We start from the raw sequence: 57671 nt of genomic DNA, 5'->3' as shown, positions 1-57671 counted from the left end.
GCACGGTTGAACACCGTAAAGGCGATGGCCAGGGCGAGCAGGGCGATGATGCCCGCCTGTGGAGTCAGGCTCCAGGCGACCCATTGTGGTCGGCGAATCCAGTACGCCGCAGCGATGCCACCGAGGAAGCTGGCCAGGAAGTGCTTCTTCAGCGAGTGTTCCCAGCCGAGCACCTGGTACAGGGTGCAGATGCCGATCAGGCACAGCACCGTCTGCATCCAGCCCCCGCGATAAATGAACACCATGGCGGCCAGTGGCAGGGCCAGATAGAAAAAAACCTCGTACTCCAGCGTCCAGGTGACATTGGAGATCAGCATGCCCGTCGGGTGGTACTGGTTGACGTCTGGCCGGTCGAAGGTCAGCCAGGCCAGGGCCTGGCCGATGAGCTGGATACCGGAGTCCTTGAGTTCCCAGTCCTGCAGATAGAACACACAGACAAACACGGCCAGCATCAGCGGCAGGTAGAGCGGATAGAGGCGAAACAGCCGCGATACCGCAAATGCCAGCCAGTCGTGTTGCCGCCCGTGGGTGAGCAAACGGTCCCAGAACAGAAATCCGGTGATCATGAAGAAGAGGGCAACGCTGCCCTGGCCGAGCTGCGAGTAGAAATTGCTCGGCGGAAAATCGATCACGCCGGTTCGCAGAAAGATCCAGGTAATGACCGAGTGGTGCACGAACACGCCGAAAGCCAGATACCCGCGCAAGCCGTCGATGCTGGCAAAGCGGCTTTCACCACCATGCTCCAGCTGTCGGGAGAATCCTGGCACCGTGCGCAGCACAAGCGCAGCGGTCGCGATGGCAAGCAGGTAGCCCGTCATCGCGATAAGCGGGTTGGTTTCTGTCATCAGTGAGCCCGGGCCGGAGGACTCCCCGCCAGCACTTGCCTGTGCAAATTATCCACGTCGGCTTTCGAGGCCGCCGAGGCGTATCCCTGCAGTAGCGCTTCGAAGTGGTCTTCGAACAGCCAACGTCGATCTTCTGCGTAGCGCTGCATATGGCGCAGATTACGCCGACGCAGGGAAGGGCTCAATGAAGAAGGGTAGATTCGCAGGTCGGCCAGGTCGATCAGGCCGAACTCTCCGTCCTCCAGCACCAGCACATTGCCCAGGTGCAGGGAGCGGAAGTAGATCCCTTTCTGGTGCAGTTGAGCCATGAACTTGCCGAAGCGCTCCACCAGTGCCTGGCGCACCGCCGGGGCGGTGATGCCTTGCAGGATCTGGCGCAGCGTGTTGCCCGGCAACGGCGAGTAGTGCACTGCGGTGCTGCCGTCTTCGAACCGGTAGAGGTTGAGGATTTGCGGGGTCGGGATACCCATGCCGCGCAGTTGCACACTGTTGACGGCGAAACGATCGGAATAGGGCGTGAAACTGCCCGAGGTATACCAGCGACGACGGCGGAACAGCTTGAGAAAGCTGCCGTCGGTCAGGCGCAGGACTTTGGGGCCCAAACCGTCTTCTTCGATGACCCGGGCATCGGCCGTCAGCTGCTGGAGGGCGCTTGGCGTCGTGGTCCTGATCGGCACGTCCAGCAGGCGTCTGGCCCGTTGATTGATGCTCAATGCGGCAATCAGCGCCAGGGGGATCCACAGCAGGAACCAGTGCTCTTTTGGGCGCGAGATAATCCCGCCACCTTCAGTCAGACCCGCGCCGATGCCGAACGCCAGCCAGGCCGAGGCAATGATGAGCAGCGGTTGCACGCGATGACGCCGGCTACTGATGAAGCCCCATGCGTGGAAGAACAGCCATGGCAGCAGGCCGATAATGCCAACATAGTAGAGCACGCCCAGGGCAAAGCTATGGGGCTCTTGCAGGCTGTAGCCGACGCCCGGGTCCAGGGTCAACTCGGCGTTGTAGCCATGTCCAATCCACGGATGCTCCGCGATCCGGCCCAGGGTCAATTGCCAGAGCTCGATGCGGAAGGAGCTGCCTCTTTCGAAGATTTTGTCCGCAAATAGCGCCAAAGTCGCCGTTCCGGCAATGAACATGGAGGCAAGCAAAAGGACCGAGCGTCGATTCCAGCAGATGAAACACAGCCACAGCGCCGCGATTGTCAGTGCAACCAGTGGCGTCCTGGAACCGGTGGCCAGCACGGTGGCGAACATGATCGCCATCGCTGGCAAGCTCAACCAAAGTATCCGGGGGCGCTTGCAGGTCATGCTCAGGCTTAGCCAATAGGTACAGAAAAAGCCGAAGACGTGGGAGCTGAGCAATGGATTGTCGAACGCGCCGACTCCGATCATGCGCATTTCCGGCTGGTAGATCAGGCCGAACCGGTACAGGTTGTAGACAGAGGTGATCAGCGCCACCGTTGCTGCGCAGAAAAGCAAAGGCTGGATGATTTCGCTGCGATAGCGCACCAGCAGGTAGCAGCCAACGAACAGCATCAGGGTATGCAATGGCGGTTTGAACTGACCGAAGTCGATTTCGTCGCCCGGGCCCCAGCCCAGGCTGAGCATCGCCCACGCCACAAACAGCAGGACTGCAATGACGATCGGTTCGTGCAGCAGTTCCTTGGCGAGCCGCGGACGCAAGCACAGCGCAATCAGTGCCGGAATGCTGAACAGGCCATAGTAGAGCTTGTGGAGCACACTGCGCCCGGGCAGGAAAAACAGGGCGCAAAGCAGCAATAAGTAACCGAGTGGAAGGATCCACAAACAAATGAAATCGAAGATTCTATTGGACGTGCTGTTCAAAGCGTTTAATTGCATGCTGAGTAACTTATTCCTGAATTGAGCGACCATACCAAGGCAGGGGCAGCGGGTGGCTATTTGACGCGCCACAATACACAGACTGTATGCGATTGCCAGAACCCTGGGGAAGCTGTGCTAAAGTCAGCGTCCTTTTCATCGACATTCGCGTGATATGACCGACTCCAGTCTCTCCGCAAGCCCATCGAGCTTGAAAATCTACTTCCGTCTGCTCGGCTATGTCCGGCCGTATATCAGCCTGTTCCTGATCAGCATCGTCGGTTTTCTGATTTTCGCTTCGACGCAGCCAATGCTGGGCTACATCCTCAAGTACTTCGTCGACGGTCTATCCAATCCTGAAGCGGCGCTGTTTCCAACCGTGCCTTACCTGCGCGACCTGCAACTGCTGCAGGCGGTGCCGTTGCTGATCATCCTGATCGCGGCGTGGCAGGGGCTGGGGTCATACCTGGGCAATTACTTCCTGGCCAAGGTTTCCCTGGGCCTGGTCCATGACTTGCGGGTCCAGCTGTTCAACAACCTGCTGGTGTTGCCGAACCGGTATTTCGACAAGCATAACTCGGGGCACCTGATTTCACGTATCACCTTCAACGTGACCATGGTCACGGGGGCGGCAACAGATGCGATCAAGGTCGTAATTCGTGAAGGCATGACGGTGATCTTCCTGTTTGCCTCGCTGCTGTTCATGAATTGGCGCCTGACGCTGGTGATGGTCGCCATCCTGCCGCTGATTGCCATCATGGTGCGCACGGCCAGCAAGAAATTCCGCAAGCAGAGCAAGAAAATCCAGCTGGCCATGGGAGACGTGACGCACGTGGCGTCCGAAACGATCCAGGGCTATCGCGTGGTGCGCAGCTTCGGCGGTGAAAAGTACGAAGAGAAACGCTTCTTCGACGCCAGCCAGGGCAATACCGACAAGCAATTGCGCATGACCCGCACCGGCGCCATCTATACGCCGCTGCTGCAGCTGGTGATCTACACCGCCATGGCCGTGCTGATGTTCCTGGTGCTGTTCCTGCGGGGCGATGCGTCCGCCGGCGACATGGTGGCCTACATCACCCTGGCCGGCCTGCTGCCCAAGCCGATTCGCCAGCTGTCCGAAGTCAGCTCGACCATCCAGAAAGGTGTGGCCGGTGCTGAAAGTATCTTCGAGCAACTGGACGTCGAGCCTGAAGTCGATACCGGTACCGTCGAGCGAGATGTCGTCAGCGGCCGCCTGGACGTGCGCAACCTCAGCTTCACCTACCCTGACACCGAGCGTCAGGTGCTCAATGACATCAGTTTCTCGGTCGAGCCCGGGCAAATGGTGGCGCTGGTGGGACGTTCGGGCAGCGGCAAGTCGACCCTGGCCAACCTGATTCCGCGTTTCTATCACCACGACAAGGGCGAAATCCTCATCGATGGCGTCGAGGTGGAACAGTACAAGCTGTTGAACCTGCGTCGGCATATCGCCCAGGTGACCCAGCACGTGACCCTGTTCAGCGACACCGTGGCCAACAACATCGCCTATGGCGACCTGGCTGGCGCACCTCGTGAAGACATCGAAAAAGCGGCCCGGGATGCCTACGCGATGGACTTCATTGCTCAATTGCCCGAAGGCCTGGACACCCAGGTCGGGGAAAACGGCGTGCTGTTGTCCGGTGGCCAGCGTCAGCGCCTGGCGATTGCCCGGGCGCTGTTGAAGAATGCCCCGCTGCTGATTCTCGACGAGGCGACTTCGGCACTCGATACCGAGTCCGAACGGCATATCCAGGCGGCCCTGGATCAGGTCATGAAAGGTCGCACCACGCTGGTGATCGCTCACCGCTTGTCGACCATCGAGAAGGCCGACCTGATCCTGGTCATGGATCAGGGGAAAATCGTCGAGCGCGGCACCCACGAGCAACTGCTGGCGCAAAACGGCTACTACTCGCGCCTCAACGCGATGGGCCTCGACGCCCCGGCCGAAGACATCGCCTGACCCCGAAAGGGCGAGCCTGGCTCGCCCTTTCGTGCCGGTGCCGTCGCCTGACGGTTCTTTTGCTCAAAAAACGAGCAAAAACACCCGGCAAATCATCCCGTTGCAGCCACCGCACAAGCCGACGCCAACCCTGTGTTAATATCGCGCCCCTGTTCATTCTGTATGTGGGTTGCACCATGAAGTTGTCCATGCCGCGATTCGATCAAGCCCCTGTCTTGGTGGTCGGCGATGTCATGCTCGACCGTTACTGGCATGGTGGTACCTCACGGATTTCCCCTGAGGCGCCGGTGCCGGTGGTCAAGGTCGATCACATCGAGGACCGTCCGGGTGGCGCTGCCAACGTTGCCTTGAACATTGCCGCCCTGGGGGCTCCCGCCTCGCTGGTCGGTGTAACCGGCGACGATGAAGCTGCCAATAGCCTGGTCAACAGCCTCAAGGGCGCTGGCGTGCGCGCCATCTTCCAGCGCATTGCGCACCAGCCGACCATCGTCAAGCTGCGGGTCATGAGTCGTCACCAGCAACTGCTGCGTATCGACTTCGAAGAGCCCTTCGCCACCGACGCGCTGGCGCTGGCCGCGCAGGTCGACGAGTTGCTCGAAGGCATCAAGGTGCTGGTGCTGTCCGACTACGGCAAAGGCGCACTGAAAAATCATCAGGCACTGATCCAGGCCGCCCGGGCCCGCGGCATTCCGGTGCTGGCCGATCCAAAGGGCAAGGATTTTTCGATCTACCGTGGCGCCAGCCTGATCACGCCGAACCTCAACGAATTCGAAACCATCGTCGGTGGTTGCGCCGATGAACACGAGCTGGTCAACAAGGGCGCGCAACTGATGCACGACCTGGACCTCGGTGCCTTGCTGGTGACCCGTGGCGAGCACGGCATGACCTTGTTGCGTCCGGATCATCCGGCGCTGCACTTGCCGGCCCGTGCCCGTGAAGTGTTCGACGTGACCGGTGCCGGCGATACAGTGATTTCCACCCTGGCAGCGGCGATTGCCGCCGGTGAAGAGCTGCCTCATGCCGTGGCCCTGGCCAACCTGGCGGCCGGTATCGTGGTCGGCAAGCTCGGTACGGCGGCCATCAGTGCGCCGGAACTGCGTCGTGCGATCCAGCGCGCGGAGGGTTCCGAGCGCGGTGTGCTGGGTCTTGAGCAACTGTTGCTGGCGGTCGATGATGCCCGCGCGCACAACGAGCGGATCGTGTTCACCAACGGTTGCTTCGACATCCTGCATGCCGGCCACGTGACCTATCTGGAACAGGCGCGGGCCCAGGGTGACCGCCTGATCGTCGCGATCAACGACGACGCATCGGTCAGCCGCCTGAAAGGGCCGGGCCGTCCGATCAACAGTGTCGACCGGCGCATGGCGGTACTGGCCGGGCTGGGCGCGGTGGACTGGGTCATCAGTTTCCCGGAAGGCACCCCGGAAAACCTGCTGAGCGCGATCAAGCCGGACGTGCTGGTCAAGGGTGGCGACTACGGGATCGACCAGGTGGTCGGCGCGGACATCGTGACGGCCTACGGCGGTACCGTGAAAGTGCTGGGGCTGGTGGAAAACAGCTCGACCACGGCGATTGTCGAGAAGATCCGCAAATCCGAGTGATGCAGCTTTTGTAGGAGCTGGCTTGCCAGCGATGGTCGTTAACGATGACGCGTATCTGCTGAGTAAATGCGGCGTCCTTGGTTCCATCGCTGGCAAGCCGGCTCCTACAAGGTTATGTGTACACCTGTAGGAGCTGCCGCAGGCTGCGATCTTTTGCTTTCAGGAGCTGACTTTTTTACGCGGCACGATCTTCTTCAGCAACAATTTCGCCTTCCCGCTTAACCGCGCCAAACCTGAATCCTTCCCCGGCGGGGTCAAACCCTGCTGCCTCACCCAGTCCTTCCAGCGGATTCGTTCATCGCGCACCAGCCAGCCTTCCTGCCGGGCAAAGCTCTCGGCCAGGTACAGGCCGCGCGTGCTGGCCGGGTACAGTTGATCCTTTTTCAGGGTGTAGAGCTCAGCCATCGGATGGCCGTCCTGCAAGGGCATCAAGTACAGATCGGGGCGCTTGCGGTCGAGACGGGCGACGAGTTGATCGCCTTCCAGCCTTTCATCGACATGGAACAGGCTCAGGGACTTGGCTTCCTTGGGAACGTCCAGGCGCAGGTCGTAAATCAGTTGTAGCGACGCCGTCGGCAAATGCACGTAAGCCCGCGGACGCTCCATCAACGTCAGGTTGGCGCAACGCACCGGCCGCGCCGAGCCGGACAGTGGCGACAAGCGAAACGGCAGGGCTTCGCGGTAATGCAGGGCGGCCGAGTAGGGCGCCGGCAGCCAGGTGTCATTGAACCGGCCACCGAGCCAGCCCTCCGGGGTTTCCAGCAGGCATTCTTCGGCAATCTCCTGGATCGCCGTGTGCAGGGGGAGGTTCAGTTCGTGGGCCGGCACGTAACCGGAAATCAGCTTGAGCACCACGTCACCACGGTCCTGCCGACGCTGACGCACCAGCACCCAGTAGTCGCGATTCTGCCAATGCAGGGTCAGGCGCACCGAGACTCCGAGATTGGCCAGTTCCAGGGCAAATCGTTCGCTGTCGCCGACCGTGACCGGCCGACGACGTTGCAGGGTCTGGGAGAAATTCAGCGGCCTGCCGACGCTCTGGTAACTCAGGCCTTCAGGAGTCGCTTCGACGAATAACGGCAGGGTCTTGAAGTTGCTCGGGTTCTTTCTGATGAGCGTGCGCGACATGTCGGCTCCTGCTTAAGGCCGCGTGGGTGCGGCGTCAGTGGCTACGTAGGACCTGGGCAACGGTCGCGACATTGTGGGCGAGGTGCAGCGGATTGATGGTCCCGACAATAGCACTGGCAACGCCCGGATGTTCAAACAGCAACTCGAAACTGGCGCGCACCGGGTCCACGCCCGGACTCAGGCATGCGTGACCGCTGGCGAGGGCTTTCTTGACCAGAATGGCTTTGCCGTGTGCAGCAGCATAGTCAATGACGGCCTTCTCGTTTTGTTCGTTCAGATTGTAGGTGACCATCGCGCAGTCGCCTTGCTCCAGCGCCTTCAATCCACCTTCGACGGTCTTGCCGGAAAACCCGAAGCCGCGAATCTTGCCTTCGGCCTTGAGTTCGGCGAGGGTTTCGTAGACTTCGCAGTCATTGAGGATCGCCAGGTCGTTGCCATCGGAGTGCACCAGCACCAGATCGATGAAGTCCGTTTCCAGGCGTTGCAGGCTGCGCTCTACCGACATGCGCGTGTGTGCCGCGCTGAAATCGTGACGGGACTGGCCATCGGCAAATTCTTCACCCACCTTGCTTACAATTACCCAATCCTGACGCTGGCCACGCAGCAACGGACCGAGGCGTTCTTCGCTGCGGCCATAGGCCGGGGCAGTGTCGATCAGGTTGATGCCCAGGTCGCGGGCGAGTTTGAGCAGCATGCGCGCTTCATCGTCATCGGGAATCCGGAAGCCGCTGGGGTATTTCACGCCTTGGTCGCGGCCCAGTTTCACCGTGCCCAGGCCCAGGGGTGAAACCAGCAGGCCGCTGCTGCCCAGCGGGCGATGCAAGTCATGCAGGGTCGGTTGGCTCATGGCAGCAGTTGCTCCCAGGCCGGTACGCCCATCGGCGGCCTCGGCAGTTCAGGCAACGCTGCCGGGTGACCTGGCTGGATACCGTCGCGGGTCAGGCTGGCGATGACCCGGTCAGCGAAGTCCGGCGCCAGGGCGAGTTTGGTTGGCCAGCCCACCAGCAGCCGGCCTTCTTCTGCGAGAAACGCATTGTCGGGTCGGGTCAGGCCCGATTGCAGAGGTTCGGCGCGATCCACGCGCAGGGTGGCCCACTGCACTGTGCTCAGGTCGATCCACGGCAGCAACTGGCCGAGTTCTTTCTGTGCGGTGGCGATTTGCTCCGCAGGCTCACGGAGCACGCCTTCGCTTTCGGCGATGTCGCCACCCATGTACCAGACCCATTGACCGTCGGCGGCCGGGTGGGTGGTGACGGTAATGCGCGGTTTGGTGCCGCCGCCCAGGCAGTGGGCGTACAGCGGTTTGAGGCTCGGCCCCTTGGCGATGATCATGTGCAGCGGTCGACGCTGCATCGCCGGCTCGCTGAGGCCCAATGCTTCGAGCAGTTGCGCCGTGCCCGCGCCGGCGCTCAAGACGATGCGCTGGGCGCGGATCTCGCGCTCATCGACGATCAGGCCGACCAGCACGCCACCCTCCAGCAGCGGTTCGATTTTCTGCCCGGCGAGCAAGCCGTCACCGGCGAGGTCGGCCAGGCGCTGAATCAGGCTCGGCACATCGATCACCAGTTCCGCCAGGCGATAGACCTTGCCCTTGAAGCGCTTGTCTTGCAGCGCGGGCGGCAACTGGTCGCCCTTGACCTGATCGACGCGACCGCGCACGGCCTTGCTGGCGAAGAAACTGGTCAGGTTGCCGGCGAGGGTGCCAGGGGACCACAGGTAATGGGCTTCGGAGAGCAGGCGCACACCAGACAGGTCCAGCTCGCCGTCACCGGCCAGGGCTGCACGCCAGCGGCGCGGCATATCGGCGATGGCTTCCGAAGCGCCGGTCAGGGCACCGTGCAATGCGTACTTGGCACCACCGTGGATAATGCCCTGGGACTTCACGGTCTGCCCGCCGCCGAGGCTGGCGCTTTCCACCAGCACGGTCGAAAAACCCTGGCGGCGCAGGCGCGCGTTCAGCCAGAGGCCGGCGACACCAGCGCCGACAATCAGAACGTCGGTGGAAATAACGGATGGCATGCAGCGACCTCTGTGTTCAAGACGAGGGCGCAGTATACAAGGGCGGCGGGTTAGATGTTTGTAGGAGCTGGCTTGCCAGCGAAAGCGGTGTGTCTGGCACACCGCTTGGGCTTGATCGCCAGCAAGCCGGCTCCTACAGGTTCTTAATGGCCGGCAGTCTTGGAGAAGAGCTGGATGACCACAACCCCCAGCACAATCAACGCCATCCCCAGCATCGCCGGAACATCCAGCTTCTGCCCGTAGATAAACAGCGCCGCGACGCTGACCATCACGATCCCCATGCCGGCCCACACGGCATACGCCACACCCACGGGAACGCTGCGCACCACCAGGGTCAGCATCCAGAAGGCAATGCCGTAGCCGAGGATGACCAGCACCAGTGGCAGCGGGGTGCTGAGGCCTTTGACGGCTTTCATCGAAACAGTGGCAATCACTTCGGCGCAGATGGCGATGGCCAGGTAGTAGTAAGCGGTCATGGGTCAATCCTCGTGTGAAGTGTTGCTCTCTGAGGTCGGCATTCTAGTGATTTGCCAGATGCGGTAAAGTCATTACCTATCTGTTCAAGAGATGGGTTGAGCCATGAGCATGCAGTGGAATCTGGAGCAACTACGGTTGTTTGTCAGCGTAGCGGAGCAGCGTTCGTTTTCTGCCGTAGCGCGGGATCAGCGCAAGGCGCAGTCGGCGGTCAGCAGTGCGATAGCGTTGCTGGAGGATGACCTGGGCGTCAGCCTGTTCGACCGCAGCAGCGGCCGTCAACCGAAGCTCACTGAAGCCGGTACCGCGTTGCTGGACGAAGCACGGGAAGTGTTGCGTCAGTGCGAACGACTCAATGGCCGGGCATTGGCGATGATGCGCGGCCAGGAGGCACGACTGCGCGTGGCTCAGGATGAGGCGATGCCTTATCAGCCGATCATCGAAAGCTTCGAGGCCCTGGCGGAAAAATTCCCCAGCCTTGAAGTGCAACTGACCAGCGCCGCTCAGGGCGATGTCGCGCGCAAGCTGGTGGAGCGGCGCGCCGACCTGGGGTTGCTGTTCTTTCACGATCAGATTCCCGAGGCGCTTGAGCGTCGCGTGCTGGGCAGCGTGGAAATGGTCACGGTGTGCGGCAAGGATCATCCGTTGGCGGGCAAGGGCACGGTGGACGGCCAGCAATTGGCGCAGCATCGGCAGTTGCTGATGTCCACGGAGTCGAGCATTTATCCCGGCAGTGATCCCGCCAGCCCGCAAGTCTGGCGCGCCGACAGTTTCTATGTGATGGCCGAATGGCTGGTGCGCGGCCTCGGCTGGGCGTGGTTGCCGCGCCACGTGGTGCAATACCCGACTTATCAGAACCAGATGGTCGAACTGGTCAGCGAATGGACCCCGCCGGCCCTGGTGGTGGAGCTGGTTTGGCGCCGGGACGAGCCGCTCGGTCCGGCCGCGCGCTGGCTCGCCGAACGTTTTGCCGTGCACTTGCAGACGATTGGCGAAAAAAGCCGATAAACTCCGGCGCCATGAATAGAACTCTCTACACCGCGCTGTTTTATCTGGGGCTGCCACTGGTAGCGATTCGGCTTTGGCTGCGCGCACGCAAGGCGCCGGCGTATGCCAGGCGCATCGGCGAGCGCTTCTCCTATGGGATGCCGGCGATGAAACCGGGCGGCATCTGGGTGCATGCCGTGTCGGTGGGCGAAAGCATTGCTGCCGCGCCGATGATTCGCGCCTTGCTGGCGCGTTATCCGAATCTGCCGATCACCGTGACCTGCATGACCCCGACCGGTTCGGAACGCATCCTGGCCCTGTTTGCCAATGAGCCGCGCATCCAGCACTGCTATCTGCCTTACGATTTGCCGTGCGCCGCCCGGCGCTTCCTCGATCGGGTCCGGCCAAAACTGGCGGTGATCATGGAAACCGAGCTGTGGCCCAACCATATCCATCAATGTGCCAAACGCGGGATTCCCGTAGCGCTGGCCAATGCGCGACTGTCCGAGCGTTCGGCCAGGGGCTATGGCCGCTTGCGCAAACTGACCCAGCCGATGCTGGCCGAGATGAGCCTGTTCGCGGTGCAGACCGAAGCCGAAGCCCAACGCTTCCGTGATCTGGGCGCGCGGCCGGAAACCGTCGAAGTCACGGGCTCGATCAAGTTCGACCTGACCATCGACCCGCAACTGCTCGAGCGCGCCAGCCAGTTGCGTGGGCAATGGCAGGCGCTGGAGCGACCGGTGTGGATCGCGGCCAGTACCCATGACGGCGAAGACGAGGTCGTGCTGGCGGCTCATCGTCAGTTGCTGGCCAGTCATCCCGATGCGTTGCTGATTCTGGTGCCGCGTCATCCGGAACGCTTCAATTCGGTGTACGGGCTGTGCCAGCAACAAGGGTTTGCCACCGTCCGGCGCTCCAGTGGCGACGCGGTCAGTGCCGATACTTCAGTGTTGCTGGGTGACACCATGGGCGAGTTGCTGTTTCTCTATGCCCTGGCTGACAGTGCTTTCGTCGGCGGCAGCCTGGTGCCGAACGGCGGGCATAACCTGCTGGAGCCGGCGGCCCTCGCCAAACCGGTGCTGAGCGGGCCGCATCTTTTCAACTTCCTCGAAATCGCTGCGCAGTTGCGCAGTGCCGGGGCGTTGCAGGAAGTGGAGGATGCCGAAGGGCTGGCGGTAGCGGTGCAGCGGCTGTTCGAACTGCCGCGTGATGCACAGTGCATGGCAGAGGCCGGGTTGAAGGTGATGCGCGCCAACCAGGGGGCGTTGCAGCGCTTGCTGGATGGATTGGGGCGGTTGATCGAGCGGTAGACCGCGCTGCCTTCATTCGCGAGCAAGTCGAATCGTCGCACCGCCGCTCCCACATTGGGCAACTGTCGTACACAAAACCTGTGCTCGCAGAAGATCCAATGTGGGAGCGGGCTTGCTCGCGAAGCTTTTGCTTTTACTGCTCCGGTCGTGCTTTCAACTGCTCCTCTGCCGCCTTGGCCAGATCCGGTGGCAGGAAATCCTTGTCCGGGTTGTAGTTGGGATTGAGCCAGCGTGCCAGGTTTTGCAGGTCCCCCGGATTCAACGTGCCGGCCTGTTGCTTCAGGCGCAGGTTGTCGAGGATGTAGTCGTAGCGGGTGTTGTTGTAGTCGCGCACCGAGTTGTAGAGCGAGCGCTGCGCATCCAGCACGTCGACGATGTTTCGCGTACCCACCTGATAGCCGATTTCAGTCGCTTCCACCGCGCTCTGGTTGGAGATGATCGATTGCTTGCGCGCCTGTACCTGCTCGACATCGGTGTTCACCGCGCGGTGCAGGTCGCGGGTGTTTTCCACGATGCTGCGGCGCAGGGCTTCGCGTTGCTGCTCGGTCTGGTCCAGTTGTGCATACGACTGGCGCACCTGGGAGTTGATCAGGCCGCCGCTGTAGATCGGGATGTTCAGTTGCAGGCCGACGGTGGTTTGATCGACGTCGCCGCCGTACGCCTGGGGCAGGTTGTTCGGGTTGCTGAAGCCCAGTGCGTCGTTGTCGCCTTTCTCGTACTTGGCGATCGCGTCAACCGTTGGCAAGTGCCCGGACTTGCGCTGCTTGAGGGTTTGTTCGGCGGCGCTGACGGCATAGTTGCTGGCCAACAGATTGAGGTTCTGCCTGCCCGCGGTTTCGACCCAGGCCTTGGCGTCGTTCGGTACTGGCGGCAGGATCGGCAGGTTATGGCTGATGCCCCAGATCGAGTTGTACTGACGGTTGGTCAGGGTGATCAATGCTTCAAAGGCGTCGTCCACCTGACGCTGCGCAACGATGCGGTTGGCGCGTGCGGTGTCGTAGCTGGCCTGTGAGTTCAACACGTCGGTCTTGTCCGAGAGGCCGACATCGAAACGCTCGTTGGATTGATCGAGCTGGCGCTTGAACGCCGCTTCTTCGGCCTTGGTCGAGGCCAGGTTGTCCTGGGTGCGCAGCACATTGAAATAGCTGTCGGCGGTTTGCAGGATCAGGTTCTGCTCGGTCGCCGAGAGTTGCAGGGCGGCTTGTTCGTTGACTTCCTTGGCGGCCTGGAACTGGAACCAGCGGTCAGCCCGGAACAGCGGCTGCGCCAAAGTGGCCTGGTAGGAATGGGCATCGCGGTTGGACGTGCCCGAAGGTTGATCGAGCGAGGTCCGCACCTCGGAAACATTGGCGCCGCCCGAGAGGTTCGGCAGCAGCCCGGCGCGGGCCTGGGGCACGACCTCCTTCTGCGCGCCGTATTGGGCGATGGCCGCCGCCAGATCGGCGTTGTTGTTGACGGCTTCCTGATAAACGCTGACGAGGTCGTTCTTGTTCGATAAGGGCGCATCTGCTGCCCAGGCCAATCCGTTGGACGCACAAGACACGGCAAGGGCCAGTGAGAGTTTGCGCAGCATAGACGATCCCTAGAATTGATATTACAAAGGTAATTTGAGCGCCAAGGCTAAGGCCCTGCTTCGACAGCGTCAATGCGCGGCTCAGCGTAGCGAGTGTAGTTGCGCATTGGGGGGGCAACAATCCTGATACTGCGTGTTATTACGCCATTCATCATGGTATTTGCCTCGGGGTTGGCGTTCTTTGCCAGTTGTGTCTAGACTGGCCGGGTTCTTGTCGGGGTGCCTTGCTATGAGGCTGAGATCGAATAATTTCGGATCCCGTTGAACCTGATCAGGTTAGCGCCTGCGTAGGGAACAAGATTTCTCGTCACCCGGCGAGTCCTCTTGTGCTTCGTCCGGGAAATTGTTCGACAATCGAACGCTCCCCGTGTGACGACGCACAGCACCAGTCCTGGTGCGTCCGTGCCTTTCAGGTTCTGCTCCGACAATCCACTGCCTGGATGCTGTCTGGAGAGCCCGTGATGACCATAAAAGCAAAAAACGCGATCAACCTCAGTGAGTCGGCCAAGGTCGATGAGCAGTCGGTTCAACCTTTTACCCGTTCGCAAAAAGTCTACGTCCAGGGCTCTCGTCCGGACATCCGCGTGCCGATGCGCGAAATCACCCTCGACGTGACGCCGACTGACTTCGGTGGCGAAATCAACGCCCCGGTGACTGTCTACGATACCTCGGGTCCCTACACCGATCCCAACGTGGTGATTGACGTACGTAAAGGCCTGGGCGACGTGCGTTCGGCGTGGATCGACGACCGTGGTGACACTGAACGCCTGAGTGGCCTGAGCTCGAACTTCGGTCAGGAGCGCCTTGCCGATCCAGAGCTGACCAAACTGCGCTTTGCCCACGTGAACAACCCGCGCCGCGCCAAGGCCGGGGCCAACGTCAGCCAGATGCACTACGCGCGCAAAGGCATCATCACCGCCGAGATGGAATACGTCGCCATCCGCGAAAACATGAAGCTGCAAGAGGCCCGCGCCGCCGGCCTGTTGAAGCAACAGCACGCCGGCCACAGTTTCGGCGCGAGCATCCCGAAAGAAATCACCCCTGAATTCGTCCGCGAGGAAATCGCCCGCGGCCGCGCGATCATTCCGGCCAATATCAACCACACCGAACTGGAACCGATGATCATCGGCCGTAACTTCCTGGTGAAGATCAACGGCAACATCGGCAACAGCGCCCTGGGTTCGTCCATCGAAGAAGAAGTGGCGAAACTGACCTGGGGCATTCGCTGGGGTTCGGACACGGTCATGGACCTGTCCACCGGCAAGCACATCCACGAAACCCGTGAGTGGATCATCCGCAACTCGCCGGTGCCGATCGGTACGGTGCCGATCTACCAGGCGCTGGAGAAGGTCAACGGCGTGGCCGAAGACCTGACCTGGGAGCTGTTCCGCGACACGCTGATCGAACAGGCCGAGCAGGGCGTGGACTACTTCACCATCCACGCCGGCGTGTTGCTGCGCTACGTACCGATGACCGCCAAGCGCGTGACCGGCATCGTGTCCCGTGGCGGCTCGATCATGGCCAAGTGGTGCCTGGCGCACCACAAAGAGAACTTCCTCTACACCCATTTCGACGAAATCTGCGAAATCATGAAGGCCTACGACGTCAGCTTCTCGCTGGGCGACGGCCTGCGTCCGGGCTCGATTGCCGACGCCAACGACGAAGCGCAGTTCGGCGAGCTGGAAACCCTCGGCGAGCTGACCAAGATTGCCTGGAAACACGACGTACAGTGCATGATCGAAGGCCCGGGCCATGTGCCGATGCAGTTGATCAAGGAGAACATGGACAAGCAGTTGGAGTGCTGCGACGAGGCGCCGTTCTACACCCTCGGTCCGCTGACCACCGACATCGCGCCGGGCTACGACCACATCACCTCGGGCATCGGTGCGGCGATGATCGGCTGGTTCGGTTGCGCCATGCTCTGCTACGTGACGCCGAAGGAGCACTTGGGCCTGCCGAACAAGGATGACGTGAAGACCGGGATCATCACCTACAAGATCGCCGCGCACGCCGCCGATCTGGCGAAGGGGCACCCGGGTGCACAGATCCGCGACAATGCCTTGAGCAAGGCGCGTTTCGAGTTCCGCTGGGAAGACCAGTTCAACCTGGGCCTCGATCCGGACACCGCGCGCTCGTATCACGACGAAACCCTGCCGAAGGATTCGGCCAAGGTCGCGCACTTCTGCTCGATGTGCGGGCCGAAGTTCTGCTCGATGAAAATCACCCAGGAAGTCCGCGAGTATGCGGCCAACCAACGGATCGAAGCGGTCGACGTGGACGTCGCCCAGGGCATGGCCGAACAGGCCGAGCGCTTCAAGCAGGAAGGCAGTCAGCTGTACAAGAAGGTTTGATGCCAACTGTAGGAGCCGGCTTGCCGGCGATTGCGGTGCCACTGATGCACCGCGTCGCCTTTGATCGCTGGCAAGCCAGCTCCTACAGGTCTGTGCAGACCACAACAACAAATGTCCCTCTGAGATAACACCCTTGAGCATTCAACTCAGCACTTACTCCCCCGACGTCGCGGTGCCGACCGACAAACGTGTGTTCGGCGGTCGCGATCTGTTTTCCCTGTGGTTCTCCCTCGGTATCGGCCTGATGGTGTTGCAGACCGGTGCATTGCTCGCACCGGGCCTGGGCCTGTCCGGTTCGTTGCTGGCGATTTTCCTCGGCACCCTGGTCGGCGTTCTGCTGCTGGCGGCGGTCGGGGTGATTGGCAGTGACACCGGCCTGTCGTCGATGGCCGCGCTCAAGCTCAGCCTCGGTGCCAAGGGCGCGAGCCTGCCGGCGGTGCTGAACCTGCTGCAGCTGATCGGTTGGGGTTCGTTCGAAATCATTGTCATGCGCGATGCCGCCAGCCTGTTGGGCGCGAAGGCCTTCAGCGAAGGCAGCCTGCTGTCGAATCCGCTGCTCTGGACCCTGTTCTTCGGCGCCCTGGCGACCTTGTTGGCGGTTAGTGGCCCGCTGACTTTCGTCCGGCAGATCCTGCGCAAGTGGGGTATCTGGCTGCTGCTGGCCGCGTGCATCTGGCTGACCTGGAACCTGTTCGCCAAGGCTGACCTGGCCGCGTTGTGGGCCCAGGCCGGTGACGGTTCGATGCCGTTCGCCGTGGGTTTCGACATCGCTATTGCCATGCCGCTCTCGTGGCTGCCGCTGATCGCCGACTACTCGCGGTTTGGCAAGCGGGCGAAAAACGTCTTCGGTGGCACGGCCATCGGATTCTTTATCGGTAACTTCTGGCTGATGAGCCTGGGCGTGGCCTACACCCTGGCATTCGCGCCGAGCGGTGAAGTCAATGCGTTGCTGCTGGCGCTGGCCGGTGCCGGCCTGGGGATTCCGCTGCTGCTGATTCTTCTGGATGAATCGGAAAACGCCTTTGCCGATATTCACTCGGCGGCGGTGTCCAGCGGGATTCTGTTGCGTGCCAAAGTCGAGCATCTGGCCCTGGCCATCGGCGTTATCTGCACGCTGATTGCCCTGCTGGCGCCATTGGCCCAGTACCAGAACTTCCTGCTGCTGATCGGTTCGGTGTTTGCGCCGTTGTTCGGCGTGGTGCTGGTGGACCACTTCATCCTGCGCAAGCGCAGCGGCCAGGTGGCTTCAGCCGCTTTGCGCTGGCCGGCGCTGCTGGCCTGGCTGGGCGGGATCAGCACTTACCATCTGCTCGCCAACCTGTATCCGGATGTCGGCGCCACCCTGCCGGCGTTGGTCCTGGCAGGGTTGCTGCAGCTGGTGCTGGGCCGGGCCTTCAGTTACGGCCGGGAAACAGCTCGGGTTTGATGATGCCGTTCAGGCGAGGGTAGGGGATCTTCAGTTCGACATGGCCCAGCGCGTAAGGCGCAATGGTGCTGGTTTCGTACTTGAGGATCACCCCGCCGTAGGTCAGCGCCACGTTCTGGGTTTTCTGGAACGGCCAGCTCTTGACGAACTCCGGTTCCTGATCGAGCTTGGTGCTGATCAGCCAGCTGTTGTGTGCCACTTGCGCGGCTTTCCAGAACGCGTCTTCCTGCCCCGGCACCAACATGTCGGACAGCGTCAGTACTTTATGCTGCTGGCGCGAGTAGTTGATGAAACCCCGCCCTGGCGTGCCATGGGCTCCGCCGGTGTCCAGGTAGCTGGACAATTCGATGATCACCAAGCCGTCATGCTGCTCACGTACCTTCGCTTGCAGATAGCTGCTGTTGCGCGGGCCGGCGGTGCGCAGGAACTCTTCGCGATAGGCCGCCAGGGTCGGTGCCACCGGCGCATCGGGCGAGGTGCGGGTCATTTGCAGCAGGCGCTTTTCGATGATGTCGTCCAGTGCAGGCTCGTCCGGAAAGTGCAGGGTGTCGATGTTGACCAGCGGACACTCCGGGTTGCTGCAACCGGGCTTCAGTTGCTCGGAAGCGTCGCGGGTGGTTTCCAGCGGCGTCCGGTAGTTGGGCTGGAACAGGCTCGCGCAAGCGCCCAGGGTCAGGGCGATGGCGGCCACGGAGGCGATTTTGAAAAGCGACATGGGCGTCCTTTCTGAAACAGGGGAAGGCAAAAAGTTACCGGCTTCGACTCTCAACAAAGCAATCAGTTCGCCACTAAGCTAATTAGAGAGGGTTTCGCCTTCACCGTCCATCCCGCTGACGGGAAAGGGGCTGCATCAAACATCACGGGCGCGTTAGGATGGCGCGAAGTCGAGGCACAGGAAAAAAGCAGCCTCGTTCAGGATTTTGCAGTAACGAGGATAATCATGACGGATTTTGCCAACGCCATTCCGACCGCCGTTGATATCGTGCGGCGCGAAAAATGCTACGAGGGTTTCTACAAACTCGAACGCGTGCACTTGCGCCACGAATTGTTCGCCGGGGGCATGAGCCGTGAGATCAATCGTGAAGTGTTCGTTCGCCATGATGCGGTCTGCATGCTGCCTTACGATCCGCAGCGCGATGAAGTGGTGCTGATCGAGCAGTTTCGCGTCGGCGCCATGGGCAAGACCGACAACCCGTGGCTGATCGAACTGGTCGCTGGTCTGATCGACAAGGATGAAGTGCCGGAAGCAGTTGCTCACCGCGAAGCGCAGGAGGAAGCTGGGCTGGAAATCGGGGCGCTCTGGCCGATGCTCAAATATTTTCCATCGCCGGGCGGCAGTAACGAATTCGTGCATTTGTACCTGGGGCGTTGTGACACTACCGGGGTTGGCGGCCTGCATGGGCTGGAGGAAGAGGCAGAAGATATCCGCGTCACGGTCTGGGCTTTCGAAGATGCCCTGCAAGCCGTGCGCGACGGGCGAATTGCCAACGCGGCGAGCATCATTGCCTTGCAATGGCTGGCTTTGAACCGCGTTGAAGTGAGGGGGTTATGGTCGTAAACAAGCTGCGCGATCGCTATCGGGTAGATCTGGTGGGGCTGCAAGCGTCCTGCGAGGCGAACTACGCGCGCCTGATGCGACTGCTGCCGGACATGCGCAGCGAGCCTGCCGCGCGGCGCATCGCCGTGACCCATGGCGACCAGATGCTCGGCGTGCTGGCCCTGGAGGTATTGCTGACCTGTCCTTACACCACGACCCTGCAAGTGCGCCAGGAACACAGCCTGCCGTGGCTGCCGGTGCCGCAACTGGAAGTGCAGGTCTATCACGACGCACGCATGGCCGAAGTGGTCAGCGCCGAACATGCACGACGCTTTCGCGGCATCTATCCTTACCCGAACGCCTCGATGCACCAGCCGGACGAAAAGGCCCAGCTGAACATGTTTCTGGGCGAATGGCTGAGCCATTGCCTGGCGCTGGGGCATGAGTACGAAGTCGTACGTTAACGGCCAAGCGCAGTTGTGAACTGCGTCAGGTTCACGGATTTCCCCTTTCGATCGTCCCCCAGCATAATTGCGGCACTTACCCATCCCCGTGATCACGCCCTGGGAGAACGCCTTGCCGAGCGTATCCACATTGACCACCGCCGATCCGGCGTTGCTGGTGCAACTCTCCGACAGCCATCTGTTTGCCGAAGCGGACGGTGCGTTGCTGGGCATGAACACCCGCGACAGCCTGCAAAAGGTCATCGAGCTGGTGCGTGCGCAACAGCCGCAGATCGATTTGATCCTGGCCACGGGTGATCTGTCCCAGGACGGGACGCTGGCGTCCTACCGGCAATTTCGCGAGATGACGCGCCAGTTGGATGCGCCGGCGCGCTGGATTCCCGGCAATCACGATGAGCCGCAGGTCATGGCCGAGGCGGCGGTGCAGAGCGCCTTGCTCGAACCGGTGGTGGATATCGGCAACTGGCGGGTCACGATGCTCGATTCGGCGGTGCCGGGCTCGGTGCCGGGATATTTGCAGGATGAACAGCTGCAGTTGCTCGCCCGCTCGTTGAGCGAAGCGCCGGAACGCCATCATCTGGTGTGCTTCCACCATCACCCGGTGTCCATCGGTTGTGCCTGGATGGAACCGATTGGCTTGCGCAATCCCGAGGCGCTGTTCGCCGTGCTGGACCGTTTCGAACAGGTGCGCGCGGTGTTGTGGGGGCATGTCCACCAGGAAATCGATCAGAGGCGCAACGGCGTACGTTTGATCGCCTCACCCTCGACCTGCATCCAGTTCGAGCCGGGCAGCGAGGATTTCAAGGTCGGGGAACAGGCGCCGGGCTATCGCTGGTTGCGGCTGCTGCCCGACGGGGGGCTGGAAACCGGTGTGGAGCGGGTCACCGGGTTCGATTTCACTGTGGATTACGGTTCCAACGGCTACTGATTGCTCTTTCATTTCCAGAAACCGAGGCGCGGCCTTCGCGAGCAAGCCCGCTCCCACATTTGACCTGCGTCGGTCACAAATCCCCTGTAGGAGCGAGCTTGCTGGCGATAAGCCTGAGAGCGCCGCGGGGCGCCAGGTTTTCACCGTTATCGTTGACGACCATCGCGAGCAAGCTCGCTCCTACAGTAAACTCCGATTCTTTAGCCGACGCACAGGGAACTCAAATGTCCGGTTCGATCCTTTATATCCACGGCTTCAACAGCTCGCCGTTGTCGAAGAAGGCCTGCCAGTTGGTCGAGGTGATGGAGCGTCTGGGCCTGAGCGAACAGTTGCGCGTTCCGGCATTGCACCACCACCCGGGCCAGGCTATCGAGCAGCTGGAGCAGGCGATCGCCGAACTGGGGCGGCCACTGCTGGTCGGCAGCTCCCTCGGCGGCTACTATGCCACTCACCTGGCCGAGCGCCATGGCTTGAAAGCCCTGTTGATCAACCCTGCCGTCAGCCCGCACCGGATGTTCGACGGCTATCTGGGGACGCAGAAAAACCTGTATACCGAAGAGGCCTGGGAATTGACCCACGACCACGTGACGGCCCTGGCCGAGCTGGAAGTGCCGGCACCCCGGGATCCGCAGCGTTATCAGGTATGGTTGCAGACAGCTGACGAAACGTTGGACTATCGTCTCGCCCAGCAGTATTACCGGGCATGCGCCTTGCGTATCCAGGCCGGTGGCGACCACAGTTTCCAGGGTTTTGCCACGCGACTGCCGGCCATGTTGAGTTTTGCCGGCATCGGCGCCGATTTGTATCAGGCAATCGATTTCAGCGCATTGTGAGCGATAGCCCCCATGAATTCTTTTTTCACCGAACACTGACGACGAGACCCCATGGCCACTCCCAGCGCTAGCTCTTATAACGCCGACGCCATCGAAGTCCTCTCGGGCCTCGACCCGGTGCGCAAACGCCCCGGCATGTACACCGACACCAGTCGGCCGAACCACCTTGCCCAGGAAGTCATCGACAACAGTGTCGACGAAGCCCTGGCCGGGCATGCCTCATCGGTACAGGTGATCCTGCATGCCGACCATTCCCTGGAAGTCAGCGATGACGGCCGTGGCATGCCGGTGGACATTCACCCTGAGGAAGGTGTTTCGGGCGTCGAGTTGATCCTCACCAAGCTTCATGCCGGTGGCAAGTTTTCCAACAAGAACTACCAGTTCTCCGGCGGTTTGCACGGGGTGGGTATTTCCGTGGTCAACGCCTTGTCCACCGAAGTGCGGGTGCGGGTCAAGCGTGACGGCAACGAGTACCAGATGACCTTCAAGGATGGCTACAAGGCCACCGAGCTGGAGATCGTCGGCACGGTCGGCAAACGCAACACCGGCACCAGTGTGTTCTTCGCACCGGATCCGAAATACTTCGACTCACCCAAGTTTTCCATCAGCCGCCTCAAGCACGTGCTCAAGGCCAAGGCCGTGTTGTGCCCGGGGCTGCTGGTCAGTTTTGAAGACAAGGCCACCGGCGAGAAAGTCGAATGGCATTACGAAGACGGCCTGCGTTCCTACCTTGTGGATGCGGTCAGCGAATTCGAGCGCCTGCCGGACGAGCCGTTCTGCGGCAGCCTGGCCGGTAATAAGGAAGCAGTGGATTGGGCGCTGCTGTGGCTGCCTGAAGGTGGCGACGCGGTACAGGAAAGCTACGTCAACCTGATCCCGACCGCACAGGGCGGTACCCACGTCAACGGCTTGCGCCAAGGTCTGCTCGACGCCATGCGCGAGTTCTGCGAATTCCGCAGCCTGTTGCCGCGCGGCGTGAAGCTGGCGCCGGAAGACGTCTGGGAACGCATTGCCTTCGTACTGTCGATGAAGATGCAGGAACCGCAATTCTCCGGCCAGACCAAGGAGCGCCTGTCGTCCCGTGAGGCGGCGGCGTTTGTCTCCGGTGTGGTCAAGGATGCGTTCAGCCTGTGGCTCAACGCCCACCCGGAAACCGGCATGCTGCTGGCGGAACTGGCGATCAACAACGCCGGCCGTCGCCTCAAGGCCAGCAAGAAGGTCGAGCGCAAACGCATTACCCAAGGCCCGGCGCTGCCGGGCAAGCTGGCCGACTGTGCCGGGCAGGACCCGATGCGTTCCGAGCTGTTCCTGGTGGAAGGTGATTCCGCCGGCGGCTCGGCCAAGCAAGCGCGAGACAAAGAATTCCAGGCGATCCTGCCGTTGCGCGGCAAGATCCTCAACACCTGGGAAGTCGACGGCAGCGAAGTGCTGGCCAGCCAGGAAGTGCACAACATCGCCGTGGCGATCGGTGTCGATCCGGGCGCTGCCGACATGAGCCAACTGCGCTACGGCAAGATCTGCATCCTCGCCGACGCCGACTCCGACGGTCTGCACATCGCGACCTTGCTGTGCGCCTTGTTCGTCCAGCACTTCCGCCCGCTGGTGGATGCCGGTCACGTCTACGTGGCCATGCCGCCGCTGTACCGCATCGACCTGGGCAAGGAAATCTACTACGCCCTGGATGAAGCCGAACGCGACGGCATCCTTGATCGTCTGGTAGCCGAGAAGAAACGCGGCAAACCGCAGGTCACCCGATTCAAGGGGCTGGGTGAAATGAACCCGCCGCAGCTGCGTGAAACCACCATGGACCCGAACACTCGGCGTCTGGTGCAGTTGACCCTGGAAGATTTCGAGGCTACCTCGGAAATGATGGACATGCTGCTGGCGAAGAAACGCGCCGGTGACCGCAAGACCTGGCTGGAGTCCAAGGGCAACCTGGCCGAGGTGCTGGGCTGATGCGTCTGGGCTTTGCCCTGGCCTGTGCGTTGCTGCTGACGTCGATTACGGTATCTGCCGAGCCGGCGCCACAGCTGCGCCTGTTGTCCGGGCATGTCGTCGACAGCATGCGCGGTGGCAACCTGTCCGGGCTGGCGCAGTGCGGCAATGACCTGTGGGCAGTTTCCGACCGCGACGATGATCAGATCTATCGCCTCGATACCAGCGGACCTGACTGGCAGGCCGATGCGGTGCATATCGACGTACCGCCGGTGCCTGACAGCGGCTTGCCCTGGGGGTTGAGGTCTAGTGTCTGGGGGGCTTCGTTCGTGCGTGGCGGCAATCTGGACTTCGAAGGCATCACCTGCGACAGCGCCGGCAATCGCTACATTGTCAGTGAAGGCCATGCCGCAGTCTTGCAAGTGCCGCCCACGGGGCCTGCTACCTGGTTGAAAATTTCGCCGATGATGGTTCGCGAGGCACGGGCCAGAGGCCTGCTGTTGCAATTCAATGCACTGTTCGAAGGGCTGGCTGTCAACCCGGCGGGCGATCAGATGTGGCTCGCCGCCGAGCGTCAAGGCCGCGGACTGCTGATGATCAAACGCAAGCAGACGTTGTGGGATTGCGACGGTGGCTGCGTGCTGCTTAGCGAGGCGGGCATGGAAATGCAGCCCGAGCAGTTTCCCCACGCCAGAGCTGTCTCGCAGGATTTTTCGGACCTGTCGCTGTTCAACGGCAAGCTGTTCGCCCTTGAACGCAACGCCTATCAGATTTGTCGCCGGGATCCGCAGACGGCCAGGGTCGAGCGCTGCTGGTCGTACGCCGCCGAGTTGTTGCAGGAAAACCGTCGTTATCCACAGGACTACGGGTTGGAAGAAGCGTTGATCGTGGATGCCGATGGTGCCTGGATCGGTGTCGACAATAACTTCGGTGCGCGCGCCGATGGTGAAGTGCGTCCGGTGGTCTGGCGCTTCGCTGCACCGGAAGGTGGCTGGAGTGCCAAGCCATGAGCCAACAAACGCCGGGTCAGCGCATCGGCCGGGTGTTTATGGTGCTGGCCTGGTGCGCAGCGCTGTTTCTGGCCACGCGGTTTTTCGGCCAGTGGGAAGCGCGGCAGCAAAATCCGAATGTGGTGGTCAGCTCGGAGCAGGGCGAAGGTTTCGTCGAGGTGAAACTGGTCAGCAATGTGCAGGGGCATTTCGTAGCCAGCGGCCAGATCAACGGCCAGCCGGTGGACTTCATGCTCGACACCGGGGCGACCGATGTGTCGATTCCGGCGGACCTGGCCAAGCGTTTGAAGCTCGAAGAAGGATTCGGCGTGACCCTGAGCACGGCCAATGGCCTGAGCCAGGGCTATCGCACCCGTATTGAACGCCTGCAGTTGGGCGACATCGTGCTGCGGGATGTGCGCGCACTGGTGGCCCCGGGGCTGCACGGCGATCAGGTGTTGCTCGGCATGAGCGCACTGAACAAACTTGAATTTACCCAGCGCGGTGGCACCATGCTGCTGCGCCAGACAACGAACCGATGAGGCCCGCATGAGCGACTCCCTTGATCTCAGCCTGGACGGTGTAGAACGCCGGTCACTGGCTGACTTCACCGAAAATGCCTACCTCAACTACTCCATGTACGTGATCATGGACCGTGCCCTGCCGCATATCGGCGACGGTCTTAAACCGGTACAGCGGCGTATCGTCTACGCCATGAGCGAGCTGGGGCTGGACGCCGATTCCAAGCACAAGAAATCGGCGCGTACCGTCGGTGACGTGCTCGGTAAATTCCACCCCCACGGCGACTCGGCCTGCTACGAAGCCATGGTGCTGATGGCCCAGCCGTTCAGCTATCGCTACACGCTGGTCGACGGCCAGGGCAACTGGGGTGCGCCGGATGATCCCAAGTCCTTCGCCGCCATGCGTTACACCGAAGCGCGGCTGTCGCGTTATTCCGAAGTGCTGCTCAGCGAGTTGGGCCAGGGCACGGCGGACTGGGGGCCGAACTTCGACGGCACGCTGGACGAGCCGCTGGTCCTGCCGGCCCGTTTGCCGAACATCCTGCTCAACGGCACCACCGGCATCGCCGTGGGCATGGCCACCGACGTGCCGCCGCACAACCTGCGCGAAGTCGCCACGGCGTGCGTGCGTTTGCTCGATGAGCCCAAGGCCACGGTCGAACAGCTCTGCGAACACATCCAGGGCCCGGATTACCCGACCGAAGCGGAAATCATCACCCCGCGCGCCGACCTGCTGAAAATCTACGAAACCGGTCGCGGCTCGGTGCGCATGCGCGCCGTGTATCACATCGAAGACGGCGACATCATCGTCACTGCGTTGCCGCATCAGGTCTCGGGCGCCAAGGTGCTGGAGCAGATTGCCGCGATGATGCAGGCCAAACCGTCCAAGGCGCCGCAAATCGCCGACCTGCGCGACGAATCCGACCACGAAAACCCGTGCCGGATCGTGATCATTCCGGGGGCGCGCAAGAACTTCGACCACGATGCCTTGATGCAACACCTGTTCGCCAGCACCGAGCTGGAGTCGAGCTACCGGGTCAACATCAACATCATTGGCCTGGACGGCAAGCCGCAGCTGAAAAACCTGCGCGCGTTGCTGGTCGAATGGCTGGAGTTCCGGGTGCAGACCGTGCGTCGTCGCCTGCAATTCCGCCTCGACAAGGTCGAGCGTCGCCTGCACCTGTTGGACGGTTTGCTGATTGCCTACCTCAACCTGGATGAAGTGATCCACATCATCCGTACCGAGGAACAGCCACGGGCCAGACTGATCGAACGCTTTGCCCTGAGCGAGATCCAGGCCGACTACATCCTTGACACCCGTTTGCGTCAGTTGGCGCGACTGGAAGAGATGAAGCTGCGTGCCGAGCAGGATGAACTGCTCAAGGAACAAGCCAAGCTGCAAGCCCTGCTGAGCAGCGAAGCCAAGCTGAAAAAGCTGGTGCGCACCGAGCTGATCAAGGACGCCGAAACCTACGGCGACGACCGCCGTTCGCCGATTGTCGAGCGCGCCGAGGCCAAGGCCCTGACCGAGCACGATCTGCTGCCGAACGAGAAAGTGACGGTGGTGCTATCGGAAAAAGGCTGGATTCGCTCCGCCAAAGGCCACGAAATCGACGCCACCGGGCTTTCCTACAAGGCCGGGGACGGTTTCAAGGCGCTGGCAGCCGGGCGCTCCAACCAGTTTGCCGTGTTTATCGACTCCACCGGCCGCAGTTATTCGGTGGCCGCCCACACCTTGCCGTCGGCCCGTGGCCAGGGCGAACCGTTGACCGGTCGCCTGACACCGCCACCGGGTGCGAGTTTCGAATGCGTGCTGATGCCCGAAGACGACGCGTTGTACGTGATCGCTTCCGACGCCGGCTACGGTTTTGTGGTCAAGGGCGAGGACCTGCAAGCCAAGAACAAGGCGGGCAAGGCCCTGTTGAGCCTGCCGAACAACGCCAAGGTCATGCTGCCGCGCCCTGTGGCCGATCGTGAGCAGAACTGGCTGGCGTCGGTGACGACCGAAGGTCGCCTGTTGATCTTCAAAATCAGCGACCTGCCACAATTAGGTAAAGGCAAAGGCAACAAGATCATCGGGATTCCCGGTGAGCGAGTGGCCAGTCGCGAAGAGTATGTGACGGACATCGCCGTATTGCCGGACGGTGCAACACTGGTGTTGCAGGCCGGGAAACGTACCTTGTCACTGAAAGCGGACGACCTCGAACACTACAAAGGTGAACGTGGCCGTCGTGGCAACAAGTTGCCGCGTGGCTTCCAGCGGGTAGATGCGCTGCTCGTCGAAAACCTCAATTAGGTGTCCTGGAGGTGCCGAACTACGAATTAACCCGTAGTTCGGCGCTTTGCGCTGGAGTCGGAACGCATATTCACGGATGATATGGCCTTTCAAGCGCCGGCACTGCCGCGTGTTCTTCATATTTATTGAGTATTTTCACTGTGATCAGCCTTTTATTGATCACCTGGATGGGACGATGACTGCTCTGCGCCTTCCTTTTATTCTTATGCTCGCCGGCATTCTTGGCCTGGCGGGTTGCAGCGTTCACCAACCGGTGTCGTTGTATCAGCTGGACGCTGGAACCCCGGTTCAGCCTGCACAGAACGCGGGCATGGCGGTATTGTTGGGCCCGGTCACCGTGGCCGACTACCTGCAGCGCGAAACCCTGTTGCAGCGTCAGCCGGATGGCAGCTTGCAAGCATCGACCGACGGTCGTTGGGCCGGTAGCCTTTCGTCGGATATCGATCAGTTGCTGCTGCGTCAGGTCGCAGGTCACCTGGACAGCCAGCGCGTAGTGCTGGCCCCGGCAACATTGGGCTTCACCCCGGACGTTCAGGTGTTGCTGACCATCACGCGCCTGGATTCGGGTGCAAAGCAACCGGCGATCCTCGATGCGCAATGGCGCCTGATCGACCGTCGCGGGCAGGTCCGCGACAACCGCATCATCCATTTGCAGGAACAGCATGCCGGTAGTACGTCGGCTCAGGTCCAGGCGCAGGGCGTGTTGCTGCAACGCTTGGCCGAGCAATTGTCGGTGGCGCTCAAGCCGCTGGCCAATCAGCCGCCGATCGCCGAAGCCCCGCGTAAAGCGCCAGCCAAAGTGGCTGCACCTGCGGTAGAACAGGAAAAGCAGCCGAAGATCCCGATGGCCGCGCCTATTCGTACGGATATGGAAGTGTTTCGCTTCTGACCCCGGATGGATTTGAAACAAAGCCCGCATTGATGCGGGCTTTTTTGTTTCTGCTGGCTGGGGATATCTGGCGTCAGTTGCGGCCTCTTCGCGGGCAAGCCCGCTCCCACCCTTATCTCTGTGAACACAGATCTTGTGTACGACCACGTCCCTGTGGGAGCGGGCTTGCCCGCGAAGGCGTAGGTACAGACAACAAAAAGCCCGCAGACGATCACTCGTCTGCGGGCTTCTTCATAACGGGGCGATTAAGCCCGGCGTTCGTGCATCCGCGCCAGTTGCCGTTCAAGCATCGATGGATACGGCTCCATCAACCGCTCCACGCAACATGCACCCTCAGGGCTGGCAATCGGGCGGATCCGTGCGCGCTGACGGATCAACGCGTCGTCGCTGATCTTGCGTTCCACCAGCAGCAGGTTGCGGCTGTGCTGCGACAGGGCCAGGGCGTCCTGGGCAGGGTCGGTCAGCAACAGGTCGATCTGGCTCAGGCCGAACAGTTCGTCGCCCAGAGTCAGACCCAACTGCAATTGCAGGGTGATGCCGCTGTCCGCGACTTCGATCTGCAGCTGGTGGCCCAGGGCCCGCAGCAGCTCGCCGCAGCAAATGGCGTTGGTCAGGTAATCGTCGCCGCTGTCTTCGGTGTGGAACAGCATCAGCGTGCTGCCATCGTTCAAGGTCTCCACTTCGCCTTGATACAGCGATGCGGCCTGGTCGAGGCAATCGCGATAGCGCTCCAGCAGTTCTTCAAGACGCGCCCGCGGCAGGCGTCGCAGTTGCTCCTGGGAGCCCAGTTGCACCGCCAGTACCGCGCTGTGTTGCGGCACGCTCGGCGTGGCCTTGCGAATCACCGGTTGTGGGGGGCTGTCCAGCGACTCGTCGCGCAGATCGGCGAACGGATCTTCGTCATCGTCGTCTTCGACGGTGCTGACGATCTGCCGTGGCGCTGGCTTGAGCGCCGCTACCGGGCGGCTCTCGTCGAAACTCGGATCGCGCAGGTTGCGGACTTCGAAGGCCGGGTCGGCCTCGTCATCGACGTCGTCGAATTCCGGTTCCGGTTCCGGCACAGGGGCGGGCTCCGGGGCGAAGTTGGCGTGCAACTGACGCGCCAGGTCGCCGATTTCGTCCTGGCGGTCGGTGGCCGGGGTGTATTCATCGATATTGCGCAGCCACACCCGCAATTGCAGCAGGGGCGTCGAGAGATAACGCCCCATGCGCAGACTCAGGGCCAAAGACAGGGCCAGCAGGATGGCGCTCAGGATGCCCATGCTTTGCAGGCTGATGGTCATCGGCTGCTGGAACTGGTCCATGTCCAGGCTGATGCGCAATTGCCCGGCGGTCACGTCCTGGAAGGTGATCTTGCTCTGGTACATGCCCTCGGCCTCGCCCAGCAGGCCATGCTTGGGACGCTGGCCGGATTCGGCAAGGATGCGGTTGTCCGGACTGTAGATGGCGGCGTGGGCCACCAGCTTGTTCTTGGTCAGGTTATTGAGCAGCACATTGAGGCTGAGGATGTCGTTGGACACCAACAGCTCCGTGGCCGAAGTGGCCGTCTGCGTCGTCAGGCTTTCGCCCAGCGCATCCGCCTGCTCGTGCATGGCCTGCTTGAACTGCAGGCCCATCACACCGGCATAGATGACCAGGGCCAGGGCGACCAGGATCACGTTATGGCTGGCGATGCGCAATGCAATCGGTACACGGCGGTGGCGCAGTGCCCGGAAGATCAGCAGGAAGAAGTTATCGGTTTTTACTGGCGTAGGCCGGTTCACTTGAGCTCGGCTCTTTTGTCCGTGAAGTTGACGCGCAGTATAGCGACAGGCCCTAGACCGTCAAAGCGCTCACGGTGCCCGATGGTCACTGAAAGTGGGTAGAATGCGGTTTTTTTCCACCTGCGGGGGTGCGCCTTGCGCGAAATCGTCCTGATAAACATCACGGGAGTCGACCGTCCGGGTCTGACTGCGGCCATTACCGGCGTTCTGGCCCAGGGTGGTGTGAACATTCTCGACATCGGTCAGGCGGTGATCCACGACACCTTGTCGTTCGGCATCCTGGTTGAAATTCCCGACACCGAGCAAGGCAAGTCCGTGCTCAAGGACATCCTGTTCAAGGGCTACGAGCTCGATCAGCAGGTGCGTTTCACACCGGTGTCCGAACAGGATTACCAGCAGTGGGTCGGCAACCAGGGCAAAAAGCGCCACATCGTGACCCTGTTGACCCGCAAGGTGACAGCCGGGCAGTTGCAGGCCGTGAGTTCGATCACCGCCAAATATGGCCTGAACATTGACCACATCGATCGTCTGTCCGGGCGCATGCCGCTGGACACTCCGGCCGACAAGGGCAAGGGCTGCATCGAGTTTTCCGTCCGTGGCGAGGCGGCTGATCCGCAGGCGCTGCGGGCCGAATTCCTCAGCGTCGCCCAGGAACTGAACGTCGACATCGCCTTCCAGGAGGACTCGCTGTTCCGTCGCAACCGTCGCCTGGCGGTGTTCGACATGGACTCGACCCTGATCGAAGCCGAAGTGATCGACGAGTTGGCCAAGGCGGCTGGCGTGGGTGACAAGGTTTCGGAAATCACTGAGCGGGCGATGGCCGGCGAGCTGGATTTTCGCGCCAGCTTCAAGGAGCGCCTGGCCTTGCTCAAAGGTCTGGACGTTGGCGTGCTGGATTCCATCGGTGCCTCGTTGCGCCTGACCGAAGGGGCGGAAACCCTGTTCGCCGAACTCAAGCGCCTGGGCTACAAGACCGCGATCCTCTCGGGCGGCTTCACCTACTTCGCCAAGCAATTGCAGGCCAAGCTGGGTATCGACTATGTGTTTGCCAACGAACTGGAAGTGGTCGACGGCAAAGTCACCGGCGTGGCGGTCGAGCCGATTGTCGATGCGCAGCGCAAGGCGGATTTGTTGAGGGAGCTGGCACACAAGGAAGGCTTGCGCCTGGAGCAGACCATTGCGGTCGGCGACGGTGCCAATGACTTGCCGATGCTGGCGATTGCCGGGTTGGGCGTGGCGTTCCGCGCCAAGCCTCTGGTCAAGCAGTCGGCCAAGCAGGCCATTTCGACCCTGGGCCTGGATGGCGTGCTGTACCTGCTGGGCTTCCGCGATCGCGACGGACAGCTGTAACACCGCAAAACACCTGTAGGAGCGAGCTTGCTCGCGATGAACCTGAGAACAACGCGGGCATTCAGGAAGCCCGCGTCATCGTTGGCGACCATCGCGAGCAAGCTCGCTCCTACAGGGATGTGCGTTGATCAGGCTTTTGGTGAGCCCATGCCCTGACCCATCTGCACCGCTGTACCGGCAGTCATTTCCTCAGCCCACTTCACCTGATCCGGCCCGAACAACACGACGGCGGTCGAACCCAGCTTGAAGCGACCCAGTTCCGCACCTTTTTCCAGGTGGATCGGCGCGCGCGCGGCTTCGTCGTAGCGGAAGGTTTTCAGCTCGCGCTTCGGCGGCGTGACCAGGCCGGCCCAGACGGTTTCAATCGAAGCCACGATCATTGCGCCTACCAGCACCACGGCCATCGGCCCGCGCTCGGTGTCGAAAATGCACGCCACGCGCTCGTTGCGGGCGAACAGTTCCGGAACGTTTTCAGCGGTGGTCTGGTTGACCGAGAACAGACGACCCGGGATGTAGACCATCTCGCGCAGGGTGCCGGCCAGCGGCATGTGCACGCGGTGGTAGTCCTTCGGCGACAGGTAGATGGTCGCGAAGTCACCGCCCATGAACGGCGCAGCATTCGCCGCATCGCCACCCAGCAGTTCCAGCACGCTGAAGCTGTGGCCCTTGGCCTGGAATATACGACCGTGCTCGATCGGGCCGAGCTGGCTGATCGCGCCGTCGGCCGGGCTGAGGATCGCGCCCGGCGTTTCGTCCAGCGGACGGGCACCGTCTTTCAGTGCGCGGGTGAAGAACGCGTTGAAGTGCTCGTAGGCAGTCAGGTCTTCGACCAGCGCCTGGGACATGTCCACCTGATAGCGCTTGGCGAACCAGGCGGTAAAGGCATTCTTGAACCAGCGCACGCGGCATTCGGCGATACAGCCGGCCAGTCGCGAGAGCAAGTTGTGGGGCAGCAGGTACTGGCCGAGGAGAAACAGACGCTTGTTCATTAACGGTCCTTAAAAATCTTAAATTTCTACCGGGGTATCGGGATGGTTGCCCCATTCGCCCCAGGAGCCGGCGTAGCCCTTGACCCGCGGATAACCGAGAGCCTTGGCCACCAGATAGGTGAAGCCAGAGCGATGGTGGGTCTGGCAGTGGGTAATCACTTCTTTGTCTTTGCTGATCCCGAGTTGTTCGAGGATCTGCGGCATGTCGGTGCGGATGCGCAACTGGCGTGACGGATCCATGCCGGCGGTCCATTCGAAATTGACCGCGCCGGGAATGTGCCCGCCCTTGGCCGCCAGGACCTTCTCGCCGGAATACTCCAGCGGCCCGCGTGCGTCCCAGATGGCCAGGTCGGCGGCGCCGAGCCGGCTTTGCAGGTATTCGCGGGTAGCCGTGGGTTCGTCGTGCAAGGTCAGAGAAACCGGGCCGCCCACGGCTGGCGGAATCTGGATCGACATGGGCAAGCCTTCTGCCAGCCAGGCCGTCAGACCGCCGTCGACATAGTGGTACTTGCTGTGGCCGATGACATCCAGCAGCCAGATGAAACGCCCGGCCCAACCGCCGCCTTCATCGTCATACACGACATAGACCGCATCGGGATTGTGTCCCAGCTCGCCAAACAGCGTTTCGAGCGCTGCCTGCGGGGGCATCAGTCCCGGGGCGGGTGCCTGCCCCAGTTGCGTGCGTTTCGGATCGACAAAACGCGCGCCGGGAATGTGTCCTTCGGCGTAGCGGGCGGCACTGGTCAGGTCCACCAGAATCAGTTCGCGGGCTTCGAGCCGAGGGAGCAAGTCGCTCGGCTCGATCACCAGCGGCAAGCCAGAGAAGTCAGACATGTGAGGTCTCCAGAGCACAAAAGGGAGGATTGTAGCGCAGCCTTATTGGCCACGGTGGCTAAAGCTGTGCAGGGCTTTCTCGATGCACTGCGCGGTTTTGCCGAAGGCCTGCACGGAAACTTCCGAAAACGGCTCACCGCCCTGATCCGCCACGACGATCATGATCACCCGGCCATTGTTGACCAGCGAACGCAGCAGCAGGTGTTCACCGCTGAACTGTGAGCGCAGGCTGTTGGGCAGCAGGGCCGAGAATTGCGCATTGTTGGCCGGCGTCAGGCGGACCTGGGCCTGTTGCGCGAGCAGGCGTTGCAAGACGTTGCTCTGGCTGACCACGAAGTTCAGCCCGGCCGTTTCCTTCGGCAGGCCGGCCGTCTGGTGCACGCGCAGGTTGGCATGGGCACGGTCGGCCATCAGGATCATCACCCGACGCATGCCGCAGGCCACGAGGGCGTCCCGGGCGGCGATGGTCAAGTGCATGGCGTTGGTGAAACGACTCGGCTCGACCAGCAATTCGGCGCATTGCTTGCGCCATTTCGCCAGATCTTCGGCCGTGGGGCCGGCGGCCGGTAGCAGTCCGGCGTGGATCCGGTTCATGCCCCACGGCCAGATCAGCGATTCGGCGGGGTGCCAGAGGTCGGGCATGGCGTGATGGCGCGCGCTGTTGGCGGCTTGCTGGTGCAGTTGTTGTTGCACCTCATCCATCGGCATTTGCAGGTAAAGGCTGGTCAGGTACTGCCAGCGTTCACTGTGCGGGCTGTCCCAGGCGTGTTGTGCCGACAGCGCCAGCCCGTTGGCCAGCAGCACCGTATTGGCCGGTTGGTTGAGCCAGCGGCGCAGGGTCGGATCGTCATCGAGGCGGTTCTGCTGGCGCAGCGGGTGCTCGCTGTCACGGGCAATGCGCAGGACTTTCACCAGCTCCCGCTGCTCGGTGAGCAACAGGCGATAGCCCTGTTGCACCCAGATCGGCAAGTGCCAGACCTTCACCAGCGCCTGGCCGATGTCCAGCAGGCGTACGCCAAACAATTGCTTTTCGACTTTACGTGCCGACTCACCTTTATGGATGACCCGCAGCTCCCAGTCTTCGAGCAGTTCTGGATGGGTCAGTGCCAAAGGCCACAGGGGCGAAAGAAACAGCAGGCTGCCCCAGTGTATGTCCTGCCACAGGCGCGCCAGGCGACTGGCAAAAAAACCATTGGCCTGTTGCGTGGCGTGCTGGCTGATCATCTGCAGCTGACGCAGGGTCTTGGGGATCTCGGACTGGGGGTTGGCGGGCAGCCGCGCGAGCAATTCTTCGGTGCGTTTCAGGCCGAGGCGATTGATCGCAACCTCAAGGTTTTCCGCAGGCTCGGTCATGCCGCCGTGGGTGTGTCGGTTGGCTTCGCGAATCACGCTCAAGGCCAGGGCGGGGCTGCCTTGCATGAGGTCGGCGATATCGCGCAGCGAGCTGCGATTGTCGCGGATGGCCTTGCAGACGCGGTCGTGGCTGGCTTGCGGAACCGGCAGGCGCACGCCATCGAGCAGCTTGACCCAGCCTTCGAGCGTCGTCGGTTTTGGGGTTGGAACGTTCGTTTCGTTAACCATGGTGGGCGGCGATCATCGTCAACAATACCTGTGCCCGGAAGGGGTCAAATTAGCTTTTCGCCTGAACTGGCTATAGTCTGGCGCAGTTTTGCCGATAAGTAGAAGAAGAGATTTTTTAACTTCCGAATATGACCTTGAACCCGACTCAGTAAGTGCTCTCCTAACCTATGGCTAAAATTATCGGCATCATCGTCGTATTCGCGAGCGTGCTCGGCGGATACGTGCTTTCCCACGGCAAGATTGCCGCTCTGATCCAGCCTTTCGAGGTGATGATCATCGGCGGTGCGGCGCTCGGCGCTTTCCTTCAGGCCAACCCTGGTCATATGGCGATGCACGTTTTCAAGAAAGCCTTGGGAATGTTCAGTTCGCGTTTCAACCATGCGTTTTATCTGGAAGTGCTGGGGCTGATCTACGAGATCCTCAACAAGAGTCGCCGCGAAGGCATGATGGCGATTGAAGGTGATATCGAAGATGCCGCCGCGAGTCCGATCTTCGCCAAGTACCCGACGGTACTCAAGGACGAGCGCATGACCGCGTTCGTCTGTGATTACCTGCGCATCATGTCCTCCGGCAACATGGCGCCCCACGAACTTGAAAATCTGTTCGACATGGAACTGGCCAGCCTCAAGGAAGACCTGGACCACCCGTCCCACGCAGTGAACGGCATTGCTGACGCCATGCCGGGCTTCGGTATCGTCGCGGCGGTACTGGGTATCGTGGTCACCATGGCTTCGCTGGGTGATGGCGACCAGAAGTCCATCGGCCTGCACGTCGGTGCGGCATTGGTCGGTACCTTCTTCGGTATTCTCGCCGCCTACGGTTTCTTCGGTCCCCTGGCGCACGCCCTGGGTCACGATGCCAAGGAAGAGTTGAACGTCTACGAAGCCATCAAAGCTTCGCTGGTCGCCTCGGCCTCCGGTATGCCGCCATCGCTGGCTGTGGAGTTCGGTCGCAAGGTACTGTACCCGGCTCACCGTCCAAGCTTCGCCGAGCTGGAACAAGCGGTTCGCGGTCGTTAAGTTATGGAAAATAACCAGCCGATAATCATCAAGCGCGTCAAAAAGTACGGGGGCGGGCATCACGGGGGCTCCTGGAAGATCGCCTTCGCCGACTTCGCCACGGCGATGATGGCGTTCTTCCTGGTGTTGTGGCTGCTGTCCACCGCTACGCCGGAACAGAAGATCGCCATCGCCGGTTACTTCAAGGACCCGATCGGCTTTTCCGAAAGCGGCACGCCGTACATCATCGATCTGGGCGGCACGCCGACCCTGGCGCCGGAAAACACCCTCAACCCTGAGGTGAAGTCCCAGCCGCAGCCGGACAAGGTCACCATCGATACCGACCAGGTCGAAGGCATGGCCGAGCAGGTCGAAAAGGAACGCCTCGAACTGTTGCTGCAAGAACTGCAGAACAAAGTTGATGAGAATCCGCAGCTGCAGAAGTTCAAGGACCAGATCCTGTTCGAAATTACCCCGGACGGCCTGCGTATCCAGATCATGGACGCGGAAAACCGCCCGATGTTCGATTCAGGCTCAGCTCGCTTGAAGCCTTATTTCGAAGACATCCTGCTGGCCATGGCCGACACCATCAAGGCGGTGCCGAACAAGATCAGCATCAGCGGCCACACCGATGCCAAGCCGTACACAGGCACCGGTGATTTCGGTAACTGGGAACTCTCGGCCAACCGTGCCAACGCCGCACGTCGTGCGCTGGTGGCGGGCAGCTATCCAGATGCACAGGTGGCGCGCGTGGTCGGTTATGCCTCGTCGGCGTTGTTCGATCGCGAGCACCCGTTCAACCCGGTGAACCGCCGTATCGACATCGTGGTACTGACCAAGAAAGCCCAGCGGGCGATCGAAGGTTCGCAAGGGGCGGAGCCAGCTCCCGATGCGCCGCAAGGTTCGGCTGCACCAGGTGCAACACCGACCGCGCCGGTCGACCCGAACGCGTTGCCGGCGGACAAGGAACCGTTGCCGGCTCACGAACTGCGCGAGCGTTTGAATCTGTTCGATGATCCAGCGCCGAAACCGGCTGAACCACCCAAGCAGTGACGTACAAAAAAGCCGACAGAGATGTCGGCTTTTTTGTGCGGCGTTCACTGGTTTGGAGGGATCCCCTGTAGGAGCCGGCTTGCCGGCGATGGTTGTCAACGATTACGCGTGCTGTCTGGAACCACTCGGCGTACTTGAACGCATCGCCGGCAAGCCGGCTCCTACAGATGATGGGTGAGAGAACCCCTGGAGTGACTTCAGAATCCGCGGATGATTCGTGACTTGAGCTCGGCGTGAAAGCGATCCGCATTGGATCTGTTGACGCTGCGCACCGACTCGCTGCCGGTCACGGACTCAAGCGACATCGAGCGCTTGAGCGTTGCTTCGTTGCGATAGGCATCGATAAAGAAGTCGATGTCCCGGTCGCTGGTCAGCTTCGGCCATTTGTCCAGGTACAGCGGCAGCTCGGTCGGGCCGGTCTTGAACGAGCAGATGCGTCGGTTGGTGATGGTCGCCTCGCCGATTTCGAACGGCACCCACCAGGACAGCGCGGTTTTCTCCGAGACCACTGCCAGCAGGTGAGTGCATTCGCTGATGTTGCGGGTAATCACCCCGGTGATGTCGTCGGTGGTCTGGGATTCGGCATCCAGCACATCGAGGTAGGTCTTGATGTTGGCCTGGATCAGGCGCCCGTTGATTTTGACCGCGTGGGCGCGGTCCATGTGGCGGTAGCTGATAAACACTGGCATCAGAAATGTCCCTTGATCGCGAGTTCGCGGTAATAGGCGCCGAGGGCGGTGAGGCGGCAGCCGGTGGAGTGGATGGCGGCGTAGTACATATGCTCGGCGTCCACCGGTTCGACCAGGCTGTGGCGGTTGCACTTTTGCAACTGGGCGAAGACGTCGCCGTGCTCCGGGTTGAATTCAGGCTCGGTGGGCTCAAAGCTGGGGGCGAGGGGGTACACCGACTCCGCTTCGGCAAACCATTCGGGGAGTTTGCGCAGGATTTCCTTGGGGATCAGCGGCGACACTTCGCGCAGGGAAATGAACTGCGAGACGTTGGTCTTGAACACCGGCCGCTGTTCCCAGGCGTCGAGGGCGTTGTCGACAAACGAATAGAGGCTGCCGGGTGTGATCTTGCCCAGGATGTTCGCTGCTCCGCCGTGCAGGGCCTGGAGCAATAGTCCGGTGAACACGCCGTGTTGCGCGCCCTCCATCGCCGGCTCTTCCTTTTTACAGGCGGTCAGGATGGTCATGCCTTCGCCGACCACGCTGCCCTCGCTGCGCAAGGCGCGCAGTTCGCCGGCCGAGCCGCTCTGGCAACAATCGAGGATGATCACTTTGTTTTTGATCTTCGTGGCTTTGCTCGCCCAGTTGAGAATGTCACTGAGGCGAATCCCGTCCTTGGCGCTCTTGTAATCCTGCGGGATCAACATGCCTTCGTCGGTGTCGGTGTCGAAGCTGCCGTGGCCGGCGAAATACAGCAGCGCGACATGGCAGTCCCCGGAAAACAGTTCGCGGATCTGGTCTTCGAGCTTTTCCCGGCTCAGGTAGTCCTCGGCGGAGGTCAGCACGATGTTCTTGAAGTTCGGATCGCCATTGGCGTCGGTCTTGAGCACGGAAGCCATGGCCATGGCGTCATTGCTGCAACCGCTCAGCCGCGAAACGTGGGTGTAGTCGTTGATGCCGATAAACAGTCCCTTGCGCATGGTTACACCGCCGTATGCTGGCGAATGGCGCTGATGATGCTGTTGGTGTTCCAGGCACACTCGGCATGTGCCGCCTCACGTACTACCGTGGAAATGCGCTCGGCGCCGAACGGTTTGATCGCAATGATCACCTTGCCCATGCGCTTGGCGATCTCGATTTCCTTGTTGATCCACTTGCTGTAGGTGGAATACATCCCGGCCATGATCAATACCGCCGAACACGGACGGATCTTGTTTTCGATGGCCTCCTCCAGTTGTTTGTCGGTTTTCGCGCCGACAATCGGGTTGTCCGGCGGCACCGAAAAATTCTTGTAGGTGAAACCGGGCTTGGCGTTGAGCAGGCGTACGAGATTGTCGTGGGCGTCGGAGTAGTTCCACGAGTGGCTGATGAACAGATGGTAGGTTTGCATGGGTGTCCCTCGGTGTCGCTGGAGTGCGAAGAGGGTTTGAAACTAGGTGATTACAGGGCGGCTTCAAGAGGTCGGCGCGGAAAGAGAAATGCCCTACAGGCGAGCGTGCGCACGTCCTACAGAAAGGTCAGATGTTTAAGCGGGGGGGAGATCCAGCCGCCGACCACCCCGCGTAAAGCCGGGCGGTCGGCACGTCTGTTTAGTAGCCGTTTTCCGGCAGGCTAGCGATGATCGAGCGGTAGCTGTTCATCCGTTGCTGCTGCACGCGGCCATCTTCAAGGGCCTTGAGCAGGGCGCAACCGGGTTCGCGGTCATGCTTGCAGTCGCGGAAGCGGCAGGTGCCCAGCAGGTCGTTGAACTCGATGAAGCCGGCTTCGACGTCGGCACGGCTGACGTGGCCCAGGCCAAATTCGCGGATACCCGGGGAGTCGATCAACTCACCGCCGCCGGGGAAGTGGAACAACCGCGCGGTGGTGGTGGTGTGGGTGCCCTGGCCGGACAGCTCGGACAGCGGACCGACGCGGGTTTCGACATCCGGCAGCAGGCTGTTGACCAGCGACGACTTGCCGACACCGGACTGGCCGACGAATACGCTGATGCGTCCGTCCAGTTGCGTCTGCAACTGCTCCATCCCGTTACCGTGATGCGCCGACACTTCCAGCACCGGGTAACCGAGGGTGCGGTATACGGCGAGCAAGGCATTCAGCGCCGGGGCGTTGTTTTCGTCGATCAGGTCGAACTTGTTCAGCAGCAGCAGCGGCTTGATGCCCGCATGTTCGGCCGCCACCAGGTAGCGGTCGATCAGGTTGGCGTGGGGCTCGGGCAGCGGTGCAAACACGATGACGATCATGTCGACGTTGGCCGCCACCGGCTTGAGCTGACCACGGCTGTCCGGGCGGCATAGTTCGGTGTTGCGCGGCAGTTGCGCCACGATCACGCCGATGCCCTGGTTGCCGGCGCGCCACACCACCTGATCACCGGTCACCAGCGCCGGCAGGTTCGCGCGCAGGTGGCAACGGAACACCTGGCCGGCGAGCTCGCCGTCGCGGGCCTCGACCTCAACCTGCACACCGAAGTGCGCGATCACCAGACCGTGCTGTTCCGGGCCCAGATCGCCGCCCTCAAGTGCCTCGACAGCCGAGGACTCGCGTTTGGCGGCGCGGGCAGCGCGTTCGCCCTGAATCTTTTCGATGCGCCAGTTTTGGCGGCGATTGAGTTGGCGTTTGGCCATGGGTGTTCCGTATAAAGAATGCAGCGATTAGGTAAAACGGCCGCGAGTTTAGCACGCCCGGCCACCGGCCTAGGCTAAACTGCGCAGCATTGCTTAGGAGCCGAACATGCAAAATCCGCAGAACCTGATCTGGATCGACCTGGAAATGACCGGTCTGAACCCTGATACCGACGTCATTATCGAAATGGCCACCATCGTCACCGACAGTGACCTGAACACCCTGGCCGAAGGCCCGGTGATCGCCATTCACCACAGCGACGAAATCCTCGCCGGCATGGACGAGTGGAACACCCGTCAGCATGGCGGTTCCGGGCTGACCCAGCGGGTTCGCGATAGCCGTATCAGCATGGCCGAAGCCGAAGCCGAAACCATCGCCTTCCTGGAGAAGTGGGTGCCGAAGGGCAAATCGCCGATCTGCGGCAACAGCATCTGCCAGGACCGTCGCTTCCTTTATACCCACATGAAATCCCTGGAAAGCTATTTCCACTACCGCAACCTCGACGTGTCCACGCTCAAAGAGCTGGCGGCGCGCTGGGCACCGGACGTGCGTGACAGCTTCAAGAAGGGCAGCACCCACCTGGCGCTGGACGACATCCGCGAATCCATCGCCGAGTTGCAGCATTACCGCAAGCATTTCATCAAGGCCTGAGCTTGAAACCCGACATGTGGGAGCTGGTTTGCCAGCGAAGAGGTCCTTGAGGACGCCATCGCCGGCAAGCCGGCTCCTACAAGTAGCGGCGCCCTCTTTTGGTGCTTCGGCGAAGTCAGTAGACTGCGCGCCTTTTCGCAAGGACCGCCACCATGTTGCTGATGCTCTACCTGATCGCCATCACCGCCGAAGCCATGACCGGCGCCCTGTCTGCCGGGCGTCGTGGCATGGACTGGTTTGGCGTGGTGCTGATCGCTTGCGTCACGGCGCTGGGGGGCGGCTCGGTGCGCGATGTGCTGCTCGGGCATTACCCGCTGACGTGGGTCAAACACCCGGAATACCTGGTGCTGACCACGGCTGCGGCGATGATTACCGTGTTCACGGCACGCTGGATGCGGCATTTGCGCTCACTGTTTCTGGTGCTCGATGCCATGGGGCTGGTGGCCTTCACCCTGATCGGCTGCATCACCGCCCTGGAAATGGGCCATGGCATGTTGGTCGCCTCGGTCAGCGGCGTAATCACCGGAGTATTTGGCGGCATCCTGCGGGACATTTTCTGCAACGATATTCCGCTGATCTTCCGGCGTGAGCTGTACGCCAGCGTCTCGTTTGCGGCGGCGTGGTGCTACATGCTCTGTCTGTACCTGAACTTGCCAGGGGAACAGGCGATTCTGATCACCCTGTTCGGCGGGTTCCTGTTGCGCTTGTTGGCGATCCGTTTCCACTGGGAAATGCCCAAGTTCGTCTACAACGACGAAGCCTGACGCCGCTCCTACACGAGGCCGTGTTGTTTCAGGGCCCACTCGACGTGTTCGCGGACCAGTTCGGACGGATGCTCGCGCCGCGCCTTCAACGCCTCCAGCACCGGAATCGTCGAAGGCGCATTGCCCAGGCCTACCGCCAGGTTGCGCAACCAGTTTTCGTAACCGGTCCGACGCAGCGGCGAGCCTTCGGTGCTGCTCAGGAATTTCTCCTCATCCCACATGAACAGTTCCGCCAGTTCGGCGTTGTCCAGGTTGTGCCGCGGCTTGAAGTCGCTTTCACCGGACGGGCGGGCGAAGCGGTTCCAGGGACAGACAATCTGGCAATCATCGCAACCGAACACCCGATTGCCGATCAGCGGTCGCAGGTCTTGCGGGATCGCGCCTTTGAGTTCGATGGTCAGGTAGGAAATGCAGCGCCGGGCATCCAGCACATAAGGGCCGACGAAAGCATGGGTCGGACAGATGTCGAGGCAGGCACTGCAGCGACCGCAGTGTTCGGTGGCGTGGGGCGGGTCTACCGGCAGTGGCAAGTCAACGAACAGCTCGGCGAGGAAGAAATAACTGCCTGCCTTGCGATTCAACACCAGGGTGTTTTTGCCAATCCAGCCCAGGCCGGCCTGTTCGGCGATGGCTTTTTCCAGCACTGGTGCACTGTCGACAAAGGCACGGAAACCAAACGGGCCGATTTCTGCCTGAATCCTGTCCGCCAGTTGTTGCACGCGCTTGCGAATCAATTTGTGGTAATCGCGACCCAGGGCATAACGCGAGACGTAGGCTTTTTCCGGCTGGGCGAGCATTTTCGCCATGTGGGTGTCGCCCGCCAGGTAGTCCATGCGCAGCGAAACCACGCGCAAAGTGCCGGGCACCAGCTCCTCCGGGTGTGAGCGTTTGCTGCCATGGGCGCCCATGTAATCCATCTCGCCGTGGTAGCCGGCGGCGAGCCAGCGCTCCAGGTGTTGCTCGTGCTCGCCCAGGTCGAGGCCGCTGATGCCGACTTGCTGAAAGCCCAGCTCGCGGCCCCAGTCCTTGATGGATTGGGCGAGGGCAGGCAGGTCTGTGGTAATAGCGGGCATGATGCGAGAGAAACCGGAGCTGAGGTGCGTATAATTCTGCCAGACATCGGAGCCCGAAGACGCATGCCGCACACTAAAGATGAATTACCCGACGCGCTGTACAGTGCCGCGCAAGTGCGAGCACTCGACGCGAGCCTGATCGCCGCCGGCACACCGGGCTTCGAATTGATGCAGCGCGCGGCGCGGGCGACGTGGCGGGCGCTGGTGCGGCAATGGCCGACAGCGAACGAACTGACTGTACTCACCGGCCATGGCAACAACGCCGGGGACGGGTATCTGGTGGCCGTGTTGGCCCTGCGCGCAGGATGGTCCGTCCGGGTGTTGGCGGTCGGAGATCCGCAGCGCCTGCAGGGGGACGCGGCCTTGGCCCATGCCGAGGCGGTGTCTGAAAAAGTGCTCATCGAACCCTGGACCGCACAATCCGGATTGCGCGGCATCGTCCTGGATGCTTTGCTCGGCACCGGCCTGAGCGGCGAGGTGCGCGAGCCGTATGCCAGCGCGATCACCGCAATCAATGTGAGCGGGCTGCCGGTCGCGGCGGTGGATATTCCTTCAGGACTGTGCGCCGATACCGGTCGCATCCTCGGCCTGGCGGTGCAGGCCGACCTGACAGTGACGTTCATCGGCTTGAAATTGGGATTGTTCACCGGCGAGGGGGCGGATGTGGTCGGCGAATTGCTGTTCAACGACTTGCACGCAGACCCACAGTTGATAGAAGGCGCTGCTTTCACCGCCCGTCGCCTGACTGCGGCTAACCTGCCGCGTCCAGCGGCGCGGGCACCGGCTTCCCACAAAGGCAGATTTGGCCATGTGTTGCTGATTGGCGGCGATCGCGGGTTCGGTGGCGCGGTCCTGCTGAGCGCGCAAAGTGCGCTGCGCAGCGGGGCGGGCATGGTGTCGGTGGCGACCCGCAGCGAACATGTCGCGGCCGCACTGGCGCGGATTCCCGAGGCGATGGTGCTGGGGACTTCCTCGGCCAATCAATTGATGGATTTGCTGCAAAAGGTTTCCGTGTTGGTGGTCGGTCCGGGGCTGGGGCAGGCGGGTTGGGGGCGCAGCTTGTTGTCGGCCGCTGCTAACGCAGCGTTGCCGCAAGTCTGGGACGCCGATGCGCTGAACCTGTTGGCCGAGGAGCGTGCGAGTTTGCCCAAGGGGTGCGTGATCACCCCGCATCCGGGCGAAGCGGCGCGTTTGCTCGGAATGAGTACGGCGCAGGTTCAAGCCGACCGACCGGCAGCGGCCCATGCATTGAGCAAGAAATATTCGGCGGTCGTGGTGCTCAAGGGGGCCGGCAGTCTGATCGCCAGTCCCGATGGGCGGCTGGCCGTCTGTCATCAGGGCCACCCGGCGATGGCTACTGCCGGGTTAGGCGATGTACTGGCCGGTTTGCTCGGCGCATTGCTGGCCCAGGGCATGGAACCCTTCGATGCGGCCTGCCTGGCGGTCTGGCTGCACGCCAATGCCGGCGAGCAACAAGGAAAATTCGGCCGTGGGCTGGCGGCCAGTGATCTGATTCCAGTCATTCGTCAGTTGTTGGAGGAGCAAGCACCGTGTCTGAAGTAACCCTGTACCTGGCCGATGAGCAGGCCATGAGCGACTTTGGCGCACGCATTGCCCGAATCACCCAAGGCCATGGCCTGATCTTCCTCGAGGGTAACCTGGGGATGGGCAAAACCACGTTGTCCCGAGGCATCATTCGCGGCCTGGGGCATGTCGGGGCAGTAAAAAGTCCGACCTTCACCTTGGTAGAGCCCTACGAGATTGGCGACATTCGCGCCTTCCATTTCGATTTGTACCGTCTGGTCGATCCGGAAGAGCTGGAGTTCCTCGGTATCCGCGACTATTTCGAAGACGACGCCCTGTGTTTGATCGAGTGGCCCGACAAAGGTGCAGGCTTTTTGCCAAAGCCGGACCTGACCATTACCATTAGCCCGCAAGACAGCGGGCGTTCGCTGAAAATTTTATCCCAGGGCTCGCGTGGCGAGGCCTGGTGTGCCGCTTTGGCATTGGAATCCAAATAAATGATGGGGTTAGGTATGCGCTTTCGCGCGTTGGTTGCTGCCGTAGGGGTGTTGTTTCTGGCGGTGACCGTCGACGCTGTGGCCGATTCGAAGGTCAACAGTGTTCGTCTGTGGCGGGCACCGGACAACACACGTCTGGTGTTTGACCTGACCGGCCCGGTGCAACACAGCGTCTTTACCCTGACCGCGCCGGATCGCCTGGTCATCGACATCAATGGTGCGACCCTCGGTGCGCCACTCAATGTCAACACGTCGAACACCCCGATTACCGCCATGCGCTCGGCTCAACGCACGCCGACCGACCTGCGGGTGGTCATCGACCTGAAAAAGGCGGTGACGCCCAAAAGCTTCTCCCTGGCGCCGAACGCCCAGTACGGCAACCGCTTGGTGGTCGATCTGTTCGATAACGCCGCGGATGCCGCGCCTCCCCCAGCGCCGACACCGTCGGTCGCCACGATGCCCGCCGTGCCGGTCACGCCCGTGGAGCCTGCAATCAAGCTGCCGCCGGCCCCGCCCGGCAAGCGCGACATCATTGTGGTGATCGACGCCGGACACGGTGGCGAAGACCCGGGCGCATCGGGTTCTCGCGGTCAGCGTGAGAAAGACGTGGTGTTGCAGATCGCCCGTGAATTGCAGCGCCAGATCAACGGCATGAAAGGTTTCCGCGCCGAACTGACCCGAACCGGCGATTACTTCATTCCGTTGCGCGGCCGTACCGAAATTGCCCGCAAGAAAGGCGCCGACCTGTTCGTTTCGATCCACGCCGACGCCGCGCCTTCTGCAGCCGCTTTCGGTGCCTCGGTATTTGCCCTGTCTGATCGCGGCGCGACCTCGGAGACGGCCCGCTGGCTGGCTGACAGCGAAAACCGTTCCGACCTGATCGGGGGGGCTGGCAACGTCAGCCTCGATGACAAGGACCGCATGCTCGCCGGCGTGCTGCTCGACCTGTCGATGACGGCATCCCTGACGTCCAGTCTGAACGTTGGCCAGAAGGTGCTGAGCAACATTGGCCGGGTCACGCCTCTGCACAAGCAGCGGGTCGAACAGGCCGGGTTCATGGTGCTGAAGTCGCCGGATATTCCGTCGATCCTGGTGGAAACCGGGTTCATCTCCAACGCCAACGAAGCCTCGAAACTCGCGGCATCGAACCACCAGCAGGCGTTGGCGCGTTCGATCAGCAGCGGCGTGCGCCAGTTCTTCCAGCAGAACCCGCCGCCGGGCACTTACATTGCCTGGCTGCGCGACTCCGGCAAGATCGTACAGGGGCCACGTGACCACCGCGTCAGCCCGGGCGAGACCCTGGCGATGATCGCCGTGCGCTACCAGGTGTCCCCCGCGACCCTGCGCAATGCCAACAACCTGTCGAGCGATGAACTCAAGATCGGTCAACACCTGACCATTCCGGGCACTGAACTGGCGGCCAAAGAATGAATCAGGTCCTGAACAGCGGCGCTCGCATCGAGCTGCTCAGCCCGCGACTGGCGAACCAGATTGCCGCCGGTGAGGTGGTTGAGCGCCCGGCTTCGGTGATCAAGGAGCTGCTGGAAAACAGCCTCGACTCCGGTGCCAGGCGCATCGACGTCGATGTGGAGCAGGGCGGCGTCAAGCTGCTGCGGGTGCGCGACGACGGTAGCGGTATTTCCGCCGATGACCTGCCGCTGGCGCTGGCCCGTCACGCCACCAGCAAGATCCGCAACCTGGAAGACCTCGAACAGGTCATGAGCCTGGGCTTTCGCGGTGAGGCCCTGGCATCGATCAGCTCCGTCGCGCGCCTGACCCTGACCTCCCGCACCCGTGATGCCGATCAGGCCTGGCAGGTCGAGACCGAGGGCCGTGACATGGCGCCCCGCGTGCAGCCTGCGGCGCATCCGGTGGGCACTTCGGTTGAAGTGCGCGACCTGTTCTTCAACACGCCGGCGCGGCGCAAGTTTCTCAAAACCGAAAAAACCGAATTCGATCACCTGCAGGAAGTCATCAGGCGTCTGGCCCTGGCGCGCTTCGATGTGGCGTTCCATCTGCGCCACAACGGCAAGACCATCCTCAGCCTGCACGAGGCCCATGATGATGCGGCCCGTGCCCGGCGCGTGGCGGCGATTTGCGGGCCGGGCTTCCTGGAGCAGGCCCTGCCGATCGAAATCGAGCGCAACGGCCTGCATCTATGGGGCTGGGTCGGCCTGCCGACCTTCAACCGCAGTCAGGCCGACTTGCAGTATTTCTTCGTCAATGGCCGTGCCGTGCGCGACAAGCTGGTGGCCCACGCGGTGCGCCAGGCCTATCGCGACGTGCTATTCAACGGTCGGCACCCGACCTTCGTGCTGTTTTTCGAGGTTGATCCGACCGGGGTCGACGTCAACGTGCACCCGACCAAACACGAAGTGCGCTTCCGTGAAGGGCGCATGGTCCACGATTTTCTCTACGGCACCTTGCACCGTGCCTTGGGCGATGTGCGACCGGACGATCATCTGGCGGCACCGGTTGCCACGGCCACCGTCCGGCCTACCGGCCTCGAAGCCGGTGAATTCGGACCCCAGGGCGAAATGCGCCTGGCCGCCAATGCGCTGCTGGAACAGCCTCAGGCCCAACCGTCGTTCAATGCGCCGGCAGGTTCGGGCGCTGGCGCTGGCGCGGGTTATCAGTATCAATACACGCCACGTCCGCAGTCCGGTGTGCCTGTCGCTGAAGCGCAGGCCGCCTACCGCGAGTTTTTTGCGCCGCTGCCCGAGGCCAATGCCGTCGCGCTGCCCGCCGGGCAGGACGACATCCCGCCGCTGGGTTATGCGCTCGCACAACTCAAGGGCATCTACATCCTTTCGGAAAACGCCCAGGGCCTGGTACTGGTGGACATGCACGCCGCGCACGAGCGGATCATGTATGAGCGTCTGAAGGTGGCGATGGCCAGCGAGGGTCTGAGTGGGCAGCCGTTGCTGGTGCCGGAGTCCCTGGCCGTCAGCCAGCGTGAAGCCGATTGCGCCGAGGAACATGTCGCCTGGTTCCAGCGCCTGGGCTTTGAGTTGCAGCGCCTGGGCCCGGAAACCCTGGCCATCCGACAGATCCCGGCCCTGCTCAAGCAGGCCGAAGCCAACCGGCTGGTGGCGGACGTCCTGGCTGATTTGATGGAATTCGGCACCAGCGACCGCATTCAGGCGCACCTGAACGAGTTGCTCGGGACCATGGCCTGCCACGGAGCGGTTCGGGCGAACCGGCGTCTGGCCCTGCCGGAAATGAATGCCCTGCTGCGTGACATGGAAAACACCGAGCGCAGCGGTCAATGCAACCATGGCCGACCGACCTGGACCCAACTGGGCCTGGACGATCTGGACAAACTGTTCTTGCGCGGTCGTTGATGAGCCAGCTCCCACCTGCGATTTTCCTGATGGGGCCGACCGCCGCCGGCAAGACCGACCTGGCCATCGAACTCACCAAAGTCCTGCCTTGCGAGTTGATCAGCGTCGATTCGGCACTGGTCTACCGTGGCATGGACATCGGCACCGCCAAGCCTTCCAAAGAGCTGCTGGCGCAATATCCGCACCGTCTGATCGATATTCTCGACCCGGCCGAGAGCTATTCGGCTGCGGATTTCCGCCGTGACGCCCTGGAAGCCATGGCCGAGATCACCGCGCGTGGAAAAATTCCGCTGCTGGTAGGCGGCACGATGCTCTATTACAAGGCTTTGCTTGAAGGCCTGGCGGAGATGCCCGCCGCCGATCCGCAAGTGCGCGCACAGATCGAGGAAGAGGCTGCACGCCTTGGCTGGCAAGCCCTGCACGACCAATTGGCAGTGATCGACCCGGTTTCTGCCGCGCGTATTCATCCGAACGATCCGCAGCGTCTGAGTCGAGCACTGGAAGTTTATCGGGTAAGCGGTCAGAGCATGACTGCGCTACGCTTGCAACAATCTGCGCAAAGTACCGAAGCAGCCGCTTCGGGACAGCAACAATTGCCCTATACTGTCGCGAACTTGGCTATTGCCCCGGCAAATCGCCAGGTACTGCACGAGCGAATTAAACAAAGATTCACTTTAATGTTGGAACAGGGATTCATTGACGAGGTCGTAGCCCTGCGTAATAGAGGTGACCTGCATGCCGGGATGCCGTCTATACGTGCAGTAGGCTATCGCCAAGTCTGGGACTACCTGGATGGCAAGCTGACGTCAGCCGAGATGCAGGAGCGTGGAATCATTGCCACGCGCCAATTGGCGAAACGCCAGTTCACCTGGCTGCGCAGTTGGACTGACCTGCATTGGCTGGACAGTCTGGATTGCGACAATCTGCCGCGCGCCTTGAAATACCTTGGGACCATCTCCATATTGAGCTGAGTCCTTGCAATTGCCGTCTATCCTTGGGGGTGTGGCGGCTAAAGCCATCTGTTTACCTATTTTTTTATATTGAATCCTTAAAGGAGTGCGGCACATGTCAAAAGGGCATTCGCTACAAGACCCTTACTTGAATACTTTACGTAAAGAGAAAGTTGGGGTGTCCATCTACCTGGTCAACGGTATCAAACTGCAAGGAACGATCGAGTCGTTCGACCAGTTCGTCATCCTGCTGAAAAACACCGTAAGCCAGATGGTCTACAAGCACGCTATCTCTACAGTGGTACCGGTTCGTCCAATTCGTCTGCCTAGCGCAACCGAATCCGATGCAGGTGACGCTGAGCCAGGTAACGCCTGATAGGAGTCTCCTTTGTTCTTTGAGCGCCACGGTGGTGGTGAGCGAGTGATCCTCGTTCACTTGGATGGACAGGACCCTGAGGCGCGCGAAGATCCGCAGGAGTTTCAGGAATTGGCTAATTCGGCCGGCGCCGAGACCGTTGCGTTTTTTAACGTGCCGCGTCATCGGCCAACCGCCAAATTTCTGATTGGCAGCGGCAAGGTCGAGGAGCTACGCGATCTGGTCCATGCCGAAGAAGCAGACCTGGTCATCTTCAATCACGTCCTCACACCCAGTCAGGAACGTAACCTCGAACGTGTCTTCGAGTGTCGCGTGATCGACCGCACCGGTCTGATTCTCGATATTTTCGCCCAGCGCGCCCGTACCCATGAAGGCAAGCTCCAGGTAGAACTGGCCCAGCTTGACCACATGAGCACCCGACTGGTTCGTGGCTGGACCCACCTTGAGCGTCAGGGTGGCGGCATCGGCATGCGTGGCCCGGGTGAAACCCAGTTGGAAACCGACCGCCGTTTGCTGCGGGTTCGCCTGCGGCAGATCAAGGGCCGGCTGGAAAAAGTACGCAGTCAGCGCGAACAGTCGCGACGCGGCCGTTCCCGTGCGGATATTCCTACCGTGTCCCTGGTGGGCTATACCAACGCCGGTAAATCCACGCTCTTCAATAACGTGACGAAATCCGACGTGTACGCGGCTGACCAGTTGTTTGCCACGCTGGACCCGACCTTGCGCCGTCTGGAACTGGACGACCTGGGGCCGATTGTCCTGGCCGACACCGTGGGTTTCATTCGCCACTTGCCCCACAAGCTGGTCGAGGCATTTCGGTCTACGCTCGAAGAGTCGAGCAACTCCGACCTGCTGCTGCACGTGATCGATGCGGCCGAACCGGATCGCATGTTGCAGATCGAGCAGGTGATGGTGGTGCTGGGCGAGATTGGTGCCCAGGACTTGCCGATCCTCGAGGTCTATAACAAACTCGATTTGCTTGAAGGCGTTGAGCCACAAATCCAGCGCGACGAAAACGGCAGGCCCCAGCGGGTCTGGCTCTCGGCGCGTGATGGCACAGGTCTGGAATTGCTTGAGCAAGCCATTGCCGAGTTGCTGGGCAGTGAATTGTTCGTCGGTACCTTGCGCTTGCCTCAGCGCTTTGCGCGTCTGCGTGCACAGTTTTTCGAGCTGGGCGCGGTACAGAAAGAAGAATACGACGAAGAAGGTGTCAGCTTGCTGGCCGTTCGATTGCCGCGCTCGGAGCTCAATCGACTGGTCAGCCGTGAAGGCGTTGTGCCGACGGAGTTTATCGAGCAACACACTTTGCAATAAAAGCCTGAGAAAGCGGTTGTGCCGTGGTGACAGGCATTCTGTAGCATTGGTCGGCGCGCCGTGGGTGCGTCTTTGCTTTATCAGATGGAGAGCGCTATGGCTTGGAATGAGCCGGGTGGCAACTCGAATAATCAGGATCCTTGGGGTGGCAAGCGTCGTAACAACGGCGACCGCAAGGGGCCACCGGATCTCGACGAGGCCTTCCGAAAGCTGCAGGAAAGCCTGAACGGTTTGTTCGGTGGTGGTAAGAAACGTGGTGGCGACGACGGCGGTGGTCCGGGCAAGAGTGGCGGCTTTGGCGGCCTGCTCGGCATCGGCCTGGTCGTGTTGGCCGCCGTTTGGCTGTACAGCGCGGTTTATGTCGTCGACGAGCAGGAGCAAGCCGTGGTGCTGCGCTTCGGCAAGTACTACGAAACCGTGGGTCCGGGCCTGAATATCTATTTCCCGCCGATCGACAAGAAGTACATGGAAAATGTCACGCGTGAGCGTGCCTACACCAAGCAGGGCCAGATGCTGACCGAAGACGAGAACATCGTCGAAGTGCCGCTGACCGTGCAGTACAAGATCAGCAACCTGCAGGACTTCGTGCTGAGCGTCGATCAGCCGGAAATCAGCCTGCAGCACGCGACCGACAGCGCCTTGCGCCATGTGGTGGGTTCCACCGCCATGGACCAGGTACTGACCGAAGGTCGTGAGTTGATGGCCAGCGAGATCAAGGAGCGTCTGCAACGCTTCATGGACACCTATCGCACCGGTATCACCGTTACCCAGGTCAACGTTCAGAGCGCAGCGGCGCCGCGCGAAGTCCAGGAAGCCTTCGATGACGTGATCCGTGCCCGGGAAGACGAGCAGCGTTCGCGCAACCAGGCCGAAACCTATGCCAACGGCGTCGTGCCGGAAGCCCGTGGTCAGGCCCAGCGCATCCTGGAGGATGCCAATGGTTACCGTGACGAGACCGTCTCGCGTGCCAAGGGTGAGGCCGATCGCTTCACCAAGCTGGTTGCCGAGTACCGCAAGGCGCCTGAAGTCACCCGTCAGCGTCTGTACCTGGACACCATGCAGGAAGTCTTCAGCAACACCAGCAAGGTGCTCGTGACCGGCAATAAGAACGGCCAGAGCAACCTGTTGTACCTGCCGTTGGACAAGATGGTCGAAAGTGGTCGCAACACCAGCACTCCGGTGACCAGTGCGGCAGCCACCAGCAATGAAGCGAATGCGCGTGCGGCAGCTGATCTGCAGCAACAGCAAGCACGTACCAGGGAGAGTCGCTGATGAGCAATAAATCGCTGATCGCCCTTATTGTCGGCGTCGTCGTGGCGATCGCTGCCTGGAACTGCTTCTACATCGTGGCTCAGACCGAGCGTGCGGTGTTGCTGCAGTTCGGTCGCGTGGTCCAGACCGATGTTCAGCCAGGCCTGCATGTGAAAGTGCCTTACGTTAACCAGGTGCGTAAATTCGACGCACGCCTGATGACGCTGGATGCACCGACACAACGCTTCCTGACGCTGGAAAAGAAAGCCGTGATGGTCGATGCCTACGCCAAGTGGCGCGTGAAGGACGCAGAGCGTTACTACACCGCGACTTCCGGCCTCAAGCAGATCGCCGACGAACGTCTGTCCCGTCGTCTTGAATCGGGCCTGCGTGACCAGTTCGGTAAGCGCACCTTGCACGAAGTGGTCTCCGGTGAGCGCGATGCGTTGATGGCGGACATTACGGCTTCGCTGAACAAGATGGCTGAAAAAGAGCTGGGTATCGAAGTGGTCGATGTCCGGGTCAAGACCATCGACCTGCCGAAAGAAGTGAACCGCAGCGTGTTCGAACGTATGAGCACCGAGCGTGAGCGTGAAGCTCGCGAGCACCGCGCCAAGGGTAACGAACTGGCCGAAGGCATCCGTGCCGACGCCGATCGTCAACGCCGCGTGCTGCTGGCTGAAGCCTATCGTGAATCCGAAGAGGTTCGCGGTGACGGCGATGCCCAGGCCGCTGCGATTTACTCCAAGGCCTACGGTCAGGATCAGGAGTTCTACGCGTTCTACCGTAGCCTGCGTGCCTACCGTGAAAGCTTCGCGAACAAATCCGACGTCATGGTCCTCGATCCGAGCAGCGACTTCTTCCACTACCTGGAAAAAGCCAAGCCTTGATACGGCGTTGACCTTATTTATCCCCCCGCCGGGCGGCTAAAACCTCTGGCGGGGTGATCCTTTGGGAAAACGTGTGTATGATGCGGCAGCCGGGAAATTCCCGGCTTTTTTGCGTCTGCGTGTTTGATTGCTGTTTTAAAGCAGATGCCGGGCCGATTGGCTCGACAGTTTTTCGAGGAAAGTGGTTGGCGAAGCCGGTAGAAGGGCTTTTCGCTCCGTCGCTCATGCGCGTGGTTTGTGCGCAAGCCGATCATTTTCTGCTTCACTCAAGGCTCGCCGACAGGCTGGTCGCCCGGAGATAGGGGAAGGCGTAATGGCAACGGTAGACCGCTGGCTTCTGCCAGATGGCATCGAAGAAGTACTGCCACCGGAAGCTGCGCGTATTGAAGTCGCGCGTCGTCAGGTGTTGGATCTGTTCCAGAGCTGGGGTTACGAGTTTGTCGTGACTCCCCATATCGAGTACCTGGAATCCCTGCTGACCGGCGCGGGCCAGGACCTGGATCTGCGCACCTTCAAGGTCATCGACCCGCAATCGGGCCGCCAGATGGGTTTCCGTGCCGACATCACGCCGCAAGTGGCGCGCATCGATGCGCACACCCTGCGTCGTGAAGGCCCAAGCCGCCTGTGCTATGCCGGCAGCGTGCTGCACGCTCAGCCGCGTGCCTTGTCGTCCTCGCGCAGCCCGATTCAACTGGGTGCCGAGTTGTACGGCGACGGCAGCCCGAGCAGCGACGTCGAAGTCATCAGCCTGATGCTGGCCATGCTGCAACTGGCCGATGTGCCGGATGTGCACATGGACCTCGGTCATGTCGGCATCTATCGCGGCCTGGCCCGCGCGGCCGGTTTGTCCGGTGAAGTCGAGCAGCAGTTGTTCGATGCCTTGCAACGCAAGGCCATCGACGAGGTCATTACCTTGACCGAAGGCTTGCCTGCCGATCTGTCGGGCATGCTGCGGGCGTTGGTCGACCTGTGTGGCGGTCGTGAAGTGCTGGCTGCGGCCCGCGAGCGTCTGGCCAAGGCGCCTGCCCCGGTTCTGGCGGCGCTGGACGACCTGCTGGCGATTGCCGAGCGGCTGTCCGTGCGTTTCCCTGAGCTGCCGCTGTATTTCGACCTGGGCGAGCTGCGTGGCTACCACTACCACACCGGTGTGGTGTTCGCCGTGTTCGTGCCGGGTGTTGGCCAGTCCATTGCCCAAGGCGGTCGTTACGACGACATCGGCGCCGACTTCGGTCGTGCCCGTCCGGCGACCGGCTTTTCCACCGATTTGAAAACCCTGGTGACCCTGGGGCGTGCTGAGATCGAGCTACCGTCTGGCGGTATCTGGATGCCTGACAGTACGGATGCGGCACTCTGGCAGCAGGTTTGCCAGTTGCGCAGTGAGGGTCAGCGTGTCGTTCAGGCTTTGCCTGGACAACCTTTGGCCGCCGCCCGTGAAGCGGACTGCGACCGGCAATTGATTCAGCAGAACGGGCTTTGGCAAGTATCGCCACTGGCTTCTTGAGTTTTCCCGCCGGCTGCCGCCGGCACCAAGTTTGCGCGAATGAGGACAAGTGTTATGGGTAAGAATGTCGTAGTCCTGGGCACCCAATGGGGTGATGAGGGCAAAGGCAAGATCGTTGATCTGCTGACCGAACATGCTGCCGCCGTAGTGCGCTACCAGGGTGGCCACAACGCGGGTCACACTCTGGTGATCGATGGCGAAAAAACCGTCTTGCACCTGATTCCGTCGGGCGTGCTGCGCGAAGGCGTGCAGTGCCTGATCGGCAACGGCGTGGTGGTTGCACCTGACGCCCTGCTGCGCGAGATCACCAAGCTGGAAGAAAAAGGTGTGCCGGTGCGCGAGCGCCTGCGTATCAGCCCGTCCTGCCCGCTGATCCTGTCCTTCCACGTTGCGCTGGACCAGGCCCGTGAAAAGGCCCGTGGCGAGCTGAAGATCGGTACCACCGGTCGCGGCATCGGCCCGGCCTACGAAGACAAGGTTGCACGTCGTGGCCTGCGTGTGGGCGACCTGCTCAACATGCCGCGCTTTGAAGACAAGCTGCGTGAACTGGTGGATTACCACAACTTCATGCTGGTGGGTTACTACAAAGAGCCAGCCATCGACTTCGACAAGACCCTGGCCGAGTGCAAGGAATACGCTGAGCTGCTAAAGCCGCTGATGCTGGACGTGACGGCCGAGCTGCACGACCTGCGTCGCGCTGGCAAAGACATCATGTTCGAAGGCGCCCAAGGCTCCCTGCTGGACATCGACCACGGTACCTACCCGTACGTGACCAGCTCCAACACCACCGCTGGCGGCGTTGCTACCGGTTCGGGTGTCGGCCCCATGTTCCTGGACTACATCCTGGGCATCACCAAGGCTTACACCACGCGTGTAGGTTCGGGTCCATTCCCGACGGAGTTGTTCGACGAAGTCGGTGCGCACCTGGCTAAACAAGGTCACGAGTTCGGCGCGACTACCGGCCGTGCTCGTCGTTGTGGCTGGTTCGACGCTGTTATCCTGCGTCGCGCTATCGATGTGAACAGCATCTCGGGCATCTGCCTGACCAAGCTGGACGTGCTCGACGGTCTGGAAACCATCAACATCTGCGTCGGCTACAAAGACGCAGAAGGCAAGGCCGTTGCCCCAACTGATGCTGACAGCTACGTGGGCCTGCAGCCTGTGTACGAAGAAGTGCCGGGCTGGACCGAGTCGACCGTGGGTGCCAAAACCCTGGAAGAGCTGCCAGCTAACGCCCGTGCCTACATCAAGCGCGTTGAAGAGCTGATCGGTGCGCCGATCGACATTATTTCGACGGGCCCGGACCGCAACGAAACCATCGTTCTGCGTCACCCGTTTGCTTGATAAGTCGTTGATGTAAAACACAAAGGCTCCTTAATCGGGGCCTTTGTCGTATTTGTCTGCAGGACGGCATGACCTTTGCTGTAAATATCTTCAAAAGAATGCCATCAAATTAATGGCGTCCAAGTAGAGGGATTCACAGTGTCGGCCGTTCTCTCACTGTTACAAAGCCGTTTGTTGCGGCCCGTGTTCGTTACCCTGGGTATCGCCCTTTTGGTGCAGGTGCTGGTGGCTGTTGCTCTGACCCGGAGCACGGTGACCGCGCTCGAAGCCGATCTGGGCACGCGCCTGGGCGCGGACAGTCAAAAACTTTCCGCCGAGCTCGAGCAAGCCGGGCGTGAAGTCACGTCCAGTCTGGACAGCCTTTCTACCAGCACACGTCAGCGCCTCACGGCCGGTTTGTCCTCGCGTCTTGAGGAAGAGCAGGCGCAATTGCGCTCGACCCTGGAAAAGGACCTGAAGGACTCCGCCAACGATATGGCGCAGCTTCTGGCTTCGGTCGCGCCCCGCGCCATGTGGGACAATGACGTTCCGACGCTGTCCGAATTCGCCCGTCGGGCCCAGCGCAATCCCAATGTGCTGTTCGTGGTGTATGACGACGCAACCGGTCAGCACCTGACGCGCTACCTCAACCGGGAAAACCCGATCAACAAGGCACTGCTGGAAAAGGGCCAAGGCGAGCGGGCGCTCGACAAGGTGCTGGATGCAGCGAAGAACGACCCTTCGGTCTTCTACATCGAGGCCTCGATCAACCCCAATGGCGTGGAAATCGGCAAGGTCCTGATGGGGGTCTCGACGGCTTCCGTGGAGACTGATCTCGCGGCCCTCGACAAGCGCTTCTCGGCCTTGATCGCCAGCAGCGATCAACTGGTCGGCGACAGCCTCAAAGGCGCGGCTGCCGACAGCGCAACGGCGATGCGCGCGCGTCTGCAGTCAGCGCAGTCCACAGCCGCTGAAATGAAAGCCAACACCACCAGCACCGTACAGGAAGCCGCTGCAACATTGCGCTGGCGCATCGGCGTGTGTCTGGCAGTCGTGGGTTTTGGTGTCCTGCTGTTGCTGGCGGTGGTGCTCGGTCGTCGAGTGGTCAATCGCCTGAAAATGCTGATCGTTGCCATGGATGACCTGGCCGCGGGCGAGGGCGATCTGACCAAGCGTGTGCAGATCAACAGCAAGGACGAAATCGGCGACATGGCCTCGGCGGTCAATCGTTTTGTGGATAAGTTGCAGCCGATCGTGCGCGAGGCGGGCGATGTGGCTCAGCGTACCGGCGTCGAGATTGGTGCCATGACCTTGCGCAATGCGGGTGCGGACGCAGCGGCCGGTATGCAGCGCGACGAAGTGGCGGAGAGTTTGCGTGCCCTGTCGCAAATGGCGGATGAGGCTCAGTCGGAAAGCCACGCCATGCAGGCGGCGCTCAAGCAGGTCGTGGAGATTCGTCAGGCCACCGATGAAAACACCCGGACCTCGGCGAAGGTCGGCAGCCTGATCGAGGAGCTGGCGGGGCAGGTCAATACCGGCGCCCAGGTGATCGAGCGTCTGGCGCAGCAAAGCGAGCAGATTGAAGTGGTGTTGACGGTGATTCACGGCATCGCCGAGCAGACCAACCTGCTGGCGCTGAACGCGGCGATTGAAGCGGCGCGTGCTGGCGAGACCGGGCGCGGGTTTGCGGTGGTGGCAGATGAAGTGCGGGCACTGGCGAGCAAGACGCAGAGCTCCACCGGCGATATCCAGGCGCACATCGTGGCGTTGCAGCAGGGTGCGCGCGAGGCGGTCGCGGCAATCGGTCAGGCCGGACGCCAGGCCAACGAAGGTTTGGTGGTGCTGCGTGACAGTGCACGGTTGCAGCAGTCTGTGCAGGCGTCGGTCGAGCAGGTGCATGCGGCGATCGGTCTGGCGACCCAGGCTGCGGCGCATCAGGCGCAGGGTGCACAGGCAGTGCGGGGGCGAGTGCAGACCATTCATGCCCAGGCCGAGAAGGCCGCGCAAGCTGTGGTGGAGACCACGGCGAGCGGTAAGGTGCTGGATGGGTTGGCGGCGCAGTTGAAGGCGAGCCTGGGGCAGTTCAGGGCTTGATTGGTTGCTGGTGCCGGCCCCTTCGCGAGCAAGCCCGCTCCCACAGTGGTCCTCTGTCGAACACAAATATGATGTTCACAAAGGGCCACTGTGGGAGCGGGCTTGCTCGCGAATACGGTATTAGCGGCTCAGATACATCCGCGTCGTCAGTAGATAAACCGGCAACCCCGACACCACGATCAACAACGCCGCATAAGGCGCCGCCGCGGCAAATTCCACATTCGCGGTATGCGCCCAGACTTCCGTTGCCAGTGTATTCAGCCCGGTCGGACTCAGCAGCAAGGTCGCCGTCAGTTCCTTCATCGCATCCAGGAACACCAGCGCAAACGCTGCGCCCAG

At 61.4% G+C, this 57671-nt stretch carries 50 protein-coding genes and 1 riboswitch (2 of these 51 only partly in view); of the genes, 32 read left to right on the top strand and 18 right to left on the bottom strand.

The genetic code is table 11. The features are described from left to right. Together AB7M25_RS27800 and AB7M25_RS27795 are read right to left on the bottom strand one after the other, a co-directional pair. Nucleotides 1-845 carry the 5' portion of an acyltransferase family protein gene (locus AB7M25_RS27800; RefSeq protein ID WP_429382573.1) on the bottom strand. The gene continues 376 nt to the left of window position 1, outside the view, so the window shows 845 of its 1221 coding nt (coding positions 1-845); it begins with the start codon at nucleotides 843-845; its stop codon lies off the left edge, out of view. Further along, nucleotides 845-2707 (bottom strand): O-antigen ligase family protein, encoded by a 1863-nt coding sequence (locus AB7M25_RS27795; protein WP_429382571.1) that lies wholly within the window; start codon nucleotides 2705-2707, stop codon nucleotides 845-847. Before AB7M25_RS27795 ends, AB7M25_RS27800 begins: the two co-directional genes overlap by 1 nt. A gap of 154 nt (nucleotides 2708-2861) precedes the next feature. Here AB7M25_RS27795 and msbA point away from each other — a divergent pair, with 154 nt between their 5' ends. Continuing rightward, nucleotides 2862-4664, top strand: coding sequence for a lipid A export permease/ATP-binding protein MsbA (msbA, locus tag AB7M25_RS27790; protein WP_429382569.1), 1803 nt, complete (start codon nucleotides 2862-2864; stop codon nucleotides 4662-4664). Between the two features lie 176 nt (nucleotides 4665-4840). After that, the gene (gene hldE, locus AB7M25_RS27785) at nucleotides 4841-6265 is read left to right on the top strand and encodes a bifunctional D-glycero-beta-D-manno-heptose-7-phosphate kinase/D-glycero-beta-D-manno-heptose 1-phosphate adenylyltransferase HldE (protein WP_218475980.1); all 1425 of its coding nucleotides are present in this window, start codon (nucleotides 4841-4843) and stop codon (nucleotides 6263-6265) included. A gap of 159 nt (nucleotides 6266-6424) precedes the next feature. Here hldE and AB7M25_RS27780 read toward each other — a convergent pair whose 3' ends face one another. From AB7M25_RS27780 to AB7M25_RS27765, 4 genes are all read right to left on the bottom strand, one after another. Next, nucleotides 6425-7393 carry a metal ABC transporter ATPase gene (locus AB7M25_RS27780; RefSeq protein WP_429382566.1) on the bottom strand — a complete coding sequence of 323 codons (969 nt, stop codon included), beginning with the start codon at nucleotides 7391-7393 and terminating at the stop codon, nucleotides 6425-6427. A gap of 34 nt (nucleotides 7394-7427) precedes the next feature. Continuing rightward, nucleotides 7428-8240, bottom strand: coding sequence for an aldo/keto reductase (locus AB7M25_RS27775; protein WP_429382564.1), 813 nt, complete (start codon nucleotides 8238-8240; stop codon nucleotides 7428-7430). Next, on the bottom strand, nucleotides 8237-9412 hold the full coding sequence (locus AB7M25_RS27770) for an NAD(P)/FAD-dependent oxidoreductase (RefSeq protein WP_429382562.1): 1176 nt from the start codon (nucleotides 9410-9412) through the stop codon (nucleotides 8237-8239). The genes AB7M25_RS27775 and AB7M25_RS27770 overlap by 4 nt, the downstream gene beginning before the upstream one ends. Nucleotides 9413-9555: 143 nt before the next feature. Continuing rightward, nucleotides 9556-9888 carry a DMT family transporter gene (locus AB7M25_RS27765; RefSeq protein ID WP_007977444.1) on the bottom strand — a complete coding sequence of 111 codons (333 nt, stop codon included), beginning with the start codon at nucleotides 9886-9888 and terminating at the stop codon, nucleotides 9556-9558. A gap of 103 nt (nucleotides 9889-9991) precedes the next feature. On the opposite strand from AB7M25_RS27765, the gene AB7M25_RS27760 reads away from it, so the two are divergent. Together AB7M25_RS27760 and waaA are read left to right on the top strand one after the other, a co-directional pair. Continuing rightward, complete coding sequence (locus AB7M25_RS27760) at nucleotides 9992-10894, top strand: LysR family transcriptional regulator (protein ID WP_015093203.1); 903 nt, start codon at nucleotides 9992-9994, stop codon at nucleotides 10892-10894. An 11-nt stretch (nucleotides 10895-10905) separates the two neighbouring features. Next, nucleotides 10906-12183: a lipid IV(A) 3-deoxy-D-manno-octulosonic acid transferase gene (gene waaA / locus AB7M25_RS27755; protein ID WP_429382557.1), complete on the top strand. Its 1278-nt coding sequence runs from the start codon at nucleotides 10906-10908 to the stop codon at nucleotides 12181-12183. A gap of 133 nt (nucleotides 12184-12316) precedes the next feature. Here waaA and AB7M25_RS27750 read toward each other — a convergent pair whose 3' ends face one another. Then, nucleotides 12317-13756, bottom strand: coding sequence for a TolC family outer membrane protein (locus AB7M25_RS27750; RefSeq protein WP_015093205.1), 1440 nt, complete (start codon nucleotides 13754-13756; stop codon nucleotides 12317-12319). Between the two features lie 205 nt (nucleotides 13757-13961). Next, a riboswitch (TPP riboswitch) is annotated at nucleotides 13962-14067 on the top strand. A gap of 150 nt (nucleotides 14068-14217) precedes the next feature. On the opposite strand from AB7M25_RS27750, the gene thiC reads away from it, so the two are divergent. Beyond that, nucleotides 14218-16107: a phosphomethylpyrimidine synthase ThiC gene (thiC, locus tag AB7M25_RS27745; protein WP_007977453.1), complete on the top strand. Its 1890-nt coding sequence runs from the start codon at nucleotides 14218-14220 to the stop codon at nucleotides 16105-16107. 133 nt (nucleotides 16108-16240) lie between these two features. After that, entirely contained in the window at nucleotides 16241-17533 is a 1293-nt protein-coding gene (cytX, locus tag AB7M25_RS27740) for a putative hydroxymethylpyrimidine transporter CytX (RefSeq protein ID WP_454238239.1), read from the top strand. On the opposite strand, the gene AB7M25_RS27735 is transcribed toward cytX, so the two are convergent. Then, nucleotides 17502-18248, bottom strand: coding sequence for an RsiV family protein (locus tag AB7M25_RS27735; protein WP_429382552.1), 747 nt, complete (start codon nucleotides 18246-18248; stop codon nucleotides 17502-17504). The two genes, cytX and AB7M25_RS27735, sit on opposite strands and share 32 nt — an antisense overlap. A gap of 225 nt (nucleotides 18249-18473) precedes the next feature. Here AB7M25_RS27735 and AB7M25_RS27730 point away from each other — a divergent pair, with 225 nt between their 5' ends. The 9 genes from AB7M25_RS27730 to AB7M25_RS27690 all read left to right on the top strand — a co-directional run bounded on the left by AB7M25_RS27730 (nucleotide 18474) and on the right by AB7M25_RS27690 (nucleotide 27925). Next, entirely contained in the window at nucleotides 18474-19091 is a 618-nt protein-coding gene (locus AB7M25_RS27730; RefSeq protein ID WP_015093209.1) for an NUDIX domain-containing protein, read from the top strand. Further along, the gene (locus AB7M25_RS27725) at nucleotides 19082-19534 is read left to right on the top strand and encodes a DUF1249 domain-containing protein (RefSeq protein ID WP_007977461.1); all 453 of its coding nucleotides are present in this window, start codon (nucleotides 19082-19084) and stop codon (nucleotides 19532-19534) included. The genes AB7M25_RS27730 and AB7M25_RS27725 overlap by 10 nt, the downstream gene beginning before the upstream one ends. 112 nt (nucleotides 19535-19646) lie before the next feature. After that, a complete protein-coding gene (cpdA, locus tag AB7M25_RS27720; protein WP_429560565.1) occupies nucleotides 19647-20462 on the top strand; it encodes a 3',5'-cyclic-AMP phosphodiesterase in 816 nt (271 codons plus the stop codon). Nucleotides 20463-20686: 224 nt separating this feature from the next. Then, entirely contained in the window at nucleotides 20687-21295 is a 609-nt protein-coding gene (locus AB7M25_RS27715) for a YqiA/YcfP family alpha/beta fold hydrolase (protein WP_429560564.1), read from the top strand. Nucleotides 21296-21346: 51 nt separating this feature from the next. Beyond that, nucleotides 21347-23251, top strand: a complete 1905-nt coding sequence (parE, locus tag AB7M25_RS27710; protein ID WP_007977465.1) for a DNA topoisomerase IV subunit B — start codon at nucleotides 21347-21349, stop codon at nucleotides 23249-23251. Continuing rightward, nucleotides 23251-24240, top strand: a complete 990-nt coding sequence (locus AB7M25_RS27705) for an esterase-like activity of phytase family protein (RefSeq protein ID WP_429382545.1) — start codon at nucleotides 23251-23253, stop codon at nucleotides 24238-24240. Before parE ends, AB7M25_RS27705 begins: the two co-directional genes overlap by 1 nt. Next, nucleotides 24237-24761 (top strand): retropepsin-like aspartic protease family protein, encoded by a 525-nt coding sequence (locus AB7M25_RS27700; RefSeq protein ID WP_429382543.1) that lies wholly within the window; start codon nucleotides 24237-24239, stop codon nucleotides 24759-24761. Before AB7M25_RS27705 ends, AB7M25_RS27700 begins: the two co-directional genes overlap by 4 nt. A gap of 7 nt (nucleotides 24762-24768) precedes the next feature. Further along, nucleotides 24769-27036, top strand: a complete 2268-nt coding sequence (gene parC / locus AB7M25_RS27695; RefSeq protein WP_429382541.1) for a DNA topoisomerase IV subunit A — start codon at nucleotides 24769-24771, stop codon at nucleotides 27034-27036. 175 nt (nucleotides 27037-27211) lie between these two features. Continuing rightward, a complete protein-coding gene (locus AB7M25_RS27690) occupies nucleotides 27212-27925 on the top strand; it encodes a PqiC family protein (protein WP_429382539.1) in 714 nt (237 codons plus the stop codon). 245 nt (nucleotides 27926-28170) lie between these two features. On the opposite strand, the gene AB7M25_RS27685 is transcribed toward AB7M25_RS27690, so the two are convergent. Next, nucleotides 28171-29688 carry an AhpA/YtjB family protein gene (locus AB7M25_RS27685; protein WP_104451571.1) on the bottom strand — a complete coding sequence of 506 codons (1518 nt, stop codon included), beginning with the start codon at nucleotides 29686-29688 and terminating at the stop codon, nucleotides 28171-28173. Between the two features lie 135 nt (nucleotides 29689-29823). Between AB7M25_RS27685 and serB the strand changes: the two genes are divergently transcribed. Continuing rightward, nucleotides 29824-31038 carry a phosphoserine phosphatase SerB gene (gene serB / locus AB7M25_RS27680; RefSeq protein ID WP_007983950.1) on the top strand — a complete coding sequence of 405 codons (1215 nt, stop codon included), beginning with the start codon at nucleotides 29824-29826 and terminating at the stop codon, nucleotides 31036-31038. Nucleotides 31039-31166: 128 nt separating this feature from the next. On the opposite strand, the gene asd is transcribed toward serB, so the two are convergent. The 3 genes from asd to AB7M25_RS27665 are packed head-to-tail and all read right to left on the bottom strand — an operon-like array spanning nucleotide 31167 to nucleotide 34442. Beyond that, complete coding sequence (gene asd, locus AB7M25_RS27675) at nucleotides 31167-32027, bottom strand: archaetidylserine decarboxylase (protein ID WP_104451570.1); 861 nt, start codon at nucleotides 32025-32027, stop codon at nucleotides 31167-31169. 18 nt (nucleotides 32028-32045) lie between these two features. Further along, nucleotides 32046-32861 (bottom strand): rhodanese-like domain-containing protein, encoded by an 816-nt coding sequence (locus AB7M25_RS27670; protein ID WP_429382535.1) that lies wholly within the window; start codon nucleotides 32859-32861, stop codon nucleotides 32046-32048. A gap of 42 nt (nucleotides 32862-32903) precedes the next feature. Continuing rightward, nucleotides 32904-34442, bottom strand: coding sequence for an HDOD domain-containing protein (locus tag AB7M25_RS27665; protein WP_429560562.1), 1539 nt, complete (start codon nucleotides 34440-34442; stop codon nucleotides 32904-32906). Between the two features lie 167 nt (nucleotides 34443-34609). Between AB7M25_RS27665 and motA the strand changes: the two genes are divergently transcribed. Then, entirely contained in the window at nucleotides 34610-35461 is an 852-nt protein-coding gene (motA, locus tag AB7M25_RS27660) for a flagellar motor stator protein MotA (protein WP_429382531.1), read from the top strand. Between the two features lie 3 nt (nucleotides 35462-35464). Further along, a complete protein-coding gene (gene motB, locus AB7M25_RS27655; protein WP_429382529.1) occupies nucleotides 35465-36493 on the top strand; it encodes a flagellar motor protein MotB in 1029 nt (342 codons plus the stop codon). 197 nt (nucleotides 36494-36690) lie between these two features. Here motB and AB7M25_RS27650 read toward each other — a convergent pair whose 3' ends face one another. From AB7M25_RS27650 to rsgA, 4 genes are all read right to left on the bottom strand, one after another. Beyond that, a complete protein-coding gene (locus AB7M25_RS27650) occupies nucleotides 36691-37182 on the bottom strand; it encodes a toll/interleukin-1 receptor domain-containing protein (RefSeq protein ID WP_429517834.1) in 492 nt (163 codons plus the stop codon). Further along, on the bottom strand, nucleotides 37182-38141 hold the full coding sequence (locus AB7M25_RS27645; RefSeq protein ID WP_429382527.1) for a caspase family protein: 960 nt from the start codon (nucleotides 38139-38141) through the stop codon (nucleotides 37182-37184). The genes AB7M25_RS27650 and AB7M25_RS27645 overlap by 1 nt, the downstream gene beginning before the upstream one ends. Nucleotides 38142-38143: 2 nt before the next feature. After that, complete coding sequence (locus AB7M25_RS27640; RefSeq protein ID WP_007978807.1) at nucleotides 38144-38551, bottom strand: TIR domain-containing protein; 408 nt, start codon at nucleotides 38549-38551, stop codon at nucleotides 38144-38146. 199 nt (nucleotides 38552-38750) lie between these two features. Continuing rightward, nucleotides 38751-39782 carry a small ribosomal subunit biogenesis GTPase RsgA gene (gene rsgA / locus AB7M25_RS27635; protein ID WP_007978809.1) on the bottom strand — a complete coding sequence of 344 codons (1032 nt, stop codon included), beginning with the start codon at nucleotides 39780-39782 and terminating at the stop codon, nucleotides 38751-38753. A gap of 106 nt (nucleotides 39783-39888) precedes the next feature. On the opposite strand from rsgA, the gene orn reads away from it, so the two are divergent. Next, entirely contained in the window at nucleotides 39889-40431 is a 543-nt protein-coding gene (gene orn / locus AB7M25_RS27630; protein WP_007983969.1) for an oligoribonuclease, read from the top strand. Between the two features lie 152 nt (nucleotides 40432-40583). Continuing rightward, complete coding sequence (locus AB7M25_RS27625) at nucleotides 40584-41195, top strand: trimeric intracellular cation channel family protein (protein ID WP_007973246.1); 612 nt, start codon at nucleotides 40584-40586, stop codon at nucleotides 41193-41195. An 8-nt stretch (nucleotides 41196-41203) separates the two neighbouring features. Here the strand turns inward: AB7M25_RS27625 and queG are convergent, their stop codons facing one another. Then, nucleotides 41204-42268 carry a tRNA epoxyqueuosine(34) reductase QueG gene (gene queG / locus AB7M25_RS27620; protein ID WP_429382521.1) on the bottom strand — a complete coding sequence of 355 codons (1065 nt, stop codon included), beginning with the start codon at nucleotides 42266-42268 and terminating at the stop codon, nucleotides 41204-41206. Nucleotides 42269-42331: 63 nt separating this feature from the next. Between queG and AB7M25_RS27615 the strand changes: the two genes are divergently transcribed. The 12 genes from AB7M25_RS27615 (at nucleotide 42332) to AB7M25_RS27560 (ending at nucleotide 57332) form a co-directional block, all read left to right on the top strand. After that, the gene (locus AB7M25_RS27615) at nucleotides 42332-43831 is read left to right on the top strand and encodes an NAD(P)H-hydrate dehydratase (protein ID WP_429382519.1); all 1500 of its coding nucleotides are present in this window, start codon (nucleotides 42332-42334) and stop codon (nucleotides 43829-43831) included. Next, nucleotides 43819-44289 carry a tRNA (adenosine(37)-N6)-threonylcarbamoyltransferase complex ATPase subunit type 1 TsaE gene (gene tsaE / locus AB7M25_RS27610; protein ID WP_007973252.1) on the top strand — a complete coding sequence of 157 codons (471 nt, stop codon included), beginning with the start codon at nucleotides 43819-43821 and terminating at the stop codon, nucleotides 44287-44289. The genes AB7M25_RS27615 and tsaE overlap by 13 nt, the downstream gene beginning before the upstream one ends. Further along, complete coding sequence (locus AB7M25_RS27605) at nucleotides 44290-45720, top strand: N-acetylmuramoyl-L-alanine amidase (RefSeq protein WP_429382517.1); 1431 nt, start codon at nucleotides 44290-44292, stop codon at nucleotides 45718-45720. Next, nucleotides 45717-47633: a DNA mismatch repair endonuclease MutL gene (gene mutL / locus AB7M25_RS27600; RefSeq protein WP_429560559.1), complete on the top strand. Its 1917-nt coding sequence runs from the start codon at nucleotides 45717-45719 to the stop codon at nucleotides 47631-47633. Before AB7M25_RS27605 ends, mutL begins: the two co-directional genes overlap by 4 nt. Then, nucleotides 47633-48604, top strand: coding sequence for a tRNA (adenosine(37)-N6)-dimethylallyltransferase MiaA (gene miaA, locus AB7M25_RS27595; protein ID WP_104451560.1), 972 nt, complete (start codon nucleotides 47633-47635; stop codon nucleotides 48602-48604). Before mutL ends, miaA begins: the two co-directional genes overlap by 1 nt. Nucleotides 48605-48698: 94 nt before the next feature. Next, nucleotides 48699-48959: an RNA chaperone Hfq gene (hfq, locus tag AB7M25_RS27590; RefSeq protein ID WP_003221112.1), complete on the top strand. Its 261-nt coding sequence runs from the start codon at nucleotides 48699-48701 to the stop codon at nucleotides 48957-48959. 12 nt (nucleotides 48960-48971) lie between these two features. Next, on the top strand, nucleotides 48972-50273 hold the full coding sequence (gene hflX / locus AB7M25_RS27585) for a ribosome rescue GTPase HflX (protein WP_104451559.1): 1302 nt from the start codon (nucleotides 48972-48974) through the stop codon (nucleotides 50271-50273). Between the two features lie 96 nt (nucleotides 50274-50369). Continuing rightward, nucleotides 50370-51545 carry an FtsH protease activity modulator HflK gene (gene hflK, locus AB7M25_RS27580; protein ID WP_102698659.1) on the top strand — a complete coding sequence of 392 codons (1176 nt, stop codon included), beginning with the start codon at nucleotides 50370-50372 and terminating at the stop codon, nucleotides 51543-51545. Next, a complete protein-coding gene (gene hflC / locus AB7M25_RS27575) occupies nucleotides 51545-52414 on the top strand; it encodes a protease modulator HflC (RefSeq protein WP_007973264.1) in 870 nt (289 codons plus the stop codon). Before hflK ends, hflC begins: the two co-directional genes overlap by 1 nt. Before the next feature lie 313 nt (nucleotides 52415-52727). After that, a complete protein-coding gene (locus AB7M25_RS27570) occupies nucleotides 52728-53915 on the top strand; it encodes an ATP phosphoribosyltransferase regulatory subunit (RefSeq protein WP_007973265.1) in 1188 nt (395 codons plus the stop codon). Between the two features lie 54 nt (nucleotides 53916-53969). Next, nucleotides 53970-55259, top strand: coding sequence for an adenylosuccinate synthase (locus tag AB7M25_RS27565; RefSeq protein WP_007973267.1), 1290 nt, complete (start codon nucleotides 53970-53972; stop codon nucleotides 55257-55259). A gap of 138 nt (nucleotides 55260-55397) precedes the next feature. After that, nucleotides 55398-57332 carry a methyl-accepting chemotaxis protein gene (locus AB7M25_RS27560; protein ID WP_116580704.1) on the top strand — a complete coding sequence of 645 codons (1935 nt, stop codon included), beginning with the start codon at nucleotides 55398-55400 and terminating at the stop codon, nucleotides 57330-57332. Nucleotides 57333-57452: 120 nt separating this feature from the next. Here the strand turns inward: AB7M25_RS27560 and AB7M25_RS27555 are convergent, their stop codons facing one another. Continuing rightward, nucleotides 57453-57671: the final stretch of an ABC transporter permease gene (locus tag AB7M25_RS27555; protein WP_429382510.1), read on the bottom strand. Its footprint extends 1338 nt past the window's final position; only the last 219 of its 1557 coding nucleotides appear in the window; its start codon lies beyond the right edge, outside the window — the gene reads right to left on this strand; it ends in the stop codon at nucleotides 57453-57455.

Source organism: Pseudomonas sp. AP3_22 TE3818, assembly GCF_053628995.1.
Note: the sequence above shows the minus strand (reverse complement) of the source record. Positions and strands in the feature narration are given on the sequence as shown.

Coding starts and splice junctions, on each gene's coding strand:
- AB7M25_RS27795 (WP_429382571.1), bottom strand. CDS start 2,707: ATGCAATTAAACGCTTTGAACAGCACGTCCAATAGAATCTTCGATTTC.
- msbA (WP_429382569.1), top strand. CDS start 2,862: ATGACCGACTCCAGTCTCTCCGCAAGCCCATCGAGCTTGAAAATCTAC.
- hldE (WP_218475980.1), top strand. CDS start 4,841: ATGAAGTTGTCCATGCCGCGATTCGATCAAGCCCCTGTCTTGGTGGTC.
- AB7M25_RS27780 (WP_429382566.1), bottom strand. CDS start 7,393: ATGTCGCGCACGCTCATCAGAAAGAACCCGAGCAACTTCAAGACCCTG.
- AB7M25_RS27775 (WP_429382564.1), bottom strand. CDS start 8,240: ATGAGCCAACCGACCCTGCATGACTTGCATCGCCCGCTGGGCAGCAGC.
- AB7M25_RS27770 (WP_429382562.1), bottom strand. CDS start 9,412: ATGCCATCCGTTATTTCCACCGACGTTCTGATTGTCGGCGCTGGTGTC.
- AB7M25_RS27765 (WP_007977444.1), bottom strand. CDS start 9,888: ATGACCGCTTACTACTACCTGGCCATCGCCATCTGCGCCGAAGTGATT.
- AB7M25_RS27760 (WP_015093203.1), top strand. CDS start 9,992: ATGAGCATGCAGTGGAATCTGGAGCAACTACGGTTGTTTGTCAGCGTA.
- waaA (WP_429382557.1), top strand. CDS start 10,906: ATGAATAGAACTCTCTACACCGCGCTGTTTTATCTGGGGCTGCCACTG.
- AB7M25_RS27750 (WP_015093205.1), bottom strand. CDS start 13,756: ATGCTGCGCAAACTCTCACTGGCCCTTGCCGTGTCTTGTGCGTCCAAC.
- thiC (WP_007977453.1), top strand. CDS start 14,218: ATGACCATAAAAGCAAAAAACGCGATCAACCTCAGTGAGTCGGCCAAG.
- AB7M25_RS27735 (WP_429382552.1), bottom strand. CDS start 18,248: ATGTCGCTTTTCAAAATCGCCTCCGTGGCCGCCATCGCCCTGACCCTG.
- AB7M25_RS27730 (WP_015093209.1), top strand. CDS start 18,474: ATGACGGATTTTGCCAACGCCATTCCGACCGCCGTTGATATCGTGCGG.
- AB7M25_RS27725 (WP_007977461.1), top strand. CDS start 19,082: ATGGTCGTAAACAAGCTGCGCGATCGCTATCGGGTAGATCTGGTGGGG.
- AB7M25_RS27715 (WP_429560564.1), top strand. CDS start 20,687: ATGTCCGGTTCGATCCTTTATATCCACGGCTTCAACAGCTCGCCGTTG.
- parE (WP_007977465.1), top strand. CDS start 21,347: ATGGCCACTCCCAGCGCTAGCTCTTATAACGCCGACGCCATCGAAGTC.
- AB7M25_RS27705 (WP_429382545.1), top strand. CDS start 23,251: ATGCGTCTGGGCTTTGCCCTGGCCTGTGCGTTGCTGCTGACGTCGATT.
- AB7M25_RS27700 (WP_429382543.1), top strand. CDS start 24,237: ATGAGCCAACAAACGCCGGGTCAGCGCATCGGCCGGGTGTTTATGGTG.
- parC (WP_429382541.1), top strand. CDS start 24,769: ATGAGCGACTCCCTTGATCTCAGCCTGGACGGTGTAGAACGCCGGTCA.
- AB7M25_RS27690 (WP_429382539.1), top strand. CDS start 27,212: ATGACTGCTCTGCGCCTTCCTTTTATTCTTATGCTCGCCGGCATTCTT.
- asd (WP_104451570.1), bottom strand. CDS start 32,027: ATGAACAAGCGTCTGTTTCTCCTCGGCCAGTACCTGCTGCCCCACAAC.
- AB7M25_RS27670 (WP_429382535.1), bottom strand. CDS start 32,861: ATGTCTGACTTCTCTGGCTTGCCGCTGGTGATCGAGCCGAGCGACTTG.
- AB7M25_RS27665 (WP_429560562.1), bottom strand. CDS start 34,442: ATGGTTAACGAAACGAACGTTCCAACCCCAAAACCGACGACGCTCGAA.
- motA (WP_429382531.1), top strand. CDS start 34,610: ATGGCTAAAATTATCGGCATCATCGTCGTATTCGCGAGCGTGCTCGGC.
- motB (WP_429382529.1), top strand. CDS start 35,465: ATGGAAAATAACCAGCCGATAATCATCAAGCGCGTCAAAAAGTACGGG.
- AB7M25_RS27650 (WP_429517834.1), bottom strand. CDS start 37,182: ATGCCAGTGTTTATCAGCTACCGCCACATGGACCGCGCCCACGCGGTC.
- AB7M25_RS27645 (WP_429382527.1), bottom strand. CDS start 38,141: ATGCGCAAGGGACTGTTTATCGGCATCAACGACTACACCCACGTTTCG.
- AB7M25_RS27640 (WP_007978807.1), bottom strand. CDS start 38,551: ATGCAAACCTACCATCTGTTCATCAGCCACTCGTGGAACTACTCCGAC.
- rsgA (WP_007978809.1), bottom strand. CDS start 39,782: ATGGCCAAACGCCAACTCAATCGCCGCCAAAACTGGCGCATCGAAAAG.
- orn (WP_007983969.1), top strand. CDS start 39,889: ATGCAAAATCCGCAGAACCTGATCTGGATCGACCTGGAAATGACCGGT.
- AB7M25_RS27625 (WP_007973246.1), top strand. CDS start 40,584: ATGTTGCTGATGCTCTACCTGATCGCCATCACCGCCGAAGCCATGACC.
- queG (WP_429382521.1), bottom strand. CDS start 42,268: ATGCCCGCTATTACCACAGACCTGCCTGCCCTCGCCCAATCCATCAAG.
- AB7M25_RS27615 (WP_429382519.1), top strand. CDS start 42,332: ATGCCGCACACTAAAGATGAATTACCCGACGCGCTGTACAGTGCCGCG.
- AB7M25_RS27605 (WP_429382517.1), top strand. CDS start 44,290: ATGATGGGGTTAGGTATGCGCTTTCGCGCGTTGGTTGCTGCCGTAGGG.
- mutL (WP_429560559.1), top strand. CDS start 45,717: ATGAATCAGGTCCTGAACAGCGGCGCTCGCATCGAGCTGCTCAGCCCG.
- miaA (WP_104451560.1), top strand. CDS start 47,633: ATGAGCCAGCTCCCACCTGCGATTTTCCTGATGGGGCCGACCGCCGCC.
- hfq (WP_003221112.1), top strand. CDS start 48,699: ATGTCAAAAGGGCATTCGCTACAAGACCCTTACTTGAATACTTTACGT.
- hflK (WP_102698659.1), top strand. CDS start 50,370: ATGGCTTGGAATGAGCCGGGTGGCAACTCGAATAATCAGGATCCTTGG.
- hflC (WP_007973264.1), top strand. CDS start 51,545: ATGAGCAATAAATCGCTGATCGCCCTTATTGTCGGCGTCGTCGTGGCG.
- AB7M25_RS27570 (WP_007973265.1), top strand. CDS start 52,728: ATGGCAACGGTAGACCGCTGGCTTCTGCCAGATGGCATCGAAGAAGTA.
- AB7M25_RS27565 (WP_007973267.1), top strand. CDS start 53,970: ATGGGTAAGAATGTCGTAGTCCTGGGCACCCAATGGGGTGATGAGGGC.